The following is a 57,671-nucleotide window of genomic DNA, read 5'->3' as shown; positions in this document are numbered from 1 at the left end:
GATGATATTATACCCAACCATCACTGATGCCAGTGTGGCTGCTGCCGATGCGGCACTCATCCCGAAAATCAGCTGCCCTTCATCGTTTGTCAGTCGGAAAGTTTTTTTGGTTAGCATCGCAGCAAGATACTTACCCCCAATTGATGCCACAAGCATTATGCCCGCAACACCCAGGGTTTCCCAACTTTGTATAAATGCATTAAAATCAATCAGCATCCCAACACTTATCAGGAAAAAGGGGATAAAAATGGCATTACCTACAAACTCCACGCGATTCATAAGGGAAGAAGTATGCGGGATAAGCCTGTTAAGTGCCAGCCCGGCAAAGAATGCCCCAATGATTGCTTCAATACCGGCAAGCTCTGCCAGCAGTGCTGCCATATAAATCATGACTATAACAAAAATATACTGCGATATTTTGTCCTCCACATTTTTAAAGAACCAGCGTGCAATAATCGGGAAGACCAGAAGTACAATCAACGTGAACACCGCCATAGAGGCTGAAAGCTGTACCCAAAAAGAAGTACCTACTTCGCCTTGGGACATTCCTACCACAACGGCTAAAACTAATAACGACAATACATCGGTAATCATAGTGCCACCCACGGTTATATTAACCGAAAGGTTTTTAGCTATACCTAAACTGCTTACCATAGGATATACGATGAGTGTATGGGATGAGAACAAGCTGGCAAACAACACAGAGGTTAAAATAGAAAAATGCAAGATGTAGTAGCCGCCCAAAAAGCCCAATACGAATGGCGCAGCAAAAGTATAGATTGAAAACGTTAAGCTCTTCCATTTATTCTTCTTGAAGTCCCCCATATCAATTTCCAGGCCTGCAAGGAACATGATATACAACAATCCTGTGGTACCGGTAACCACTACACTGCTGTCTCTTGAAAGCACATTGAAGCCGTTGGGGCCGATTACAGCCCCGGCAATAATAAGCCCAAGCAAATGTGGCACTTTAATCTTATTGAGCAAAAGGGGGATGCAGAGTATGATGATAAGCTCTATTAAGAATTTGAGTAGTGGATCCTCAATTGGAAAAGTGACGTGGTGTATACTAAGCAGCATAAATTATTTTTTAGGGGATGGAGTAAGTTCAACAGAAAAAGTAGCTTTACAGTTGTTTTGGCTGCTAATAGTTTGTATGCCTTTAATGACATTTTTCTTTAGGTCATCCAACACTATATTCACCTTCATATTACTTTTCGCTGTACTGTCAGTTGCAAAATCAAGTATAATTTTGTTGTCCACATATTGTCCTTTAAACACACGGATGAGTTTGTTATTGTTGATGACGTTGGCATACGTTCCGGTGGAATCAGATATAAATTGCCACACTTCATTGCGCTGGTCGCCAATTACATAATTATTGCAGTTTGATTCCCTGCAAACCATTTTACTGTTCCAGAATACCTGAAGACTGTCCGGCCAAGTAATACTTTTTACGAGAGTATCTTTAACTGCCGTAATGCTTGAAAGGCTATCCCTTATTTTTAAAAGAGACTGGTAATCAGCCTCTTTATCTGAAAATTGCTTTTCACGCTCCAAAAGTGCCTTTTCCCGGTTTATAAGTTCTTGTTCCTTTTTATTATCACAGGAGAATAAGATAAAGACGATTAGTAGCGGGAAAAGTTTTTTAAATAGCATAGTATAATATATAGTATAATATTTGGTGATTGATTACAATTTACGCAAAAACTTCAGGACATTAGGCTAAATAAATCATAAATGTAACAAAGTACACAGCTTTAAAATGATTTTTACTCATTCCAGATACCAGCCATTTTCGTTTTTAAAAAGTTGTTTTTTGTTAAAATGTTTCATTTCAGGCTTGACAATATTGTATATTTGGAAATTCCACTATTATCTAACATTCAAATCTATTTATAACAGAAACTACTAATGAGAGGTTTAAGGTTTTTTTATTTGATATTAGGGCTGTTGCTTTCCTTTACGGGGATATCTGCAGGTAAGCCTGTATCTATATTTAAAAAGGCCTCTCCCGAACGTTTTGTAAAACCTACGTCAAGTGTTTTACGTATTGTTCCCTTAAAAAATAGTTCCGGTTTCTCATTTCTTAAATCTAAAAAGAACCAAAAGATAAAATCATTTCGTAAAGTCGAAATGAAAAAAAAGGCAACGCAGTTAGAAACAACAGCACAGCCAAATATCTATAAAAGCGAGTTTATATTAGTAAGGCAGTACCATGATACCCGCAACTATGGGCTTACGGTGCTTTATCATATTGCACGCCATACGCATCTTCACCTTTACCAGTTGTTTTGAGTTAGGAGATTTTTGTAAATAATCAATAGCGTTGTTAAATCTAATAACCCTTCCTGTTAATAACCGGTTAGGTTTTTAGGTGATTATTTAACTCAAATACCGAATCATTCTCACTTACTATAATTCTGTACCGCAACACTATGCGGTTACAGTCATTACCTACTATATGAACCTCATTAAAAAACACCTGATATGTGTTTTATCCCTGTTTATGCTACTTTCGTGCGGGGATAAGGCAAAGAGAAAAAAAGCTGAAGTTAAAACAGTACCCGTTTATAATGTAATACAAAAAGATACCATAGTATCTAACCGCTTTGTAGCCGATATACACGCGCGAAATAATGTAGAAATACACGCCCGCGTTTCCGGCCTGCTTGAGAAAGTCTTAGTGAGCGAAGGCCAAAAGGTAAAAAAAGGGCAGCCTCTTTTTAAGATTAGCGATGTTGAACTGCAAATTCAGTTGCTTAAAGCCGATGCGGTATACAAAAACATGCTGGCTAATAAACGTATTGCAATAGTAGAACTGGAACAGGCACAAACCCTGTTTGACAAAAAAGTTATTGCTGATAAGGAAGTTGAACTTGCCAAAGCCAGGCATGATGCAGCCGCAGCAAAACTTGCACAGGCAGAAGCAGAGCGAAAAGCCATAAGCCAGCAGGTAAGCTTTACCAATATTACAGCTCCTTTTGACGGCATTATTGACCGCTTACCCTACAAAGAAGGGAGCCTGATAGAAAACGGTGCATTGCTAACCAATGTTTCACAGCTTGATGATGTGTACGCTTACTTTTCCATCCCTGAAAATATCTATTTCCAGATGATGAAGGAAAACAGCCTAGCAAGGCAGCGCGACATACAGCTGATACTGCCCAATGGTATGCTGTATGAGAAAAAAGGAGAAATGCGTACTGCCGATGGCGATATCGACCGACAGACCGGTTCTATACAATACAAAGCAAAGTTTAGTAACCCCAACGGCTTTATAAAACATGGTACCTCGGGGAAACTTATCATATCCGAACCCCGTAAGAATGTTATATTAATTCCTCAAAAATCTGTTTTCTCTATACAGGATAAGCAATTTGTTTTTCTTCTGAACAAAGACAATACGGTAAAGATGGCCAACATTACCATAGGTGGTACGCTGGACGGTATTTACATTGTAGACAAAGGCCTTAAAGCCAATGACCGTATTGTACAGGAAGGCACGCAGTCGCTTCGCGATGGCGATAAGGTAAACGTCAAAGACGCAGCCACCCGAAAAGCATCTTAAAATTATCCATTTACACAACCTGAAGAAAGAGAAAACAACATGATAGAACTATTTATCAAACGAAAGATATTGTCTTTGGTTATCTCGGTAATACTGGTACTCCTTGGCGTACTGGCATTAGCCGGGCTACCCATAACACAGTTCCCCGATATTGTGCCGCCATCGGTAACAGTAACAGCAAAATATACCGGCGCTAATGCCGAAGTATCGGCTAACGCCGTTGCCCTGCCACTTGAAAGGGCTATAAACGGCGTACCGGGTATGACGTATATGTCTACCGTAACCAGTAACGACGGGCTTACCCTGATACAGGTATTTTTTGAAGTGGGTACCGACCCTGACCTTGCAGCTGTTAACGTGCAAAACCGTGTTACCACTATACTGGATGAATTACCCGAAGAAGTTATACGTGCCGGTGTTACCACCGAAAAAGAGGTAAACAGCATGTTGATGTACCTTAATGTTACCAGCACAGATAAAATACAGGACGAGCAGTTTATTTACAATTTTACCGATATAAATGTACTTCAGGAACTAAAGCGTATAGACGGTGTGGGACGTGCTGAAATTATGGGTCAGAAAGAATACTCTATGCGGGTATGGCTCGACCCGCAAAAAATGCATGCCTATAGTATTTCGGCTAATGAAGTTATAACCTCACTACAAAAACAAAACATATCGGCAGCGCCCGGTAAAGTGGGCGAAAGTTCCGGGCAAATGAACAACGAACTGCAGTATGTAATTAAATACGGCGGTAAGTTTTTTGAGCCCGAACAATATAAGGAGATACCAATAAAGGCCAATGCCGATGGGACTATACTAAAACTGAAAGACATTTCTAACATTGAGTTTGGTGCCATGAGCTACGGCATGGTTTCTAAAACAGACGGTAAGCCTTCGGCCTCTATAATGATAAAACAACGTCCGGGTTCTAATGCCTCAGACGTTATTGCCAGTATAAAATCTAAAATGGCCGAACTGAAGCAAACATCATTCCCTCCGGGTATGGATTACAATATAGCGTATGATGTTTCGCGCTTCCTTGATGCTTCTATAGATGAGGTGCTGCACACACTTGTAGAAGCCTTCCTGCTTGTAGGCTTTGTGGTATTCCTGTTTTTACAGGACTGGCGTTCCACACTCATACCCGTACTTGCCGTTCCGGTAGCGCTTATAGGTTCTTTTACCTTTATGGCTATGCTTGGCTTTAGTATCAACCTGCTTACGCTATTCGCACTGGTGCTTTCTATAGGTATTGTGGTAGATAACGCTATTGTGGTGGTAGAAGCCGTGCACGTAAAAATATCGGAAGAACACATGGCTCCGTTACCTGCAACCATTAGTGCCATGAAAGAAATAGCCGGTGCCGTTGTGGCCATTACAATAGTTATGGCAGCGGTATTTGTACCGGTAGCATTCCTTAGCGGGCCGGTTGGGGTGTTTTACAGGCAGTTTTCCTTAACGCTTGCTATCAGCATTGTAATATCGGGTATTAACGCGCTTACACTAACACCGGCTCTTTGTGCTATAATATTAAAACCACATAACCCTGATGCAAAGAAAACATCGTTAATAAGCCGTTTTTTTAATGGGTTTAATAACGGGTTCGACCGCATTATCAACGAATACACATCATTACTAACAAAATTTGCCACACGGACTGTAGTAACCATAGGCTTGCTTGTAGTATTTTGTTTGCTTACCTGGGGGGTAGGTTCGGTTTTGCCGTCGGGCTTTATACCGGCGGAAGACCAGGGCATGGTGTATGTAAGTGTTACCACACCGCAGGGCGCCACGGTAGAGCGTACCGAAAAGGTGCTTGATGAGGTTACTGCCATAGCGCAGCAAATACAGGGAGTAGATAATGTAACCACCCTGGCGGGCTATAGTATAGTAACCGAGATAGCCGGAGCGTCTTACGGCATGGCCATGATAAACCTTAAAGACTGGAGTGAGCGCAGTATATCGGTTACTGATTTAATACAGCAGCTTAATGATAAAACAGGCAGCATAACCGATGCGCAGATAGAAGTTTTCGCACCGCCTACCGTTCCGGGTTTTGGTAATGCCAGTGGTTTTGAACTCAGGCTGCTTGATAAATCAGGAGGCAGTATTGAAAATACCGACCTGGTTACCAAAAACTTTATCCGCGAGCTAAGCGCTTCCCCTAAAATAGAAAAAAGCTTTACCAGCTTTGATGCCACCTTTCCACAATACCTTATCCATATTGATTATGATATGGCGGCTAAAAAAGGGGTATCGGTAGACAATGCCATGTCTACACTGCAAACCATGCTGGGGTCATATTACGCGACTAATTTTATCCGTTTCTCACAAATGTATAAGGTAATGGTACAGGCCAGCCCGCAGTTCAGGAGCGCACCGGAAAGCATTTTAGATATGTATGTAAAAAATGACAAGGGAGAAATGGTGCCTTTTTCTACATTCATTAGCCTTGAAAGGGTGTATGGCCCCGAAGTGCTTACGCGCTATAACATGTACACATCGGCCATGATAAACGGTGAACCTGCCGAAGGCTTTAGTAACGCCGATGCCATTGCCACAGTAGAGCGTATCGCTGCAGAAAAACTGCCAAGGGGTTTTAGTGTGGAATGGAGCGGAATGACACGTGAGGAAATCCTTTCGGGCAACCAGACTACCTATATTTTTGGCTTGTGTGTATTGTTCGTATACCTCTTGCTGGCTGCCCAGTATGAAAGCCTGCTCCTGCCATTCCCTGTATTATTGTGCCTTCCGGTAGGTATATTTGGTTCATACCTGGCCCTGATTGCTGTAGGCCTCGATAATAATATTTATGCACAGGTGGCACTGGTAATGCTCATTGGCCTGTTGGCAAAAAATGCCATACTAATTGTAGAATTTGCCATTGCCCGTGCTAAAGAAGGTTTTGGTATAGCCGAATCGGCTATTGAAGGGGCTAAGCTGCGCTTCAGGCCTATACTTATGACTTCTTTTGCTTTTATTGCAGGGCTTATACCGCTTTGTATTGCATCGGGAGCCGGAGCTGTAGGTAACCGTTCTATCGGTACTGCGGCTGCCGGGGGTATGTTCATCGGTACTGTCTTCGGGCTGATTATCATACCCGGACTTTACATTGTTTTTGCAAAATTGGAAAATACCTTTAAAAAATAACCATGACAAAATCACCCTATATATATACTGTTAAATACTTCCCATTAATACTGCTAATAGCATTATTTACAGGTTGTTCTGTACCTAAAATTGCTCAACAGCAGGAAGTAAAACCTTTGCCTGAAAAACTGGATATACCACGTTTTGATGAGGTAGCGGATAAACCGGATTATATACCGGTTACGGTTACCGGCTATTTCAAAGACCCTAAATTAGAGGCGTTATTACAAAAGGCGCTAAGCGAGAACCCGGACTACCTGGTTATGCAGGAACGTATACTGATAGCCAATTCGCACCTAAAAGTAGCAAAAATGGCATTGTTACCCTCGCTTGATATTGTTGCCGATGCATCAGGTAGCCATTATGGTAAATATACCATGGAGGGTGTAGGGAACTACGATACTAACTTTTCGCAGAATATTTCACCCAGCCAGCGGATTGCTACTGATGTAACCCCAAACTATTTTCTTGGCGGAAGGGTATCGTGGGAAGCCGATCTATGGGGAAGGCTCAGTAATAAAAAACGCGCCGCTTTGCAGCGCTACTTGGCATCTGAAGCGGGGATGAAATTGTTGCAGGCGAAACTGCTGACGGATGTAGCCAATCTATATTTTAAGCTTATTGCACTGGATAAGCAAGCCGTTATCTATAAGCAAAACCTGGAAACCCAACAGCATGCACTTGACATCGTTTCCGCACAACGTTCGGTTGGTAAGGCTACGGAGCTTGCAGTACAACAGTTTGAAGCCCAGAATAGCAACATACTTGCCCAAGCCAGGCAAATAGACCTTAACATAAACCAGACAGAAAAAGCACTACTGACTCTCTTAGGTGAATACGGGGGGACATTGGACCGAAGTGCAGACTTTTTATCGGGACATTTAGAGGTGCTGAACCAGCAGGTAAATGTAGATACCATTATCCACAAAAGGCCCGATGTAAGAGAAGCCTATTTTGAATTTTCTGCCACACACGCCGATGCAAAATCGGCACGCGCCGCATTTTTCCCGAAGCTCACATTAGGCGGTTATGCAGGTGTAAACTCTTTTTCATTGCCTACTTTGTTTGATGCTGGTTCATTGGCCTGGCAGCTTCTGGGAGGCATTACAGCTCCGGTTTTTAATAAAGGGCGGATAAAACAGCAGTTCCTCGTGGCTACAAAACAGCAGCAGATAGCGTTTTACCATTACCAAAACTCGGTCACTACTGCCTTTAATGAATTGAGCGCGTTACTGTACCGTACATCGGCTTTTGAAGAAGTTCTTGACTTCAAAAACAACGAAATTGAGCACCTTGAAGTAGCTGTAGATGTAGCCAATGAATTGTATCTTAGCGGTTATGCCAATTATCTCGAAATAATAAGCGCCCAGAAAAACAAGCTACAAGCGGAACTCGATTATGTGGATATACAGCTCTCAAATGCAAGGGCACAGGTACAGTTGTACAAAGCTTTAGGAGGTGTAATACAATAAAATCACAGATACTTATAATTAAAATGTTTAAGAAGAAACTACTGTAACTTGAAGCCTTAATGATTATAGGCAAAAAACAACTGTCTCCAAAACAGTTTATATTTTTATCGAGCGTGCTTGTGGGCATTACCGCTGCTTTAGCAGTAATACTACTCAAGTCTTTTGCGCATTTGGTATATTCCTTTGCAACATATATAAACGGCATACTGAAACTGAGTTTTATCAATAGTATTTTGCCTATAATAGGCATACTGCTTACGGTACTGGTTGTAAAAAGGCTGTTGGGTGGTACTATTGAGAAAGGGACTTCACAAATACTTTATGTAGTAGCCAGGAAAGCCAGTTTAGTACCTAAAAAGCAAATGTATGCCCAAATCCTTACCAGCTCGCTTACCGTTGGTTTAGGAGGCTCGGCTGGCCTTGAAAGCCCGATAGTGGTTACAGGGGCGGCTTTCGGGTCAAATTTTGCGCGGCAATTCAGGCTCAGCTATAAAGAACGTACCCTGCTGTTAGGCTGTGGTGTTGCAGCAGGAATAGCCGCGGCTTTTAATGCCCCGATTGCAGGGGTATTGTTTGCAGTAGAAGTGCTGCTGGTGGACGTAACGATTTCGGCTTTTACGCCTATTATGATTGCTGCTGCAACAGGCACATTGGTATAGTCAATCGTACTTAATGAAGATATCCTTCTATCGTTTCGGCAAAAGGAAACATTCGATTACCATAACATTCCGTTCTACTTACTGTTAGGCTTATTTACGTCGCTGATATCGGTATATTATTCCAGGAAGTTTTTAAAGACAGAGCATTTCTTTGCAGGCCTGCAATTGGGCGCTTATAAAAAAGCGTTCATTGGATCTATACTTTTAGGGATGTTAATTTTTGTATTCCCTACATTATTTGGTGAAGGATATGAAAGTATTAAGACCCTTGCAGACAAAAATCCCGGTAAGCTTATGGAAAATACATTGTTCGCAGATTTTAGTAACAATGAATGGGTATGTTACATAGTCCAAAAAATAATCGTTTCCTTTCTAAAATTATCATTCGACAGGCTAATAATTCGCTCTTCGAAGTGGTTAACGCTTACACCAACCATATTAAAATATGCTCTTATTGTAAGAGTATATACGAAATTATAAATAAACCTTCCTGTCCACAAAACTTGACATTTTTTCAGTTCAAATCTGAAAAAATGTCATTTTCTTTGAGTGGCATACTTTTGGTTTTTTCGTTGATACCACCTCAAAACGGTGGACGTTCGGAAATTTAATGTCTAACAATTTTAAAGTTAACCGTTATGAATCTTTTGAAAAGAAACGGAAGCCAATTACAGGGCTTTCCACGTTTGTTTTTTGATGACATCTTTGGCCGTGAGCTTTTCAATTGGGAAAACAATAACTTCTCATCTACAAGCACAACATTGCCATCGGTCAACATCAAGGAAACTTCAGAAAGCTACCAAGTGGAGGTAGCTGCCCCCGGGATGGAAAAAAGTGATTTCAACGTTACTTTAGATGGTAACCTACTGATAATTTCGTCTGCCAGGGAACTTAAGGAAACTACACAGCAGGAGACATCCACCCACAGGGAATTCAGCTATCAGTCTTTTCAACGAAGCTTTGAATTGCCTAAGAATGTAGTGGATGAACAGCACATCACTGCCCGATATGAAAACGGGGTGCTGTTGCTGACCGTTCCCAAAAAAGAAGAGGCAAAACAAAAGCCTTTCAGGATGATAAAAATTTCGTAATCCGTTTTATTTTACATCAATGAGGAGCTGCCCGTATGGGCAGCTTTTCGATTTAAAAAATACAATTATGTCATCACAATTATTTTCAGGGATGGCAGTGCTGTCCTTTTTGGTTTTATTACTAATACTTCTTTTGCGCAAGTTAAAGCAGCCTTATTTCATCGCTTACATTTTATCGGGGTTAATCCTTGGGCCCGAGCTCCTTAACATTATCCATGAACCAAAGGTAATTTCGGAACTGGGTGAAATAGGAATAGTCATGCTAATGTTTACCATTGGCAGCGATATCGATCTGCATACACTCCGTAAAAACTTTTACAAACCACTTTTGATAGCCATAGTGCAACTCGCATTGAGTTTTGTCTTTATGTATCTTATTGGAATAAAGGTTGGCTGGACTCGCGAGATAATTATCCTCACTTCTTTCATCATTAGCCTGAGCAGCTCGGCAATCATATTTCAATATCTTTCAAGGACGGGCGAAATCAAAAGTCAACTGGGTGTCATCACCTGCGGAGTGCTCCTGATACAGGATATTTTGGTGGTACCGATGATCCTGACCCTGAATATGATGTCAGGAAGCAATGCCTCGGTATTTGAGGTCATTAAAGTGTGCATAGGCGGGACATTAATTTTCCTTTTTTTGAGCGCGGCTATTAAACACAAACTTTTCCAGATTCCTATGGGCAGGGAAATCATATCGGATCACGACCTTCAGGTATTTGTCGGTTTTTGTATCTGTTTCGGGATGGCTTGGTTCAGTGCCTGGTTTGGGCTTTCACCGGCATTCGGCGCTTTTTCGGCAGGTATACTAATCAGCCAGGATAAGGCTACTCGGTGGCTAGAAAAATCGATACTACCATTCCGCGTTTTCTTTATGGCTTTCTTCTTCTTAGCGGTTGGGTTACAACTCGACATTACGTTCTTCAAGGAGAATGCCGCGACAATTCTTTTTATTACAATTTCTGTGCTTATAATCAATAGCCTGATCAATACAGTATTATTCAGGGCAACAGGAAACAGCTGGCGGGACAGCTTGTATGGCGGTGCATTATTATCGCAAATTGGCGAGTTTAGTTTTGTACTCGTGACAATGGCCTCATCATTAGGCCTCGTTGGAAACTCTACCTACCAGGTTACGCTGTCGGTTATTACCTGTACGATGCTTTTTACCTCAATATGGCTGAACATTATACAAAAATTGATTTACCGATTGACCTAAGCAAGATCAATTAAAATTTACAATTAATTAAAAAATTAAAGTATGGATAATTTCTTCTATATCTCACTCAATATAAAAACGCTTTCAGGGTTCGATTCTTACGCCACGTATAGCCTTGGCAGTGACAAAAAACAAGCGGCCACAATATTTAACCAGTTGAAAGGCTCTTCTGAACTGTCCCATAAAACCATTTTGACAATGGATCTTACTGAAATGAGCGATGGTATCCCGTTTCCGCTCAAAATGATAGAGTGCACGTTTCAGGATATTATTTACAACACCAAAATTATCACCCGGGAAATATTTAAAAACCTTAATCTTGACACCGATTAATTTTGCGCGTATAGCAAGTACCAATTAGACCTGGTAATCATCATTCATTTTGTTACAGGCAGTCTTTCTAATACTGCCTGTAACTCATAGTTGTTTTATCATAATATTAATCCTAGCGCAAATTAGGCGCCGTATTATGAATAAAGAAAGTTCCCACGGATATTAAGGCTTGGTTACTTTAATATTTATAAAGGACACTGTGCTGTTGTCTGCAAAGATACCCCAATTGGTATTACTTGCTTTATAAAGCCTGCTGCTTAAAGCTACTTCATTGTTAATGTAGGCAACCAGCATGGAGTTTTCAATAACAACCTGCACCTCATACGCTGTATTGGGTTGCAACGATATGGGAACATCATTATACGCAACTGTGGTTGCGGTCAGCGATGAGCGATTCGTTTTATCAAGGCTAAAACGGTTTTGTGAAGGTACAAAACGAAGGCTATAAAAATCTTCATAACCGTCACAGGCCCCTATCATAAAACCAAAGTCCTTATTACAACTGCTGTACGACACCGTCGCACTTATTTTGTAACGTGCAAGGTCAATTGGGTCATAAATAATGTTTGTTACATCAAGTGCTGCCGGGCTCGACAATTGATATGAGAGTCCGCCACCCAACGCAGTTACGTTGCCCCACTGGCTACTTTGTATCGGGATATGGCTATTGGTGTCCATTTTGTTCTTCAGGGTATGCGGTATAGCAACAGCCAGATCGCCATTCGCCTTTTGATAAATCTTATGCACAGCCAGGTTACCACCCCAGCTCCACGAACCGGAATCTGTGTGGCCGGAAAGTATATTCGTCCATCCAAAAATATACCGGTCAGTACCATCAGATGCAGTTTTAGCAGCATAAAGCCCCTTACCCTCAAAGCGGTCCGGGCCGGCCGGTAGGCTCCACGGACCATTAGTAGAGCTGCTTTTACGGTAGTAGACATACTTACTGTTAATATCGGAAAAAAGCAGGTAATATGTGCTACCCAACTTAAAAATTTCCGGAGTTTCCATCATAAAGAAATTGTCATTTCCCCCATCATATAGCACACCTGAATAGCTCCAGGCAGTAAGGTTAGAAGAAGTATATTTTACAATTACGCCTTTCCAGGTTCCGCCAACGTTTTTGCGGGCGGATACCAACATGATATAAGAAGCAGAACCAGTATCGTAAAAAACATACGGATCCCGGAAATTATCGTTTTCATCAAATCCCTGTCCTGTAGGTGGATATATTGTAACAAATGAAGCATTTGGGGTAAAATTAGCATTCGGGCTACTCGACGTTGACAGCATGATCCCCTCTTTTTTTGTAACACAGGCAGATGGATAATTAGGGTTATGCCCCGTATAGAAAGCATAATAGTTACTTCCATTTTTAATAATGTTACCAGTGCCCAAAGCATAATTTTGTTTGCAGGCATCGCTACTACAGCTCAAAATCTCCCCTGCCGAAAGCTGGGAGTACGTATAAAAATCTGTTGTTTTAAAACCATACCAGGGATGCCGTTTATGGGTAGCATCATTCCAAATGTCTTTAAGGTAGTAAATATAAAAATTGCCGTCGGCTGCATTATAGTAAGGCATTACATCACCAATCCGTGTACCGTCCGATACCATCCGGTAAATACTGTAGTCAGTTTGTTCTGCCTGTGGCGTACAATTCAACGCAGCGGTTTTAAGGGCACGGGGCACAGGGATAACCTCTTCCATAACAGCTCCTTCGCTACAGCCAAGTAGCATGGACAATGTGGTAATGCCTATCATAAAGGCCTTACAGCGTGTATAATTACGTTTCATATAAATAAGGGTTTGGTTATAAGCACAAAAAAGACCTGCACCCTTTATGGTACAGGCCTGTAAAAAACTATCAAAAAAGCGGCTTCATTACTTTTTGATGAATTGAAGGTTATACAACGCAGCCGGTGTGGCTACCTTTGCAAAGTATACCCCTGGGGCAAAACCGGAAATATCCATCGCCATATCTGGATTTACTGCCTCAAAGCTCAAGATATTTCTGCCATCTATGTCGTAGAAAGCGACCGAAAATGTATTGGTTGAGTTAAAAGAAAAGTTTATAGCATCTGATGCAGGATTGGGATAAAGCGAAATAGCTAAAGCGTGAACGTTTTCGGTTCCTGCCACCACTTCTTCAAAACTGTAGGCCAATGTGGTTAGGTTGAAGGTAATGTTGTAGACACCAGCCTGGCAGGGGATGTCAACGCCATTTTGATTAAAGATACCGGTTCCCGAGGGCCAGCCTGTACCGCCCCAGTTATCAGGCCACTGGTCATCAAGCCTGAATTTTAATCCCCCGTCAGTAAGGGTTATATTTTCTAAAGTATAAACCACCCCGTCCGTAGTCTGCATGTCGATGTCCGGTCCATCCCAACCTGCCGTGGTGGCATTCCCAAGTATACCTACCGAAGGAAAAATCTGCACAAAGTCATATTCAAGTGTAGTCCGGTTAAAGGTTACATCATAGCTTCCCTCAATTGCCTGTATATCTACCCCATCCTGGTTAAAAATACCAGTGCCAGAAGGCCAGCCGTCACCTCCCCAGTTATTAGGCCAGTCATTATCCTGGCGGAATTTAAGTCCTGCTGTGGTAAGGGAGAGGTTATGGTAAGAGTAGGTAACACCATCCGTGGTATCGAATAATATATCGCCATCGACACTGCCCCAGTCTACAGAAGTTGCAGCGCCACGCACGCCGATTACCGGAAATTTATATACAAAATCATATGCTTTGGTTTCCAGGTTAAAACTGATGTCATAAACCCCTACCTGTACAGGAATGTCCATCCCTCCCTGATCCTGAACCCCAATCCCACTGGGCCAGTCGGTACTTCCCCAGTTTAGTGGCCAGCTGTTATCCTGGCGGAATTTAAGCCCACCGGTGTACAAAGGCATGTTGCCTAAAGTATAATGGATCCCATCGGTAGTGCTCATGGCAATATCGGGCTGCGTACCGCTCCATCCTAATGTAGTGGCTGTACCCAATATACCCACTGAAGGAAACTGTGCCTTGGCAATAGATGCCAACATTATTGCAAAAAATAAAAGTAATTTTTTCATCATTAAAGTGATTTGAATTTAAAGATTAATATATATGCCCAAATGGATGTTAGGTTAAAAGAGTATTGAGCAAGAAGTCAATATCATACATTGGTGGTGCGTACTTCGACACCAAGGCTAGTCAGTAAGTAAAAGTGATGAACAGCCATAATAAAGAATATTAGCTGTTTTCCTTGTCCAGTTAAAAACTAAATGCAATGTAGGATGAGAATCCTGGTAGTATGATTTGTTTTTTTTACAAAAACTTCGTTTTTAAGACCAAGGTCAGTGGCTAATTTTAAAAAACTAACTATCAGCCATTTATGAATAATATATAATTTTCGAAATCGAAATAGTTACTATTATGTAACAGCAATATATACGAATGTTACATCCGATGAAAAACGTTATAGTATAAATTCAAATAAAATCTATTTAAATACAACAAGTCAACTTTAAATTTAGAATTTGAGAAAAAAATACGTGTATTTTTGTATTACTAGCTATTTTTCCTTTATCTAATTTTATATTTCTTATGCCCAATTTATATCTGACATTCCGGCAATGCTTTAAAGCAATAATTCTTGTGCTCTTCTCCGGGCTTTTAATGCTTACTGCCGCCTGTACCAAAAAGGCTGAGGATAAAAAAATACGGATAGGTTTTTCACAGGCAATGACCACAGATGAATGGCGCAGGCAAATGAACCAGTCGATGATTGTGGAAGCCTCGCTTCATCCTGAATCCGAACTGACGATAAAAGATGCCCAAAACAGTGTAGCGCAACAAATTTCGGATATTGAAAAACTGATATCCGACAAAGTGGACATATTACTTGTATCACCTATTGAAGCACAACCACTGGATGCAGTTATAAAAAAGGCGCTTAATAGTGGCATACCTGTAATAGCTATAGACCGTAAAACTGATAATGAGGATTTTACAGCCTTTATTGGCGCTGATAATATAGAGGTGGGGCGTAATGCTGCTAAATACATATTGGCTAATACTACCGGTAATGTAAATATTGTAGAGGTAACCGGTGCACATGCTTCTTCACCCGCTTATGAGCGCAGCCTTGGTTTCACGCAAATGACAGATCTGAACCCAAGGCTGAAAATAATCCAAAAGATTAGTGGCGATTGGGAGCTGCCCTCTGCAAAAAGCCATCTAAAACAACTGTTAAAAAAACAGAAAGAGATTGATTACATTTTCTCGCACAACGACCGTATGGCGCTCGGCGCCTGGGAAGCTGCCAAGGAAATGGGCATGGAAAAAAAGATTAAAATTATTGGGGTTGATGCCCTTAATACGCCAAACGGCGGCATTGAATTGGTAAAAAGTGGTGCCTTGGCTGCTACCATCTTATATCCTAACGGCGGTAACGAAGCCATAAAATTGGCCATTAACATATACAACCGCGAGCCTTTTGCAAAAAATAATATCCTCAATACGATTGTGGTAGACCGCAACAATGCGGAAATCATCGAAAACCAAATGGATAAGGTAGACCAACAGCAAAAAGTTATAGAAGGCCAGCTTAATGCAATAAAGGTCCAGGAGGAAGAATTCAGCTCCCAGAAACACTTGGTCCGTTTACTGTCTTTTTTCCTGATAACCATATTGGCGTTGGCCTTATATAGTGTTTACAGTACTATTTCGCTAAAAAAGAAGAAACAACAGCTTGAAGGGTTTAACCAAACCGTAACGCGGCAGAAAAATGAGCTCGAAACAATGGCAGAGGAAGCCCGTAGGAATAATGAGGCAAAATTCAGCTTTTTTACCGGGCTAAGTCATGAGTTTAAAACACCTTTAACGCTTATTATCAGCTATACTGAATCACTCATTGAAAATGAAAAGATTAAAGGTACCAAACTTATGGAAGAAATGAAACTCATTTACACCAACTCTAACCGGCTGTTGCGGCTTATCAATCAGTTGCTTGACTTCAGGAAAATTGAGGAACGTAAATTTACCCTGCTCGCATCACGTACAAATATCTATGATTTCACTTTAGCGCTTATGGCGAATTTCAAAGCGGAGGCAGTACGTCGCAACATAGAATTTATTGTAGCCTGCGACAACAGGGGAACTGATGTTTTCATTGACCGTGGCCTGATGGACAAAGTGTACTTTAATTTACTTTCAAATGCCTTTAAGTTCACCCCTGACAACGGTAAAATTAAAATTGTTATCAAAGAAACTGCTTCCCATGTAAAAATTGTGTTCCGGGACTCCGGCATTGGCATACCCGAACCGGAATTGCCACAGGTGTTTAACCCATTCTTTAAAGCTTCTAACAATACAAAAAACAGTTCCGGGATAGGGCTAAACATTGCCCGGGAATTTGTTACACTGCATAAGGGAGAACTCGAAGTAAAATCCCTACATGGTACAGAGTTCATCCTGTTATTACAAAAAGGCACTAACCATCTGCTGGCTAAAGAGATTAACCGGCAGGATGAGGATGTAAAAGCCGGACTCCTTAAAATTCAGGACTTTCTTATATCTGAAACGGAACTAACCACGTCTATGCAAAAGCGCACTAATGACGAAAGATACAGCCTTCTTATTATTGAAGACCATCCTGACCTGGTTAATTTTCTCGGAAATAAACTGGGTGCGGATTACAATGTAACAACGAGCGATGGCACCGATGCTGTTTCCTCTGCGCTTCAAAACATCCCCGATATTATTATCTGCGATATTAACCTGAAAGGCACGGATGGATTTGAAATAAGCCGCATGTTAAAAAAAGACCTGCGCACCTCCCACATCCCTGTGTTGATGCTTACCGCCTTGAGCAATAAAGAATCACTGCTGAAAGGGTTGCAGGCCGGTGTAGATGCCTACCTTACCAAACCTTTTAGCCTCTCAGTATTGCAGCGCAGCCTTGAAAGCCTCTTATTCAATCGTGAAAAGTTACGCTATTATTACACCAATAATATTTATAAAGTAAACCCGGAGACCAGGTTCGGAAACCAGGAACAGGATTTTATAGCGAAGATGAACACTATAATCGCTGAAAACCTGGAAGACCCGAAATTTTCGGTAGAGGAACTTGCAGAAAAAATGCTGGTGTCGCGGGTACAACTGTACCGTAAAGTAAAAGCAATTTTAGGTATTAATATCAGCGACCACATAAGTAATATCAAATTGGAGCGCGCATCCGAAATGCTAAAAGGCGGGAATATGAACGTGAGTGAAGTTGCTTATGCCTTGGGATATTCGTCACCTAATTACTTTTCGACTGCGTTCAAAAACAAATACGGCATAACACCTAAAGATTTCAAAATAACAGGATAATCAGACACCATATAAAACAAAAAGCAAGTAACATTTTTGATTTTTATGAAACAATTTAATACCTAAAACGATATAGAAGAAAAGGTTTTCGCTAAATTAAAAACTTATTTTTCAGTATTTTACACTCGAATTAAAAATATTTTCAAGTCAGCGTTACATCATTGTAACATCAACAAAAATACACATTAGGATTTCCTACTACTTTAGCCATCAGATTAATTAAATTTTCAACCAATGAACAAAATTATTATCTGGTCGGTTATTGCTGCTCTGGCAGGTTTTCTTTTCGGTTTCGATACAGTCGTGATCTCCGGCGCCGATCAGCAATTACAAAAGTTATGGCATTCATCTGATGCCTTCCATGGATCTGTTGTTATGGGCATGGCTTTATGGGGAACCGTAGTGGGAGCGATTTTTGGTGGCATCCCCACCAATGCCATCGGGCGTAAAAACACGCTGCTGTGGATTGGTGTATTATATTTTATATCTGCTATAGGCTCAGCCATGGCAAACGACCCTTATGTATTTGCACTATTCCGTTTCATTGGTGGCCTCGGTGTAGGTGCTTCTACCATTGCCGCGCCTGCTTATGTATCTGAAATTGCCCCGGCAGAAAAAAGGGGCCGCCTTGTAGCTTTGTACCAGTTTAACATTGTACTGGGTATCCTTATTGCATTTGTATCGAATTATTTCCTGAAAGATATCGGTGAGAATGCATGGCGCTGGATGTTGGGGATACAGGCGATACCGGCCGCTATCTATACAGGGCTCATGCTTACCGTTCCTAAAAGCCCACGTTGGTTACTCTCTAAGTTCAGGTATGAAGAAGCACGTAAGGTATTGGTATTAATAGATCCTAAAGCAAACATAGAAGCCCTGATGCTGGAACAAAACCAGGAAAACGACGCGGCAAATGAAACGCTGTTTTCTAAAAAATACCGTTTTCCGGTAGTACTTGCATTCCTTATCGCATTCTTCAACCAATTCTCGGGCATCAATGCATTTTTATACTATGCCCCCCGTATTTTTAAAGAAGCCGGCCTGGGCGACAGCACCGCGCTTTTAAGCAGCATAGGCATTGGTATTATTAACCTTGTGTTTACCTTAATCGGTGTAGCCCTCATAGACAAATTTGGACGCAGGCTGCTTATGTACATCGGCTCAGTGGGATATATTATCTCACTGGGATTAGTAGCAGCAGCCTTTTATTTTGGCTGGGGCGGCATGGCGGTACCGGGTTTCCTGTTCCTCTTTATAGCCGCGCACGCTATTGGACAGGGTGCCGTGATATGGGTATTTATTTCTGAAATTTTCCCTAACCATATACGCGCCTCCGGGCAGGCATTCGGCAGTTCGGTGCATTGGGTGCTTGCGGCAATAATTCCCTCTTTGGTACCGGTACTTTTTACGACTATAGGGCCTGCGATAGTATTCCTGATATTTACTGTAATGATGGTATTCCAGCTGCTGTTTGTAATGTTCCTTATGCCGGAAACAAAAGGAAAATCACTTGAAGAGCTTAGCGGGGAACTAACCAATGATAAAAAACGACAAATTCAAAAAAATGAATACGAAAAAACTTCTGCTCTGCGGGCTGACTAGCCTGTGCCTTACGGGCAACATAACCGCACAACAGGCTAATAATGAAGAAACCAGTTACAGGCCTAACTTTCATTTTACGCCAAAGAACAACTGGATGAACGACCCTAACGGCCTTTTTTATGCCGATGGCGTTTACCACCTGTATTTTCAGTACTGGCCGTATGGCAATACCTGGGGGCCTATGCACTGGGGGCATGCTACCAGTAAAGACCTTGTAAAATGGGAAGAGCAGCCCATAGCTCTTTACCCTGACCGTTTTGGTTACATCTTTTCTGGTAGTGCCGCTTATGATGCCCAAAATACCAGCGGGTTTGGAGAGGGCGGCAAAGCACCGGCAATAGCCATTTTCACCTACCACGACCCGGTAAAGGAAAAAGCAGGCCAGATTGATGTGGAATCCCAAGGGCTTGCCTACTCGCTTGATAATGGGCAAACCTGGATAAAATACGATCAGGAAAACCCTGTAATCAAAAATCCCGGCATACGTGATTTTCGCGATCCCAAGGTAAACCGTGACTGGATAAACAACCGCTGGATACTGGTGCTGGCAGCACAGGACAGGGCCCAGTTTTATGCCTCTGATAACCTTAAGGACTGGAAATACCTTTCGGATTTCGGTGTAGGTATTGGTGCACATGGCGGTGTGTGGGAATGCCCCGACTTTTTTCCGTTAAAAGTAAAAGGCAGCGAAGAAGTAAAATGGGTATTGGTACAGAGCCTGAACCCTGGCGGTGCCAATGGTGGCAGCGGAACACAATATTTCATCGGCGATTTTGACGGTATAAACTTTACCCTCGATAAAGCTTTCATCCAAAAACTTGAAAAAGACAAAGCGGTGTGGCTGGACTTTGGGCGCGACAACTATGCCGGGGTAACCTGGGCTGGCACTCCGGGTGAGCAATACAAACGCTACCTTATAGGATGGATGACAAACTGGGATTATGCCAATCTAGTACCCACTCAAACCTGGCGTGGTGCAAACACCGTAGTAAGGCAACTTGAATTAGTGAAAGATGCCAATGGCTACAGGCTGAATACGGTACCTGTAAAGAACCTCCGGAATTATATTGCCAAAACCGATATACAGAAAAAGATTTCGGTAAAACAAAATGCAGTATTAGTACACGAAGGTAAAACCGACCTTACACAAGCTGATATCAGCCTAAGCCTGAAGGGGCTGAAAAAAGAAACGTACACATTGGTACTTTCTAATGCCAATGGCGACGAGCTCCACTTTGGTCTTGACAATACTAATGGAGAACTTTTTATTGACCGTTCCAAATCAAGCAATGCGACAAGTTTCCACAAGTTTACAGCTGCTGTGTCGAAAGCGAAATTGTCCGGTACGCAAAAGCAGGTAAAACTCAGGTTCCTTCTTGATAAAACGTCCATAGAGCTATTCTACAATGATGGCGAAATTGCCCTTACCGAAATATTTTATACCAAAAGCCCTTTTACCTCCCTTAGTATTGAGGGCGGGCAAAAGTTTGATGTCGAAAACTTTACGGTCAACCAGCTTAATTTTAACTAAATACCTAACCTTAATAACCAAACTGAAGTATGAAATTTAAAATTATCTTTTTTTTGTGCCTCCTTTTACCTTTGCTGGCCTCAGCACAGGACATAGAAGTAAAAGGAACGGTACTTTCAGGGGAAGATAACCTTCCGCTGCCGGGTGCCTCGGTACTCATAACCGGCACCACTATTTCAACAGTTACCGATATCGACGGTAACTTTACCCTTACCAACGTTCCGGCTTCAGGCCAGCTTATTATCAGTTTTATGGGCTTTCAATCGCAAACGATTGCAGCCGCCCCGCAAATCAACATTACCCTGAAACCGGACCAAACGGAACTGGAAACTGTAGTGGTTACTGGCTACTCCAGCCAGAAAAAAGCTGACATTACCGGGGCTGTGGCGGTTGTAGATATGGAAGAAGCCTCTAAGCAAAAACAACCCAACGTAGTGCAATCGCTACAGGGCCGTGTGCCAGGTGTACGCGTAAGTACTGATGGCTCTCCAAGCGGTGGGAATACCGGTATTGTTATCCGGGGTGTGGGTACATTAAACAACACTTCCCCACTGTTAGTTATTGACGGCGTACCCACAAAATCGGGCATGCATGAACTAAACCCTAACGACATCGAAACCATACAGGTACTGAAAGATGCTGCTTCGGCCAGTATATATGGCTCGCGCGCCAGTAACGGTGTGATCATCATCACTACCAAAAAAGGCAAAAACGGCCGTATGCGTATCAATTTTGACCATTACACCTCTTTCTCTTCGTATGCACGCAGAACCAAAGTACTGAATGCTGAGCAATACGGCCAGGCATTATGGCAGGCTAATGTAAACGACGGTATCGACTCTAACAACAACAACCTCAGCTACCAGTTTGATTGGGGCGTAGTAGATGGACGCCCTACATTAAATAATGTATTGGTACCGGAATATCTTGATGCCGCGCAGACCATAAAGTCATCAAACACTGATTGGTACGATGCCATTTCACGCACGGGTATTGCGCAAAACTATGACCTTTCGGTATCCAATGGATCGGATAAAGGAAGCTATCTTTTTTCACTGGATTATTATAATAATGAGGGTATTGTAAGGACTACGGAGTTCACTAGGATATCAGCCCGTATGAATAGCTCGTACAAATACTTCGACGGAAGGCTAACTATTGGTGAAAATTTTAACATGACCCGTACCAAGGAAGTAACTGACCCAGGTGTGCTGGATCCGGCACTTAGGGCATTACCACTTATTCCGGTACATACTGTAGACGGTGAGGGCTGGGGCGGCCCTGTAGGTGGCATGAACGACCGCCAAAACCCGGTACGCCTTTTAGAATACAACAAAGACAACCCTTATAAATACCTGCGCCTGTTTGGTAACGCGTATGCCGACCTTGAAGTAATTAAAAACCTGCATGTTAAAACCAGTTTTGGTATTGATTATGGCTATTATAATAAGCGGACACTACAACGCAGCTACCGTTCGGGTTACCTGCAAAACGACCAGACCTCGGTAACCATAGACCAGACAGTAAGCGATAAATGGACATGGAGTAATACCGCCACCTACAATTTTGAAATTGGCAAGAACCACATCAACCTGCTTGCCGGTACCGAAATGTATAGCGACACCTATGACAACACCACCTTAAGAAAAAACGATTTTATAATAGAGACGCCTGATTATATGTACCCGGATGCCGGTACAGGCGAATCGTTTACAAGTGGTACTTCTACGCGCTACAAGCTCCTTTCTTACTTTGGCAAAATAGATTATGATTACGATGGGCGCTACCTGGCCTCTGCTACCGTACGGCGAGACGGTTCATCGAGGTTCGGGAAAAACAACCGTTTCGGTACATTCCCTGCTGTTTCTGCCGGATGGCGCATCAGCGAGGAGAGCTTCCTAAAAAATATTGAAAACACGCCCGTATCCGACCTGAAACTGCGTGCCAGCTGGGGGCAAACCGGTAACCAGGAAATAAGCAATACGGCTGTCTACTCCCTGTTCCTTGCCAACTATGCCGGCGGAAGCCCTACATGGGCTACTTCTTACGGTACAGCCTATGATATTAACGGGAATAACAATGGTCTTTTGCCGTCAGGCTATATTGCCACACAGACTGGCAATGATGACCTGAAATGGGAAACGACGACACAAACCGACATAGGCCTTGACTTTGGCTTTTTCGAACAAAAATTAAGCGGTTCGGTAGATTATTACGTTAAGAAAACCGAGGACATCCTTGTACTGCCTCCTTATCTCGGTGCAATTGGCGAAGGCGGAAACCGTTGGGTAAACGGGGCCAGTATGGAAAACCGGGGCTGGGAGGCAATACTTACCTACCGCAACGAGACTTCCGGAGGGTTTAAGTATGAAATTACCGGTAACTTTTCTGCCAACAAAAACAAAATTACAAAGTTGCCTGCCGAAGTACGCAACAGCTACGGTGGTGATGGTTTAGATGACAACATATTGGGCAGGCCAATAAATTCGATGTATGGTTACGTGGCAGACGGCCTGTTCCGCACACAGGATGAAGTGGACGTACATGCCGACCAGCCTGGTAAAGGATTGGGACGCATCCGTTATAAAGACCTGAACGGTGATGGCGTAGTAGATACTAATGACCGCACCTGGATAGGAAACCCGAACCCCGGATTCCAGTACGGTATAAATGTCGCACTAAGCTACAAGAACTTTGACTTTACTACCTTTTGGGATGGTATAGGCAATGTAGATGTAATCAACAGCAAAAAATACCAAACGGATTTCTGGAGTGTAGACGATGTGGGCTCTAACAAAGGTACACGCCTGCTCAACGCCTGGAGCGTAGACAACCCGAACTCCTCTATACCGGCGCTTACTACCGTTGACCGCAATGCAGAAAGCCGCTTCAGCACGTATTATGTGGAAAATGGCAGCTACCTGAAACTGCGCGTACTGCAACTGGGATATACCTTGCCGAAATCACTCTCGGAAAAATACAGCCTCGAGAATTTCAGGATCTATATAAGCGGCCAAAACTTACTGATTATTGACAGCAAAAAGTTTACCGGTGTAGACCCCGAAAGCCCGGCTTTCGGCTATCCGCTACCTATGACTTTTACTGTAGGGCTTAACGTTTCACTTTAAAAAAAAGACCATGAAAAAGACCATATATATTGCAGGCCTGCTCGGCCTGATGCTTACTGCTTCGTGTAGTGATTTTCTCGACAATGACCCGCGTGGGGTATTGGACGAAGAGCAACTTGTAACCCCTGAAAATGTAGACGGCTTTATTACAGCGGCCTATTCGGCACTGGGTAACGACCACTACGATACCCCCTTCAGCCTTTGGCCTTACGGCAATGTGCGCAGTGACGATGCTTATAAAGGTGGCAGCGGTACAAACGACATACAGGATTTCCACTTTTTTGAAATATCAAATAACATCCGCCCTGATTTTGGCGAACTGGATGCGCTTTGGTACCAGCACTATGTTGGGGTTTCAAGGTGTAATAAGGCACTTAGGGCTTTGGAACAACTTAACGAAGCTGAATATCCATTAAAACAGCAACGCATTGGTGAAATGAAATTTATCCGTGGGCATTTCTATTTCATGCTGAAGATACTCTACCGCAATGTGCCTTATATCACAGAAGGTATTCCGGTAGAAAACTATGGGCAGATCAGTAATACAGCATTGAACAATGAGGAACTCTGGGAAGCCATAGCGCAAAACTTTGAAGACGCTGCGGATTTGCTGCCCGATAGCCAGACCCAGGTGGGCAGGGCCGATAAAGCTGCCGCATATGCCTACCTTGCCAAGGTACGCCTGTACCAGGCCTATACACAGGACGACAACTATAACGTAACCGGCGTTAACCAAGAACACATGCAGCAGGTACTGGAAGCTACAAGCCATGTAATAGGTACGGCAAGCCTGGAGCCTGATTTTGCCAACAACTTCCTGCCAGGCCAATATGAAAACGGCCCGGAAAGTGTTTTTTCCATACAGTTTAGCGAAGACGACGGTACGTTATATGGCAGGCTGAACTATGGCGATGTATTGAGCCTGCCTCAGGGATTGGGCTGCTGTGACTTCCATAAGCCCAGCCAAAACCTTGTAAATGCCTATAAAACGGCAGCCAATGGTATCCCTATGTTTGATACCTATAATGATGCTGACCTTGACTACCATGCCCTGAACGATTATACGGTAGATCCACGCCTGTACCACACTGTTGCCCTGCCGGGATTGCCGTGGAAGTATGACCCTGAAACTACGTATGTGGAGGCGTGGGTACGCAGCCCGAGTACCTATGGCTACACTGCTTCATTAAAAGAAAACGTCCCTGTTGGTTGTGGTTGTACGGTAAACATAGACCCTTTTTATGGCAATGCCAAGAACAGGATACAAATCCGTTATGCCGATGTGCTGCTTATGAGGGCAGAAGCACTTATTGAAACCGGCCAGCAGGATGAAGCGTTGGGGCTTATAAATGAGGTGCGCAACCGCGCGGCAAACAGTACGGGGCTAATATCTGGATATGCCACAAATACCAATATAAGCCCTTACATTAACGGCCAGAACTGTACTTGGACACAGGACTTTGCCCGCAAGGCTTTACGCTGGGAACGCCGCCTGGAGTTTGCCATGGAAGGCAGCCGCTTCTTTGACCTGGTGCGCTGGGGCGTGGCAGACGAAGTAATGAATGCTTATTATGCTGAAGAAAAGACCAAACGCGCTTATTACAACGATGCATTCTTTGACCGTAATAGGGAAGAGTATTGCCCCATACCTTTGGCACAGATTAACTTTAGCCAGGGTGTGTACCACCAAAACCCGGGTTATTAATTCTTAACTGTTAATATTATGAAAACAATATATAAAACCAGTTTGGTAGCAGGAATCCTGCTGCTTTTTGTAACACTGTTTTCCTGCGAAGACAGTTTTGATAATACAGGGTTTAATACCAACGCAGCCGTGAGCATTACATCATTTAGCATTGCAGGAACTGAAGGTGACATTAACCATGGTACAGGAGTTGTAAATGTGATAGTACCTTATGGTACTGATATTACAAGCCAGGTAGCTACTATAGGCCTGCCTGACGGAGCCGATATCAATGTAGATTTCAGCCAGGCCATGAATTTTACACAGCCCATAAGCTTTAGGGTGGTAAACGGGAATCTCTACAAAGATTATACTGTAAACGTATCAGTTGCTTCGCCTATTATCAGCTTTAAGATTAACGATATTGCGGCAAGCATAAACAATACCTCCCATACCATATTGCTTACCCTGCCTTCCGGTACAGACCTCACGGCACTACAACCCCTAATAGAACTGAGTGAAGGTGTAAGCATATCGCCAGCTTCAGGCAGCACAATCGATTTTACAAACCCTGTAATATTTACAGTAAATACGGCCACAAGCTCTGTAGACTATACTGCTACGGTAAGCGTACCTGTGGAAGGCCTTACCGTTGCATTCCTGGGGACTGCAGCAACGCGCGAAGAGATAAGCAATATGGATGAGAAAACCGCGTGTGATTGGCTCTTTGACAATTACCAGGGTGCACAGTACCTGTCTTTCGCCCAGATTAACTCAGGTGCTGATATCAGTGGAATTGATGTTATATGGTGGCACTATGACAGCGCACAAAACCTGCCTTCTATTGCTTTAAACCCTGCTGTAACCACAGCCCTGCAAACGTACAAGGCTAATGGAGGCAACCTGCTGCTTACCACTTTTGCCAGCCAATATGTAGATGCCCTGGGTATCGTACCACCGGGTAAAGGGCCAAACAATGTGTTTGGTGACTTCCCTCCGAATGGAGGCGTAGATACCAACTCTTGGGGTATCACCTTTGCGGGACACGAAGGCCACCCTATCTTCCAGAACCTGGAAACCTTTGAAGGGAATAAGGCAAATTTGTTACAAAATGGCACTTTCAGGCTTAACCATACCGCCTGGTGGTTTTTACCAGAATGGGGAGGTTATGGCGATGGTGCCGGCTGGAGGAACCAAACGGGCGGTATAAACCTCGCCAGCGAGCCTTGGGATACCGGCCTTAACGGGCGTGTGGTCATTGCTGAATGGGGCGACACCGACAAAAATGTAGTAGTAATCTCATTGGGTGCCTATGACTGGTATAACGAACCTGATGCTAATGGTAATCCAAGCCAGGCGAATGGTTATATAAATAATATCCAAACCCTTACACTTAACAGCATTAATTACCTCATTAATAATTAACACGGCTATGAAATTTAAATATATATACTTCTTGCCTGCATTTGTTATGGCGCTAACCTCGTGCAATGATGACGATACCTACATCGGGGGGTCTGTAATGGGCGGGGAAACAGCCATCAGCAGCATATACCCCACACCACCCTCACAATGGATGGGGAGTGGTGATCCTTACTTTAGCGCAGGCTACACCGGAGACCCAATGCCGTTTTATGAAGATGGTACGTTCCATGTGTATTTTCTGCATGATGCTATAAACAAACCGGCGGGTAAGGGCTTTCACGATATACACGAATATTCTACTACAGACCTGGCGCATTTTGACTATAAAGGCCAGATGGTGCCCTATGGCAGCCAGGACGAACCCGACTTTGGCGTGGGTACAGGATCTGTTATAAAAGTAGGTGGCACGTATTATTTTTACTATACCGGACATAATGATATCGCAGCTTTCCGTGCCAATAACCCACGCGAAAGTGTGCTGTTAGCCACCAGTACCGATCGGATACACTGGACGAAGCAAACATCTTTCAAGATAACGGCTCCGGCAGGTTATTATGATTATGACTTCCGTGACCCCCATGTATTCCTGAACCCTGATGATGGCAAATACTGGATGCTGGTAAGCACCCAAACCGATCCGACACGGAAGGCTGTACTGCTTAAATTTACATCGGATAACCCGGCAAGCGGTAACTGGACACCCGCGGGGTCTTTCTATACCACTGCACCAGAAGACAATTACCTGATGATGGAATGTGCCGACATATTTAAAATGGGTAGCTATTGGTACCTGACTTTCAGCGAAAACTGGAGCATTAGCAAAGGAACCCACTACCGTATGGCTACTTCTATAAACGGCCCCTGGATAAAACCGGCAAACGATATGCTTGACGGCGAATATTTTTATGCTGCAAAAACTGCTTCAGATGGGAACAAGCGCTATGCTTTTGGATGGACAGCCCGTAAAGCGCCTGAAAATGATACGGGAGGTAAAGAATGGGCAGGCAACCTTGTAGTACATGAAATCATCCAGAATGCTGACGGTACACTTGGCCTGAAAGCTCCGGATGCCGTAAGCCAGCTCTTTACGCAATCATCTGCTGTTGCCCTACAAAACACATCCGGTAACGTAACACAGGGTAATAATACATTTAACTTAAATGCTGCAAGCGATGACGCCGTAGCAACGTTTGCCCCGGTAGGTAAAAAAATAAAAGCTTCGGCACAAATTACCCTGAATAATACTTCAGGTTCGGCAGGTTTTTTCTTTAATGTGAGCAGCAGTGCATATTATAGAATTGTATTCGAGCCGCAGCAAAACCGTATAGCAGCTTATAACAGCAACGGAGATGAAGTTACACGCGTACCTTTTAACATTCAGGCTGGCACGGCTTACAACCTTACGGTTATAGCGGATGGCAGTATTTGCGAAGTTTATGCAGACGGAAAAACGGTATTAAGTAACCGTATTTACGGCCGCGACCAACAGATCTGGGGACTTATAGCCACTGATGGTGCAGCTGCCACTTTTAATGGATTGGAAATTAAAAAACCATAACCTAAATTAAGATTGATGAGCAATAATAGAAAAATAAAAGCAGTATCTTTTGGAGAGGTACTTTGGGACGTATTTGCTGACGGGAAAAAAATTGGCGGGGCTCCCCTTAACCTGGCCTTAAGGATGCAAAGCCTGGGCTGTGAAGCCGCAATGGTAAGTGCAATTGGAAAAGATACTGATGGTGAAGAGATTATCAGTTATGTACAAGAAAAGGGCTTGGATACTACAGGCATTGTAACAGTTGAAGGTTATCCTACCGGGCTGGTACAGGTCTACGTGAACGAGCGTGGCAGTGCCAGTTATGAAATCAGCTATCCATCAGCTTGGGATAAAATCGTACTTACGCCGAATGTCTTTAATTTGGTACGGGAAGCTGATGTGATGATTTACGGAAGCCTTGCCTGCCGTGACGCAGTGTCGAAAGAAAGTTTATTGAAGCTGTTGGAAATAGACGGCTATAAAGTTTTTGATGTGAATCTCAGGCCCCCACACTACGAAATTGATACCCTTTTAGAATTGATGAAAAAAGCTGATTTCATTAAGTTCAACGACGAAGAGCTAATTGAAATTGCAGGTAAACTTGGTTCTCACGATAACCTTTTGGAAGATAATATGGAGTTTATCGCGAAAAAAACAGGCTCCAAAGCGATTTGTGTTACTAAGGGTAAGCATGGCGCGATACTATTGTGGGATGACCAGTTGTACAGCAATAGTGGTTACGTAGTAAAAGTGGTTGACACCGTTGGTGCCGGCGATTCATTCCTGGCGACGCTGATAATGAAACTTCTTGTTAAGGAAACGCCCCAGAAAGCATTGGATGATGCTTGTGCTATGGGAGCTTTGGTAGCGGCCGCGACCGGGGCAAATCCAGACATTAGTACTGGACAAATTGAAGAGTTGACTATAAGTGTAAGTTAATTTGGGTTATATAGGGAAAGTTTGGGTTTTCTCTAAAAGCTGCTCCCTAAAAAGAGCAGCTTTTTCATTTCCCGTATTAAGCGATATGAAATAAAATCCAAGACAATTGTAAAAATTAGAGACTGTAACATAGGTAAAGCCGAACTATTTACAATGCTGCAATTAAATAGTATTTTTTAATTTAATATTAAAGGATTCGCATACGGCGCCACAGGTTTACTTTTCGGAAAGTACACCTTCAACCCTTCCCCTGTCTGCTCAAATTTCAGCGAATCATTAGTGGCAACCAACCGGACACTGCTAATTTTTGATTCGCGGTAGGGATTGCCCAAGTGTAAACTTTTTATCAGCACTTCACCAGAGGACGGCCACCCCATTACTGTGGCAAAAAGGTCGTTCCCTTTTACAACAAAGCGAACGTCTTTATCGGTAAACGGCTCGCCCTTTCCTTCGTTAAAGCCCTGGGCGGTTAAGGCTGCAGCCCCCTCCTGCGCAGGACCTTCTCCAAATATTTTCCATGGATGGGTACCGTAGATACTTTCACTGTTTGCACGCATCCACACACCAATTTCTTCCACTATTTTGCGCTCCAGCTCATCGATAGTGCCATCACCTCTCATGGGAATATTAAGCATAAGATTGCCGTTTTTACTCACAACGTCTATAAGTGTATGTATTACTGTTTGTGCGGTTTTATATTCTTTACGCTCATAAACACCCCTGTCATAATGCCACTGCCCTATGCAGGTATCGGTTTGCCAGGTAAGGGGCTCAATGGCATTACTCTGCCCGCGCTCAATATCCCACACCATGGCTTTACGTTGGCCTTCGTCCAGTATTTTGCCTGTAATTACGGCTTTAAGCGTCCCGCTATCTTTAATACTCTTGTTGTACATATGTGCAGCAATGCGCAGTCCAGCATCACTTACCGGCCACAGCGGCAATGCAGTATCATCAAAGTAAATGAGGTCAGGATTGTATTTGTTGATCAGGTCAATGGTACGGTTGTAAAATTTTTCGCAGTACTCTTTGCTGGGTGGTGTGACGCCATTGCCCCAGTTCCATTGCCTGTGTATCATACCGTCATCAAAGCTGTTTTCACTCAGCGGGTGATTTTGCTCATATAATTCCTGAGGATCCAGGCCATCCCACCATTCGCCTTTACCGTCTTTTTTCGTCAGTTTCCCATCATAAGTTACGCCTGCATAAGGCCCTTTTTTGTCTGACCGCTGTGCCGTTTCAAGCCAGCTCCAGGTATGCGCAGCATGTACGCTTACGCCAAACGGCAACCCGTTTTCTTTGGCTGCCTTTGCCCAGGCCCCTATAATGTCCTTCTTAGGCCCCACTTTGGTTGAATTCCAGTTTTTCTGGTATTTACTGTCATAAAGGTCAAGGTTATCATGATGGTTTGCCAGTGCCATAAAGTACTGTGCACCGGCACTTTTATATAACGATACCAATTCATCAGGATTCCAGTTTTCGGCCTTCCATTCGTTGATGACATCCTTAAACCCAAAAACCGATGGATGCCCGTATTTTTTAATATGATATTCATACTGCCAACTGCCCTCCATGTACATATTCCGGGCGTACCAGTCACCTGCCTCGGGCTGGCACTGTGGCCCCCAGTGCGCCCATATGCCGAACTTTGCATTCTTGTACCAATCTGGGACTGTATATCCCTGTAAGGACTCCCATGTGGGTTTAAAAGGCCCTTTAGCCAGAGGTTCAAAAGGCATATCAAAAAGGCCTGTATCAATTAGTGGCCCTGCCACAATTTTTTCTAAAACCAGGGCAGACAATAGTGCTGTACCGCCTTTAAGTAAATCCCGTCTATGCATAATATATATTTTAATAATATGAAGCTTAACCGAATCAGGTCAGTAGATTCAGATAACACTTTCACATTTTGTTTGAAGCTAAAATGAAAGGGTAATTTTTTTGCCGTTGTAATTTACAGTTTTCTCTTCTCCGGAAGGCAGCAGCACCCTGAATTTCCTGTTTTGAAGCATCCCATTATAAGCGCCCTTTCGGTTGCCGATGGTAAGTTTCTTTGTCTTGTCATTCCATGAAAAAGCTATCTCTGTATAAGCGCCCTTTTCATAATTATAGTTATCAAACTCATCTTCATACAGTACAAATGTGCCATCTGCGCCAGGGTATAGCCTTATCTCCAGGTCATCCCATTTTTTTTCTGTTGCATATTGCACCTGAGGGGCAATGGGTAGTATGCTGCCTGCCTTAACATACAGCGGTATCATGTCAATTTTTGTCTTCACATTGATTTCCTGTCCTCCGTTGATTTTTTCGCCGGTCCAGAAGTCATACCATGAGGCGCCTGCCGGAAGGTATACGTTAGCAGTTTTTTCGGCTGTGAAATCAACACCTGCCTGGGCATTGTTTTCGATAGCTGTTTGTTTATTCCAGCCGCTTTCTTCATTTACGTTAACCACAGCCTCAGGGGTATACTGGGCGTTGACTACAGGCGCTACAAGAATGGATTTGCCAAACATGTATTCATTGTTTATACCCCACCCTTTTTTATCTTCTGCAAAGTCCATAGACAAGGCACGCATAGAGGTAGAGTTGTGTGCGCTAACCTGCCACGAGGTAGCATAAATATACGGCAGGAGTGTGTAGCGCAGGTTTATAAACTTCTCTATTGCATCAAATATGGGTTCTCCCTTTTTTCCAAACTGGTAAATCTCCCTTGGAATATCGGTACCATGCGAACGCATCATTGGGGTAAAGGTGCCGAATTGCAGCCAGCGGACGTATAATTCCTGATACAACGGGTTTTGGGCGCCCTTATCGGCATACTTCCCTTTTTTATATTCGCCTGCAAAGAAGCCCCCTATATCGGCATTCCAATGCGGTATGCCAGAAAGTGAAAAATTTAACCCTGCCGGTATTTGTTTCCGTAATGCATCCCAGCTTGAACCTGTATCGCCCGACCACGTATTGGCACCATAGCGTTGCTGGCCAGCAAAAGCAGAACGCGTCAGGATAAACACCCGTTTGTCTGACGTTGTCTTACGCTGGTGGTCGTACATCCCCCCTACTGTCATTAAAGGGTAAGCATTACGCACTTTGCGGAAAGATCCCAGGAAGGTTTTTGTATTGTAATCGGCATCATTGGGATGGAAGTGGTCGGGTTCTGTGGAATCCATCCACCAGCCGTCCATACCCGTAGAAAACAAGCCGCTGTTTACGTAGTTCCAGTATATATCACGGGCTTCGGGATTGTATGCATCATACACGCGTACGCCAGATGGATAATCCATCTTTGGCGGCCATATCTCCGAACCCGATTCCGGCCAGGTCCTGATGTTAAATAACATCCCCTTAGCATCCATGTCGCCGTATTGTTTGGTATTGGGACCAAAGGAAGACCATATGGAAATTATCATATGGGCATTAAGGTTATGTACATCCTGCACCATTTTTTTCCCATCAGGAAACTCGGGGTTAAGGAAATCCATGGAATTCCACAAATAGTTATTGCCCCAGTATTGCCAGTCTTGGATAATACCATCCAGTGGCACACCCAGTTCCCTGTATTTTTTTACTACCTCAACCAGTTCTGCCTGGCTTTTGTAGCGCTCCCTGCTCTGCCAGTAGCCGTAGGTCCATAATGGGAATAAGGGCACCTCACCTGTAAGTTTCCTCATGTTTGCTATAACCCCGTCAGCATTGCCGCCATACATAAAATAGTAATCTACAGCATCGCCCACCTGCGATGTAAATGTGGTACCGTCAGAGTCATCGGTAAATTCAGTTGGCGCGTAATTATCCCAAAACAGGCCGTATCCTTTAACCGATTGGAAAAACGTAATGGCATCTTCCACATTACCCTGTTCAAGGTGGTACTTTTGGTTTCGCTGGTTGAGCGTTCCGCTCTGGTGCTGGCCCAGCCCATAAATAGGCTCCTCTTTTTCTAATACAAAGGATTGGGAAACAGTATAAGTTGCTGTACCGTTATCGTTAAATGGTGTAAATGCGGTTCCGTTCGTTTTTTCTTCAAGTAATCCTGTGTCAGAAACAGATGCAAAACCCACCTTACCTGTTGTAAGATCTACGGTTACCTTAACTTTTTCTGACAATACAGTAACAATGTTGGCGGATCCGGACGCCTTAAAGGCAGTTTTTGCAGGTGATAATACAACCGACAGACTCTCTTTCACATAGGTATTACTATCAGGAACTTTAATAACCCGCACTATTGAGGGGTCGTAAAACTGTATTTCTATACTATTGCCATTTGCGGTAGTTTTAATACCCGTTTTGGTTTTTTGAAAGGATTGCGCAAATGTGCTTACACTGCAAAAACACAGCGATAAAAATAACTCTTTCATGATATTTGATTTGGTACTGAGTCTTCTCATGGATACTATATCGTTATAATAGATTCCAAAAATATGAAAAATGTAAATTAAACACTTAATTTATTTTAGTTATTGAATTCCAGTCCAGAATATGACTGTAATATTAAATATCTTATGTAAATTAGATTAAACAAGCCTTAATCGCGCCCATTTACAAACTTAGAATTCAGTCATGAATTAAATTTTCCACTATTTTAATGTCAAATTGAGTATTATGCAAAACGAACAGCACTTCATAAACCGTAGTGGGTGGCTCAGGGCTGCCGTGCTTGGCGCCAATGATGGAATACTTTCCACTACCAGCCTCGTTATAGGCATTGCAGCTGCAAGCCAAACCCGGGATCCTATAGTATTGGCTGCACTAGCAGGGGTTGTTGCAGGGGCGTTGTCTATGGCAGCCGGTGAATACGTATCGGTAAGTTCGCAGAGCGATATCGAAAAATCAGACTTGGAAAGGGAAGCCAGGGAACTGGCAGAAATACCGGAAGCGGAACTTAAGGAACTAACCCAAATTTATGTAACGCGCGGTTTATCGCAGGAACTTGCACAACAGGTCGCCGTAGAATTGACTGCACACAATGCACTTGAGGCGCATGCCCGCGATGAACTGGGTATAAATGACGTTACACAGGCTAAACCGTTCCAGGCTGCAATGGCATCTGCACTGGCATTCATCTGCGGGGGGATATTACCGCTGCTTGTAGCAGTATTCGCACCGCTCCGTTATATGATACCGTTACAATACGGTTTTTCGATAGTATTCCTTGCCATCTCCGGTATAATGGCTGCCGGTGCAGGGGGGTCAAATAAAATGAAAGCGGTCATGCGTATCTGTATATGGGGAACAGTTGCCATGACTGCTTCTGCGCTTGTCGGCTATGTTTTTGATGTGCAGGTATCGTAGCCAGTAGTGTAATCTATGACGCACCGATAGTCGTTACATGATAGGATATTTTTAAAACGACAATTTTAATTACTTGTATATTTCAAATTTAGGCGATAATTAGTAATTTTGCATCAAACAGGAGCTTCGAACCCTCTGGTTTTAATCTTAGAGCCCAGTGTAATTCGGGGCTCTTTTTTTATAATCAATCTTAAGCAAACCTTAAGCGAATCCACACAAGCTAAAAGGTAGGTAGTGCGTTATTTTGTTATAACAATTAACACTACTCACAATGAAATTTTTAGCCTGCCTGCTATTTGTAGCGTTCCTTCCCATTACATGGGAAACCGACTTTTCCACTGCCCAGAAAATCGCTAAAGAGGAACATAAATTCATCCTGCTTAATTTTTCAGGTTCCGACTGGTGCGCGCCCTGCGTAGCTACCCGTAAGGACTACTTTGACAGCGAAGCCTTTGCCAACATGGCCAAAGACAACCTGGTACTATTAAACGCTGATTTTCCTAGGAAAAAGAAAAACCAGCTTTCAGAAGAACAGACCAAAAAGAATGAGGCGCTGGCCGAAAAATATAATAAGGAAGGTAGCTTTCCACTCACGCTATTGCTAGATACTGACGGCAAAGTTATAAAATCCTGGAAAGGGAAACCGGAAGCTACCGTTGACGGGTGGGCAACGGAAATCAAGGCAGCCTGCAATTCCCATAAATAGATATTTTATGCAGGAGTTCTCACAGTCATTAAAACTGATGGGCAATACTTTTACCATTACGGTAGTGAGCCCTGGTATACAAGAGGCGGAGGTGCATATACAGGCCGCTATTGAAGAAATACGCCGTATCGAAAAGTTGCTTACGACGTTCAGTAACAACAGCCAAACTGCCCTGATCAATGAGAATGCCGGGATAGCCCCTGTACCGGTGGCTGCTGAAGTTTTTGACCTGATCAAGCGCAGCATCGGCATTTCCCAAATCACGCAGGGTGCTTTCGATATCAGCTACGGAAGCATCGACAAAACCTTATGGAATTTTGATAAAACCATGACAGCGCTACCGCCAAAAGAGCAGGCGCTGAAGATGGTACACCTCATCGATTACCGCAATATTATACTCGATGAACAGTACAATTCGGTGCTCCTCAAAAACAAAGGGATGCGCATCGGCTTTGGGGGTATTGGTAAAGGCTATGCGGCCGAGATGGCCAGGCGCCTGCTCATCCGAAACGGGGTGCAAAGCGGCATCATCAATGCCAGTGGCGACCTTACCGCCTGGGGGGGGCAGCCATCCGGCAACCCGTGGCGGATTGGAATATCCAACCCTGACCACCCGGAAGATATTTTTTCCTACCTGGATGTGTCGGGCAAAGCGGTAGCAACCTCTGGCAACTATGAAAAATACGTGATGATAGGCGGCAAAAAGTATTCGCATACCATTGACCCTAAAACAGGGTTGCCGATATCCGGCATTAAGAGTGTAACGGTAATCAGCAGCAATGCAGAATTTGCCGACGCCATGGCCACCCCGATTGCGGTAATGGGCATCAAAGCAGGCTTATACCTTATCGACCAGCTACCGGACCTGCATTGTATTATCATTGACGACAACAATAAACTGTATACCTCAAAAAACATAAACCTTACCCCACATGAAACGCTCCCTTCTTAGCATTACCGCTATCGCTGCTGTCCTTGCCAGCGCCTGCTCGCCCGTAAAAGAGTACCAGAAAAACAAAATCAACGATGGGGAGATGTCCCTCTCGAACCGTAAAGTAGAAAAAACCGAATTGAGCTTCCAGTCCTACAGGGAAGGCTCATCGGGCGCCAATGCCGGGAAAAGCGGCGGCGGGTGTGGATGCAATTAACCCATAACAGCGCAGCAACAACATGAAAAGGATATTTATAACAGGGCTGGCCCTTTTAGGGCTTATGAAAATCTACGCCCAGGAACAGCCCACAGATTCAACAGCATACAAACCTCGGAAATTAAAGCTGGAAGAAATAAACCTGGTGTCAAGCTACTACAAGCAGGATGGTAATAACTCTGCGGTAACCGGTGGAACAGGCACCGAGAAACTTAACGATATCTCCAATGCAATAGATGTACGCCTGGTTAAGTTCGGTGAAAACGGCATTAAGCACAATTGGGATTTTGAGGTAGGTGTCGACCATTATTCTTCGGCGTCATCGGATAAAATAGACCTGCATGCGAATTCTTCGGCTTCTTCTTCGGATATGAGGGTATATCCATCGCTGAACTACATCCGCGAAAACGAGGCAAAGGGCCGTGCCTTTGGCATAGGGGTTTCGTCCTCCACCGAATACGACTACCAGTCTTTTGGCGGGAACATCAGTTTTTCCCAAAAAACAAAAGACCGTAACGGTGAGTTTACCGCAAAGTTACAGGCCTACCTCGACCAGGTAAAGCTGCTTGCGCCCGTAGAACTGCGGGGGCTGCCCGGTACTGATGATTCGGGTAACGCCTCGCGCAATACCTTTGTGGGGTCGTTAAGCTATTCGCAGATTATCAACCGCGATTTCCAGGTACTCTTCCAGGCCGACATAGTGCAGCAGCAGGGCTACCTTAGCTTGCCTTTTCACAGGGTATATTTTACCGATGGCTCTGTGCATCAGGAAAAGCTACCCGACAGCCGCCTTAAAATACCTTTGGCGGCACGCGCCAGTTACTTTTTGGGCGACAATATTATCCTGAGGGGGTATTACCGTTTCTACACCGATGACTGGGGCATACAATCCCATACGGCAGAGCTTGAAGTTCCGGTAAAGATTACCCCGTTCCTTTCGGTATCTCCGTTTTACAGGTACTATACCCAGACTGCTGCCAAATATTTTGATGGTTACCAGATGCACGGCCCGCAGCGTGACTTTTACACCAGTAATTACGATCTTTCAAAGTTCAACAGCAACTTCGTGGGCATCGGGTTGCGCATGACACCAGTGCACGGGCTCTTTGGTATTGAACGCCTCAACCTGCTCGAAATACGCTACGGCCATTATACTCGTTCTACCAACCTGAACTCGGATATTATCAGTATTAATATCAGGTATAAGTAACTTGCGTACCTTTAAGGAGATTTTAAACCTATGAAAATACTTATAGTTGAAGACGAAACAGGTATAATTAACTTCCTGGGTAAGGGACTGCGCGAAGAAGGGTACGAGGTTTTGGCAGCAAACGACGGGAAAAGCGGGCTGGCCCTGGCCCTGGAACAACAACCGCATGTTATTTTGCTGGACTGGATGCTACCGGTGCTTAGCGGGCTTGAAGTGTGCAAGGCCCTAAGGGAGCGGCAGGTGGATACGCCGGTAATTTTTCTTACTGCAAAGGACACCATTCAGGACACTATCGACGGGCTGAGGGCCGGTGCTAACGACTACATCAAAAAGCCGTTTAGTTTTGAGGAGTTACTGGAAAGAATAAGGGTACAGCTGCGGGCAAAAACAGAAAGGCAAAAAGATATTGTTATAGGTAGCGTGACCGTCGCCCTGACGGCACATAAAGTCCTTAAAAACGGATTGGCAGTAAACCTTACCCAGCGTGAATTTGAATTATTGTCTTATCTTGTACAGCATAAAAATGAGGTGTGTACCCGTGCCCAGATCATTAATGACGTGTGGGATATCCACTTTGAATACGATACGGGCGTAATTGATGTCTTTATCAACGGTATCCGTAAAAAGCTCGAACTCGACAAGGAAGTTGACTTTATAAGGACCATTCGGGGAATCGGCTACATTGCAGAATTTTAAAACCATGGCAATAGCATTCAGGAACAGGATCGCGCTTTTCTACAGCATCACTGCTGCCATACTGGTGTTGCTTGTTTTTGCGTTAATTTACCTGATCGTAAGCAGTGGTGTATACAGCAGCCTTGATAATGACCTGCAAAAAGAGGTGGACGACCTTTATACCGAAATAACGGTTACGCCTGCCGGATTTTCAGTCGAAAAGGAAGAATGGTATGAGAAAGAACACAATACCCTTGACATTAACCCCATTTTCATACAGTTTACGGACCGGCATGGAAAGCTATCCGACCGGTCACCCAACCTTAAAGAGTCAAAACTCAAATACAGAACCCTCACTGAAGACATATTTTACGACAGCCTGCTAGATGACATACCCGTACGGCAGGCTCAGGTACCGGTCCGCTTCAAAGATACAGTTGTAGGGTATATACTGGTAGCCGTCCCGTTGCAGGATGCCGGAAACCTGCTTTATAACCTCAAAAGGGTATTGTTTATTACCTACCCCTTGCTGCTCATTATACTGTTTGCCGTTACCCGCCTTGTAGCAGGCAGGAGTATAAAGCCGGTAAACAATATTATTGAGACTGCTGGCAGGATTTCCCGTAACACCCTTTATGAGCGGATTGCCTATCCGGGAAATAAAGATGAATTATACACACTATCCCAAACCATCAATAACCTGCTCGACCGTATTGAAAGCGCTGTACTCAGGGAAAAACAATTTACCTCTGATGCCTCTCACGAACTAAGGACCCCACTCGCCGTTGTAAGAGGCACCCTTGAAGTCCTGATACGCAAGCCACGCAGCCAGGAAGAATTTGTAGAAACAATTAAATATTGCATCGCCGAAACAGACCGTATCAACCTATTGGTAGACCAGCTCTTGCTACTTGCAAGATTTGAAAGCCAGAAAGAAGCACTTAAAGTAGAACACACCAATATCAGTGTGCTTGTTTTAGATACCCTTTCCCGCAACGCAAAGGCAATCAAAGAAAAAAATATAAAGGTTGAAACACATGTTGCCGAGAACCTATATATGAAAACCGACGGATACCTGTTATCCGTGGTGCTGGAAAACCTAGTTTCAAACGCGGTAAAATATTCTAAACCTGACGGGATAGTAACATTATCGGCAAGTGCAGGTAAAGGCAGTATCCTGCTACAAGTGACAGACAATGGCATAGGCATTGCAAAAGAGGAACAGCAGAAAGTATTTGGATCATTTTACCGTTCACGGCCCGATGAGCATATCCAGACAAAAGGCAGCGGCCTGGGCCTGTCCATCGTGAAACGGATCTGTGAACTACTGGATATAGAGATTACCATTGAAAGCGAGCTTGCCGTAGGTACAAAAGTGACGCTCACACATACTACTTAAATATCAAATTCGAAATCAAACAGCTCAGAGGGTGTAGTAGCAAGTGATTTGGAGAGTTCAAGCAGCGTGGTAAAGCCAAAGTTCCTGCTGCCGGACTCTATAGCCTGAAGGTCCGTTTTACTAAGGTAGCCCCGGGCAGCAACATCGTTGATGCTCCAGCCCTTATCTTCACGATATGTACGGACACGCTGGCCAAATTGTACCAGCCTCTGGTCTTTGAATTGGATCATAGTAATATCTTATACTCCAAAAATAACCTTTATATATCAGCAGATGGGAATGATGCAGCAATTCATATTAAGTATAAATAAATACGGATTCTGTAATGTGAAGGTACTTGCAAGATTCTATATTCATTTCTATATTTAGCCTGAATAATTCCTCCATTACCATGCAACGCAATAAATACATCCTGGTGCAGGATGATACCGTTAAAGTCAGGTACCGTAACCTCGAGGTGGTATTCCGGGTGCGCGATATTGAAAGCATTTCAATTATCAAGACAAAGCACGATAACGGCTTTGTCAATTTATTATTGGGTACTATCTACTGGGAGTATTACCTGAAAATAAAAATACGCGAAAATGCCCCTCTATTGGAAAAAATAAAAGCCCGGGACAGGAAGCAGTTATCCAGAGAAGTTGTAAAAGTTATGGATTATACATTCCCACTCCGAATGGAAATGAATGAAAATATTTTAGATAATCGCTAATTATGCATGAAATTTCTTCTAAACATTATAAGTAATTTATCATTTGGTGCAAAAGGGATCCTTACCTTTACCATCTATTGAACCTGTAAACATACCGCTTATTTATAGGGTGCTTATTACAGGTTGCCTCTTATTCTATTGCAAATATACTGCCTTAGCTTTTTTACGAATTATTTGAGCGACGTCGCCATGTAAATTATAATCATGTAAAAGCTGTACTTGAACAATAGTTAAAATTACCGCACAAGCCCGTTTTTAATGGGCAATAACTATTTATAAGTTAAATTTACAGGACGTATAATGCCTATGGAAAAAGATCACCACTATTACCAGCAACTTGAAGATGTCGTGCTAAGCGCGCCTTTCCCTATTGGGGTCTTCACCGGGCGTGAACTTACCGTTGTGCTGGCCAATAAGGCACTTATCGATGCCTGGGGAAAAGGCGATGACATTATAGGCAGGTCCTATATCGAAATACTTCCTGAATTGCAGGGCATGGGTATTTATCAACAGCTGTGGCAGGTTTTAGACACCGGTGAGCCCTATATAGCTACAAACAGGCGTGTTGACCTTATTAAGAAAGGAATAAAAGAAGTCCATTATTTTAATTATACGTTCACTCCCCTAAAGGCACCTGACGGAACGGTTTACGGTGTTATGAATACTGCGGCAGACGTAACCGAACTGGTCATGGCCAAAAACCATGCAGCTGAAGCAGAAGAAAAGCTTACGCTCGCAATTGAAAATGCTAAGCTGGGCACCTATGAAATCAACCTGGAAAACGGTGATATAAAAACCTCCGGGATATTTAAGGAAATATGGAGGATAACAGACCCCATCACAAATTATGATCTGATTGGCAAACTTCACCCCGATGACCTGCACATAAGGGAGCAATCTCACCGGGAAGCGGAACTAACCGGGAAAATGTCCTATGAGTTACGGATTATCCACAACAATTCAGAAGTGAGGTGGCTGCGCATTAACGGTTTTTATATTGATTCGCCGGATACCAAAAGCCTGTTTGGAACAGTACAGGATATTACAGAACAAAAATCATTTGAAGAAGAACTGAAGTTAAAGGTAGACGAGCGTACCCGGCAATTGCTGCGTTCAAACGAAAGCCTTTCCCAGTTTGCACACGCCGTCAGCCATGACCTTAAGGAACCCCTGCGTAAAATACGTTTTTTCACCGGTGCGCTTAATGATATGCTGGAACCCGATAGTAAGGCACGTACGCTCTACGCCGCAAAAATCGAAAAATCGGCAGCAAGGATGCACAGCATGATTGAAGATATACTGGCCTACTCCGTTATGGATGCCGCCGCATTCAGTGTACAGAAAATCGACCTTAATGTACTGCTTTCCGAGGTCCTGGGTGACCTGGAGCTGGTGATAACGCAGAAGGACGCTGTTATTAACCGGTCGCTGCTTCCTGATATACAGGGCGCACATGTACTCCTTAGCCAATTGTTCTACAACATAATTGGAAATAGCCTGAAGTTTTCCCGTGAGGCAGTACGGCCGCACATAAACATAACCAGCCATTTGTTGAGTAAACCTTCGGGTGACTGCATCAAGATTGAAATAGCCGATAATGGCATTGGCATCGAGAAAGAATTCGTTGATAAGATCTTTGAGCCTTTTAAACGGCTACATTCAAAAGATACCTATGATGGAACCGGGCTGGGGCTTTCCCTTTGCCATAAAATAGTGCAACGCCATAACGGTACAGTATCCGTGTGGTCCGAAATAGGCCTCGGTACTACATTTGAAATTATCCTTCCGGTAACCCAAATACAAATAGGGCTTTAAAATGATGCCAGTGGGTTTGGGAAAACCGGGGCATCCGCTGTAAGCCAATACTTTACAATGTGCTCCATGGCCTGCTGGAATTGAAGGTAATCGTTCAGCTTGTGGAAAAAACCATGTGCAGACTGCTCATAGGCCCTCGCAATAGTTGCATCTGTTGCTGAAGTGGTTATAAAAATAAAGGGCACACATTTACGGCGTAAATTTTCATCTGCCAATATACTGTCCCTGAACTGGTATCCGCTCATTTTGGGCATATTCACATCCGAAAAAATGATAAATGGATTTACGGACTCCCCCGCCAGATAATCGAGGGCAGAATAACCGTCTGTAAAACAAACTATCTCATTGGGGTAACGCAAACCATCAAGGATTTCCTTTAATATTTCCCTGTCATCAGCGTCATCATCTATTATAATGATAGGACCGTCTTTCCTTACCATATATCATATTAAAGTGCAAATGTAGTAATGTATTGTTACTTTCTATAAAATTTAACCAAGTTTCTTGAATCCATATACAAACCAGGGAGAAAATATGTTGAGGTTTATTTTATATTTACCATAAATAAAAATAATAATTTGTTTACTTATATTTGTTAAATAAATAAACAAATACAAAAACATGAAAGGCATTTTAATGGTCAATCTCGGCTCACCGGAGAGCCCCACCGCAAAGGACGTAAAACCCTATCTGGACGAATTCCTGATAGATAAATACGTAATTGACTACCCCTATATCCTAAGGGCGCTTCTTGTAAAGGGGATAATACTCCGTTCGCGTCCGAAAGCTTCTGCAGAGGCTTATGAAAAAATATGGTGGGAAGAGGGTTCACCACTGATTGTTTTGAGCAGGAGGCTAAAGGAAGCTGTTACAGCTAAATTATCCGCCCCCGTTGCATTGGCTATGCGCTACGGAAAGCCTTCCCTGGAAGAAGGACTTGATGAACTTGCCGCCAAGGGAGTAGACCACGTACTGGTAGTACCGCTGTACCCCCAATACGCAATGGCCACTACCCGCACAATTGTAGAGAAGACAGAAGAAATCAGAAGCCGCAAATTTCCTTTCATGCTTATGGAACACTTTGCCCCTTTTTACAATAAGCCGGAATATGCACGCGTATTGTCCCAGTCAATAAAAGACGCGCTGAACGGGTTTCAATATGACCATATCCTTTTCAGCTACCACGGCGTGCCGGAGCGCCATATACGGAAAACGGACCCGACGGGCTCCCATTGCCATATCGATAGCGAGTGCTGTTCCTTGAAATCCACAGCACATCAATTCTGCTACAGGCACCAATGTTATGAAACAACAAGGGCTGTTGCCGAAATACTCAAACTGCCTGCCGAGCGCTATTCCGTAACCTTCCAAAGCCGCCTGGGCCGCGATAAGTGGCTTGAGCCCTATACGGATAAACGGATTGCGGCGATGCCGGCAGAGGGCATAAAAAATCTGGCTGTGGTAACGCCCGCTTTTGTATCGGACTGTATCGAGACACTTGAGGAAATCGCTATGCGTGCTAAAGACGACTTTTTAGGGAACGGAGGTAAAAATTTCATCACCATCCCTTGCCTGAATGATCGGGAAGACTGGACGGATGCTGTCGCAGGCTGGATAAGCGACTGGATTGATGAAACAACGCAGACAATGCATACCTGACATATACCACCAAGAAATGAACGTCGGACAAAACAAGGAAAGCGGGCTAAAGCCCGCTTTCTTAATAAATACCCCCATGATATTTACGACATGTAATTGTTATGTAAAGGTAAAAAAATAAATTGATTACATAGCAGGTAATATCACTTTATTAATGGCGTGCACTACACCATTGGAAGCCTGCACGTCAGTAGCAACTATTGAAGCAACCCTGCCGTTAGCGTCTGTAATTGAAGCACCGCCTTCGAGATTAACAGTAAAACTTCCTCCCTCAAACGTCGGAACGCTCATATTATCGGTCAGCGAAGCAGCAAGCACATTTTGCACGGTTACCACATGGTATTTTAAGGTGTTTTCCAGGGTTGCCTGCGGGACATCAGCCAAACCCGAAAGACCCAGCTCCTGTAATAACGATGAAAAAGCATTATTGGTGGGTGCGAAAACCGTAAACGGTGCATTCTGTGAACCGGAAAGTATCCCTACAAAATCAGGCTGATCCTCACGTGTCAGCGCTTGTACCAGTATCGAGAAATCAGGGTTAGCAATTGCATGGTTTACAACTGTCGGTAAACCTATTACACTGTTGACAACATGTACAACGCCATTGCTTGCCATTACATCAGCCCCTGTTACCGTAGCACCACCGTTGGCAGTTCCACCATTTAAAACAACCCCGTTGGATGTATTTATAAACATACTTAACGTATTAGTAGAGGATGCACTTCCCTTTCCCATTGTCTTCACATATCCCGTCTGCAGCGACGAAGAAGCCATGGTACCGGAAACAACGTGGTTAAGCAACAACTCTTTTAGGGCAGCTACAGGAACCTGTTCAATTGATGTATATTCATTTTGCTGCAAATAGTTCTCGAACGCCTGGTTGGTCGGGGCAAATACCGTAAAGCTGCCTTCACCATCAAGGGTACCGGTGAGGCCTGCGCGGTTCAATGCTGTGGAAAGCGTAGAAAGTTCTGGGGTCGATGCGGCAAGGTCAGCAATGGAGTTACCGTTCTGAGCGGTATTGTTGTCGTCAATGCTGCAAGAAGTTACCATCGGTGCTACTGCAAGCAACAGGATGGCAAGAGGCCTGAATAAAGTTTTACTGTTCATAGATTAAAGTTGTAAGATTTGTAACCTAAAAATACATACATTTATTTTTTGTTCAATGTTTTTTGTTAAAATTTTAAACAAAAAAATTTTGAAAAAATGTTTATCTTCGGGAGCCACTTCTATCGACCGACAAGAAAGAAACGCAACACATCATTTTAAACCAGGACCAAATGGACACAACACGACCAAAGGAAAAAGAACGCGAATATTGGCTTGACCTCCTCCGGTTCATTGCAATATTCATGGTAATATGTATACATTGTGCCGATCCCTTCAATATCTCACCGGAAGCCCGGGCGAATCCGGAATATAATTTTTGGGGCAGTCTGTACGGCGCATTTCTCAGGCCCTGTGTACCTCTTTTTGTAATGATTACCGGTGCGCTATTGTTACCGATTAAAGAAAATACGGGAGCTTTTTACAAAAAAAGGCTTTCCAGGATTCTTATTCCTTTCCTTATCTGGTCCATCCTGTACAATTGCTATCCCTTGCTCACCGGGATGCTGGGCCTGGACCCTGCTGTTGTAAGTGAGACATTTGCCTACGCCGGCCCGCATCCTTCCCAGTCCCTAGAAGATACTATTGCCCGGTTGGTTGCCATAATTGTTTCATTCAATGCGTATACTGTGCACTTATGGTATATATTCATGCTTGCAGGGCTGTACCTCTACATGCCGTATCTGACAGCCTGGATAGAAAAAGCAGACCGTTTTCAATATAAAATATACGGCGCATTTTGGGCAGCAACCCTTTTTCTGCCTTACGCGTTCCGTTTTACAGCACCCGACATTCTGGGTCGGAGTGCGTGGAACAGTTTCGACACCTTTTATTATTTTGCTGGGTTTAATGGCTATCTCTTCCTGGGATATTGTGTAAAGAAATATCCATTAGCACTAAATACGGCAACAAGATACATTTTGTGCGCAGCACTATTTTCTACGGGTTATCTTATAACGTATCTTGGCTTCCGGTACATGACTGCAAACCCGGGGAGTACGGAAAATGATGTGGAACTTTTCTTCCTGTATTGCTCACCACAGGTCGCGCTGATGACCCTGGCCGTAATACTGTTTATCAAGCCCGTAAAAATACGTTCCAAAACCGTCAGAAAATACCTTGCAAGGACGACGCAATACGGATTAGGCATCTACCTCTGTCATTATTTTGTAGTAGGGCTTGGCTATGCCATTTCGCAAAAGCTTTCCATACCCGTATCAGTAAGGATCCCGTTTACAGCCCTTGTTGTTTTCGCCATAAGCTGGATCGTTGTGCACCTTTTCTACAAAGCCACACCGCGATATGCCCGCTGGATATTTGGGTAACAAAGTGGCACGAGATATAATGTTTATCCGAACTTTGCTACGGCAGCATGCAAGGTGGTAAAAAGTTCAAGGTAAGGGTTGTTAACCAGGTCAACTTCGGAAACCCTCCGCCCCACTACCCAAAGCGCCGATTCACTTTGACGGCACTTTCGCTCGAGTGTGACGATGTATTCACCAAGCGGGCGCTCTTCCGGAAGAACGGTAATGTAGGTAATGTAGGTAATCCCCGTAAACAGCTTATTTATTTCGTAAAGACTGTCCAAAGGCATATTGCTGCCCAGATAAATACAGGCCTTACCCGAGGCTACGATTTCGTATTGCAAATAAAGGAGCCCTAACTCATGTATTTCGCCAAAAGGCAGGAACAGTACATAGTCAGGAGAGGCCCCTCTTTTTAATTTCCTTCCCGCCAATGCCGTCTGTTGCACCACATACATACGAATCAGGTTGCTTATAAAGTGCTCGTGCGCCGGTTGTATGGTAGCCGTTTGCCACATCAGGCCTACCTCTTCGAGAAAAGGGAGAAAGTATCCCATAAACACTTCGCGAAATGGCATTTTGGTCAGCAAATGATCGGTTGTGTCGCCGAATAATGCCTGGTCAAATGTCATCATGGAAAGCTTATACTGATGCAGGATGTGTGCAATATCCTGACGGGTACTGCGTAACTCCACCACCATTTTTTCAATTTCCGCCCCGCCCATCCGGGCAACCTTCGATATCTTTATGCCATACTCGGTCAGCACAGCAATATTCAGCAGTTTTCTTAAATCATCAAGCGTGTAACTACGCAGGTTGGTCTCACCCCGCTCAGGTGTAAGGATGCCATACCGACGTTCCCATACACGTATCGTGTGCGCTTTAACCCCTGACAGGTTTTCAAGGTCGCTGATTGAAAATGTAGTTTTTATATTGTTCACCCCTATTCGTATGATTATTAAACATTATAGAACAAAAATACACATTTAGAGCATCAAAATTGTTTTAAAACACAGATTAAAATAATTTGAATAAAAGAAATATCATCCAACGCTGTTAAAAAAAGGGCACAGATATAAAAATTAAATTTTGTTTAATTACTTTTGTTAAAACATAAAACAATATAAAATTTATATTTCTCATGTTATTTCCTACCGCATATCACCAAATACGGAACCGGTTGTCAGAATTCAACCCGGAAGGATATGCCGGTACACGCAATTTTACATACGGCAGTGTCTCCGGACTCTCGCCCTATCTCTCACGGGGCGTAATTACATCGAAAGAAGCGTATACAACGCTTCTAAATAATTATGGCAGAAGCCAATGCATGCCTTTTTTGAAACAGCTCCTTTGGAGGGAATATTTCCAAAGGAAACTGCAGTTTGACCCGGACACAGCTTTCTACCCGTTACATTACATTAAAAATGCAGACATTCCGGAAGCCCTGCTCACGGCATCTACAAGTATTGAAGCAATAGATAGTGGCATCAGGACTTTATACGAAACGGGCTATATGCACAACCACCTGCGTCTCTATACCGCTTCGATTTGTTTCATGGCCGGTTTCAGTCAGTTACTTCCGGCACAATGGATGTATTACCACTTGCTGGACGGCGATTGGGCCAGCAATTATTTTTCATGGCGATGGGTCGGCGGTGCGCTTACCGGAAAACGCTATATTGCCAATCAGGAAAACATTAATTTTTTTACCGGAACACATCAGAAAGGCAGCTTCCTGGACAAAAGCTACGAACAACTCACGGAATTAACCCACGTTAAGACACTTTCAAAACAGGCTGAAGTCGAATTTAGGACAGTATTGCCTCAAACCGCCATGCCTGTGCTGAAGGCTAAGCAGCCGGTATTGCTCTATAACAACTATAACTTAGATCCTATATGGCATGATAAGAGCGATTACCATAGGGTGTTATTACTGGATCCTTCGCATTATCAACGGTACCCCGTTAGCAGCAACGTTTTGAATTTCACATTGGAACTTGCAAAAAATATTACAGGCATCCAAATTTACGCTGGCGGCTTTACAGAACTGGTTCTTGAATATCCTGATGCCCGGTTCCTGGCAAAGGAACACCCTCTTTTTTACTATCCCGGAGCAATGGTTGAACCCCGGGATTGGCTCGCGCCCGATGTAACCGGTGATTATCCCTCCTTTTCACAGTATTTTAAAGCAATAATAAAAAAATATCCCGAATATGCAGCCGCTTAAAACATTTATAATTGCCGGAGCAAGCAGTGGCATCGGCCTTGAGATCGCCAAGTTGCTGGTGCAGGAAAACTACTTTGTTTATGGTATCAGCCGTACACCGGGGCCGCTTCAAGGTACACCGCATTACAAACATCTGGCATACGACCTTACTTCCACAGAGGCCTTGCCGCAAGTCAACACCGCAATAAACGGCTTGGTCTACTGCCCGGGCAGTATCACACTTAAATCTGTAGAACGGCTATCCGAAACCGACCTTGACCGCGACTGGCACCTCAACGCACGCTCGGCCTTTGGATTTGTGAAGAAATACAAGCCGCTATTGGAAAGCGAACCCTCAATAGTATTATTCAGTAGCGTGGCCGCCCAGAACGGGCTCCCATTCCATGTGAGCATTGCCATGGCAAAAGGTGCAATAGAGGGACTCACTAAGGCGCTTGCTGCAGAATTTGCACCAAAAATAAGGGTGAATGCTATAGCCCCTTCACTGACTGATACCCCACTTGCTGCCCACCTGCTCAATACCGAGGCAAAAGTTACTTCGGGGGCACTGCGGCACCCCTTGCAATCCATTGGAAATGCCCGAAATATAGCAAAGCTCGCCTGCTACTTGCTATTGGACGGGTCGTGGGTGTCAGGACAGGTATTCGGGATCAATGGCGGATTGGGTTCCATAATGAGATAAATAAAGCGGAAGTCGCCCGGACGTGCGAAAACCTATCATTTTTACCCATATATTAGCAAGAGTATACATTATGAGCAAAGACTTCACACCAGCGCAAACCGACAGGATCATTGAAATGGCATGGGAAGACCGGACGCCTTTTGAAGCCATTCGCCTACAGTTTGGACTGAATGAATCACAGGTAAGGCAACTGATTCGAAAGGAATTAAAATCGGGCAGTTACACCCGTTGGCGCGAACGTGTAGCGGGCCGGCGAACAAAACACGCAGCTAAAATACCGTTTACCACAAACCGGTTTAAAAGCAGCATGCAGCGACAGATTACAGGTAATAGAATATCCAAAAGGTAAATACAAAAGCAGACAATCAAATTTAGATAAAATAATATGAAGATAGCCATAATCGGTTCCGGTATTTCCGGTTTGTCGGCAGCTGCTTACAGCGCCAGGCAGGGCCATGAAGTGCACGTGTTTGAAAAAAACGGCAGCCCCGGCGGAAGGGCACGACAGTTTACAACCCCCGAAGGCTATACCTTTGATATGGGCCCAAGCTGGTATTGGATGCCCGACATCATTGAACGCTTTTTTAATGACTTCGGGCATACTGCTTCTGATTTCTACAGGCTCGTCAGCCTGGACCCACAATTTGAAATGGTCTTTGACGAGAGTAGCATTTCTTTGCCTGAAGGTATGGACGAAATGGAAATACTATTTGAATCAATAGAGCCGGGTGCCGGTACGAAATTTATACGCTTTATGGAAGACGCAGCGTATAAATACAAAATCGGGATGGGAAAGTTCGTCGAAAAACCCTGCCATTCCTGGCTGGAATTTGCCACACCGGATATTGCGATGAGCGCACTGCGCATGGACCTGCTTACCAATTACAGCAGCTACGTACGCAAATACTTTAGTAACCCCAGGCTAATCGCCCTTATGGAATTCCCCGTGATATTCCTGGGTGCTGCACCAAAAGATATCCCGGCTCTATACAGCCTCATGAATTACGGCGGTTATGCTTTGGGCACCCACTACCCTATAGGCGGGTTCTACAAACTGGTGGATGCCATGGTTAAAATTGCATTGGAACAGGGTGTGCAGTTTCATTTTAATAGCCCTGTCGATAAGATTAACACATCAGGTTCCAGGGTTAGTTCGCTTGTTTTGAAAGGACATGAACTATCCTTCGATGCGGTCATTGCGGCCTGCGATTACCACCATGCGGAAAGCCTGCTGCAAACCGGCCATCGTAATTACTCGCCAAAATATTGGGAAAGCCGGACTTTCGCCCCGTCATGCCTTATCTTTTACCTGGGCTTTACCACCACGTTGCCAGGGCTGGGGCACCATACCCTGTTTTTCGACAAGGATATGGATGCCCATATCGATGCTATATACAAAACCCCCGGCTGGCCCGCAGCGCCGTTATTTTATGTATGTTGCCCATCAAAGACCGATCAGGGGGTAGCGCCACCCGGACATGAGAATGTGTTTTTGCTCATGCCACTTGCAACCGGTATCGAAGACAGCACAACACAACGTCAAAAATACCTGGATATAATGCTGGAGCGGCTTGAATCCCGTATTGGCGTTCCCGGGCTGAAAGAAAAGATGGACTTTTGCCAAAGCTACTGCGTCAGCGACTTTGTAAGCGACTACAATGCCTTCGGTGGGAACGCATACGGATTGGCCAACACGCTCAGGCAAACCGCAGTGCTAAAGCCTTCATTACGAAACAAAAAACTTAAAAACCTGTTCTACGCAGGACAGCTGACAGTTCCGGGACCCGGTGTCCCCCCCTCCATCCTGTCCGGAAAAATAGTATCCAATGAAATTTTAAAAGCAAAAAAAACATTCCATGAAAAAACTGTTTGACGAATTATCGCAACAGGTAAGCAAGCTTACCACCCAAAAATACAGTACCAGTTTTTCACTCGGAATCCTGGCGCTCAGCCCCGCCATACGCCCCGCCATATATGCCATATACGGGTACGTACGTCTCGCCGACGAAATTGTGGACAGCTTTCATGGGTACGACAAGGTGCAATTATTACGGCGTTTACGCATACAGACCGATGAGGCCCTTGAAGAAGGAATATCGCTCAACCCTATACTAAACGCATTCCAGCAAACTGTCAGCACCTATAGCATTGGCAGACCGCTTATAGACCAATTTCTCAGGAGTATGGAGATGGACCTGGAACCACAACATTACGATGAAGGGCTTTATAAGGAATACATACTCGGCTCTGCTGAAGTAGTAGGGCTGATGTGCCTGCACGTTTTCGTTCACGGCGACCTGCAATCCTATGAACGGCTTAAGCCTTATGCGATGAGCCTTGGCGCAGCCTTCCAAAAGGTAAATTTCCTGAGAGACCTGCGCGACGACCACTTCGAACTGGGACGGACTTACTTTCCAAATGTCGACATCCGTAATTTTGATAACGCTATAAAAAAGGAAATTGAGCGCGATATCCGTAAAGATTTTGAGCGGGCACTGATAGGCATCCGGATGTTGCCCCCCACCTCACGGTTTGGCGTCTATCTCGCCTACCGCTACTACATATCACTCTTCCTTAAAATTGAGAAAACTCCGGCAGACCACATACTGCAATCCAGGATACGGATTCCTAACAGCAGGAAGCTTTCGTTAATGATGTCCAGTTACGTGCAATACAAAATAGCTGCAGTATGAAAGCGGTGTACATGTTGATAGCGTGGTTTACTTTTACGACCGACCATAGCACCGATGGCCTGGAAGAAGTACGACTGAATTATGCCAGGGCTGTTGAAAATAAGGAGTTATGCAGGGAAATGATCGAGCGTTTCGAAAAAAAAACTAAAAATGCCATTGAGCAGGCATACCTGGGTGGATTTCAGACCATATGGGCAAAGCATGCGTTCAACCCGTTGAAAAAGCTTGAGTCATTCAACAACGGCAGGCAAACTATAGAGGCTGCTGTTCAAAAGGAGCCATTCGATGTAGAAGTACGCTGCATACGGCTCTCGGTGCAGAATAATGCACCTTCGATACTTGGATATACCGGCAACATAAAGGAAGACCGCGATTTTATAAACGCTAACAGGGCAAAGATTACTTCTCCTGCGCTGCAACGGATGGCTGATAAATTAATATACGAATAACCGATATGGACATAGTTGATTTTATAATAGTGGCGGTAACATTTTTTATAATGGAAGGCCTGACCTGGGTGATACACAAGTACGTGATGCATGGACTGCTTTGGGCGCTCCACCGCGACCATCACGACCACAGTAACAAGGGCAACCTTGAGAGAAACGATTATTTCTTCCTGATATTCGCCACGCCCGCCATTTTGATGATGTACACTGGTGTACGTAACGGGTTCAGCCCGGTATTTTATGTTGGCGCGGGTGTGAGCCTCTATGGCATGGCGTATTTTTTTGTACACGATATTTTTATACACCAGCGTTTGCAATTCCTGCGAAACACTAAAAACCCATATCTTTTAGCCATTCGTAGGGCCCATAAGCAGCATCACAAGCATACCGGTAAACAGCACGGCGAGTGTTTTGGTTTTCTGTGGGTACCTATAAAATATTTTAAAATGTACTTCAAAAAACAAAAGTAATGGCCCAGTACACGTACCTGATTGTCAACATACTTACAATTATGATCTGCTTTTCCTTTTCCTTCCACCCGAAAATACGGTTCTACAGGTATTTCGGGGCGTTCCTGTTAGCGTCGGTCACTGTGGGCGTACCGTTCATAATATGGGATATTTGGTTTACGGCGAGAGGCGTGTGGTGGTTTGATGATAAGTACATCATGGGCTTGCGTATAGCGGGACTGCCCATTGAGGAAATTTTATTTTTCGTCTGTATCCCATTCTCATGTGTGTTCACGCATTATTGCCTCAACAAATTCTTCAATTGGAGTTGGGCGGCAAGATATAACAACGGAATAACAGTGGCGGGATGCCTTCTGGCAATCCTCTCACTTTTGAAGTATAGCAACGAATTATATACCGCATTTACAGCAATAGTGCTGTTTCTTACATTAATTATAATGAACAGGATAGTGAAGTACAACGGCCTGGGGCAGCTGACCCTGGCTTACCTGCTGCTGATGCCGGGATTTATTACAGTAAACGGGGTATTGACCGGTACCGGTCTCGACAGCCCTGTGGTAAACTATACCCCGTCTGTAATTACCGGATACCGAATACTCACCATACCATTGGAAGACTTTGCCTACGGGTATGTACTGGTGCTTTTGAATATAATGGTGTTCAATGCTATACGCGGAAAAAAGACCCTTACAATAGCTGTCCACAAACCTTAAAAAAACATTTTAAAAATTAAATAAAAATACATTCATTTCTTTAATGGCAGGGCATACCCACGCAACGCAGCCGGTCTGCTGATGATTTTCAAATCAATTACCTTTTAACTCTTGTCAAAAGTGACGGGGTGCCCCGCTGAAGAATGACTTTTTCCAAAGCGCCGTTTAAAGTATATCTGACATGTGGTCTTTGTTAATTAAAATATAAATACGTCATTACAGTTTAGAAATAGGCTAATTTGCGACTGAATAATTTAATTAGCTTTTTGGATTATGATAAAAAAAGAATCCCTTAAATATAATTATAATTGGAGCCCAACAGGAATTCCGGGAAACGATGGCAATACAAATGTATCAAATGGACATGATGTCCTTACATTTATAAATTGGTTCTTTAAAGAGCATGGGCTGATGAGCCTGCATAATGTGGAGCGGATAGAATGGCTGATTCAAAAAGCACCTCAGAATTACAGGTCCAAAAATGAACTTTGTTCGTATGTCCGGAAAAATTGGGACCGCTTCCCGGAGGATATGTCAAAAAAGTTGGTTGGTAAATCTATTGAGAGGGTTGGCGAAATGCTTTAAGGCTTTAAATTGCCCCCCATTTCACTACATTCTTACATTATACGAAATAAAGACAAGCCGATATGTTGGAATCATTGCCGTCCATTGGTTTCGCCTCCAAGGCTTTTCATCGCCAGGCTTGCCGTAAGACCGTACACCACTATAGATAATGTAATGATAAGGGCTACTACGGCCCAAAGTTCATCCTGGTATTCGAAGCCTGTTGTGCTATTGCAAAACTGAGGTAAAACAGGGACCCCATGCCCCGGATGCCGAAAAAGCTTATAACAAATTTTTGCCTCTTTTCAATGGCGCAACGCCAAAGGCTAACATAAGAAGAGACCGGTCGTACTAAGAGTAAAAACAAAACAGTAAGGATGCCCATCTTCCAGGTTGTTGCCTGTGGGTACCAACAGGGAAATTACAATATTATTTTATACATAGATATTACCTGACAGCCGTAAAAACCAGTAGCTGAGTGCCTAAAAGTGGCGAGTGTGGGTTATACATTCCCTGAAACTGTTAATGATATCGAAAAAGGTGTTATCAAACCTTATATAAAGCGTAAATTTAATAAAGAGGATATGCTGCTGTCTACCATGGCAGCAAAATAAACTTGCAGAGGCAAACAGCCATATTAAATTAGACGCTATTAAAATGCTACAAAACGAAAACATACTTTGTCCGGACGCTATAAAAAATGAAAATACCGCCGGACAATTTCTTACCGATGTACTTGAAGGGTTGCAGGCCCCACAAAAAACATTGCAATCCAAATATTTTTATGATGCCCAGGGAGACGTCCTGTTCCAACAGATAATGGCAATGCCCGAGTACTATCTCACCCGTTGTGAATTAGATATATTTAAAAATCAAACAGCGTCACTGGCAGCATTTCTCAAACAGGATATACCATTTGACCTGATCGAACTCGGCGCAGGCGATGCCACAAAATCATCTTACCTGCTCCAACACCTCGTTGCAAATGATGCGAAGGTTACCTATATGCCTATTGACATATCGGGAAACATCCTTTCTGTACTGTATAAGAGGTTGGCATCAGATATTCCGGCTCTGGATATCATACCCCTTGAAGGTGAATATTTCGACATGCTCCAAAAAGCGACAAGGATATCAAAGCGCAGAAAAGTTGTGATGTTCCTTGGGGGGAATATCGGAAACATGGAAAAAGACGAAGCACTGTCATTTTGTAAAGGATTAAGGGAGCATCTGAATCCCGGTGATATCGTGCTAATTGGTTTTGACCTGAAAAAAAACCCACAAACCATCCTGGATGCCTATAGTGACAAACAGGGTATTACCGCTGCTTTTAACCTCAATCTTCTTACCCGCATAAACCGGGAACTTGGAGCTAACTTTAATGTTGATTGTTTTGAACATTACCAAAACTATGACCCGTTGAGCGGCGCCTGCCGTAGCTATCTTATAAGCCTGGAACAGCAGGATTTACGCATTTGTAATGAGATAATTAGTTTTGAAAAAGATGAAGTTATTTATATGGAAGTATCACAGAAGTTTTCGGAAGCGGATATAGAATCATTGGCAGAAAAATCGGGATTTGCTTTAACCGGGGCTGTTCATGATGCTAAAAATTGGTTTACCGATTCAATATGGACTGCTAAATAACATATACAGCATGGAACATAATATTATAGCGCCCGCTACTTCCGTAAGGCTTTTACAGCTGTACCAAAAGATTCGCCGCCACTCCGAAGAAATTTGTAAACCCCTCGAAACAGAGGACTATGTGGTGCAGCCCGTAGCCGATGTCAGCCCACCCAAATGGCATTTAGGGCATACCACCTGGTTTTTTGAAACCTTCATACTCCTGCCCCACTTCAAAGGCTACAAAGAGTTCAACCCACAATATAATTTTGTCTTTAACAGCTATTACGAGAGCGTGGGAGCGCGCGTTGTACGTACCGACCGTGGCAACCTGAGCCGCCCTTCCGTTGCCGACATTTACCGCTACAGGGCGTATGTGGATAAGGAGATGGAAGCATATTTACAAAACACTGCCCTAGACGATGGGCTTGCGGCGTTGCTGGAACTGGGGCTAAACCATGAACAACAGCACCAGGAACTACTGTACAGCGACATCAAATACATACTCGGGCACAACCCGCTTTTCCCCGCCTACAGCCATCATACCATTTTTGAGGCATCATCCAAAGAGAGTTCACATTACATTAGCATCGAAGCAGGCGTATATGAAATAGGATACCAGGGCGACGGCTTTTGTTTTGATAATGAATTGGGGCGGCATAAAGTGTACCTCGATACCTTTAAAATAGCTCAGGCACTCGTAAGTAATGCTGAATACCTTGGCTTTATAGAAGAGGGCGGCTATACTGATTTTAGACATTGGCATTCCGAAGGATGGGACTGGGTGCAGCAAACCGGGGCAAAAGCGCCGTTGTACTGGCATCAGATCGACGGCAAATGGATGCACTATACCTTTAACGGGCTTCAGGAAATTGATCCCCTGCAACCCCTTTGCCATATCAGTTTTTATGAAGCGGCAGCTTTTGCCGCCTGGAAAGGGATGCGCCTGCCAACCGAAGCCGAATGGGAAGTAGCCTGCGGGCTATTCGACTGGGGACAGCGATGGGAATGGACAAACAGTGCCTACCTTCCCTATCCCGGGTTCAAAAAAGAAACGGGCGCCATAGGCGAATACAACGGCAAATTTATGGTAAACCAAATGGTATTACGCGGTGCGTCTGTGGCTACGCCACAGGGCCACAGCCGTACGACCTACCGTAACTTTTTCCATCCGTGCCACCAGTGGCAGTTTACGGGTATCCGATTGGTAAAATTATAATGCATGGTTGTACTAGATGGGGTTTCCAAGAGTTTTAACGGACATAAAGCGGTAGATAATGTGTCGCTATATGCCCGCGAAAAAGAAATAACCGTATTGTTGGGCACCAGTGGCTGTGGAAAAACCACAACCCTTAAAATGGTAAACCGGCTCATTGAGCCTGACAGTGGCACCATCCGCATCAATGGGAAAAATATAAAGGACGCAAATCCCGATACCCTGCGCAGGGCCATTGGATTTGTAATGCAGCACGCCGGGCTTTTCCCGCATTACACGGTAGCCCGGAACATAGCCGC

The 57,671-nt window shown here is 43.8% G+C and carries 49 protein-coding genes and 1 pseudogene (1 of these 50 running past the window's edge); 39 read left to right on the top strand and 11 right to left on the bottom strand.

What is annotated here, in order from left to right; genetic code table 11:
- Together GR160_RS00250 and GR160_RS00245 are read right to left on the bottom strand one after the other, a co-directional pair.
- Positions 1-1,080, bottom strand: the 5' portion of a protein-coding gene (locus GR160_RS00250; RefSeq protein WP_160747835.1) for a cation:proton antiporter. 1,041 nt of this gene lie to the left of the window's left edge; 1,080 of the gene's 2,121 nt are visible here — the first part of the coding sequence; its start codon is at positions 1,078-1,080; its stop codon lies off the left edge, out of view.
- A gap of 3 nt (positions 1,081-1,083) precedes the next feature.
- A complete protein-coding gene (locus GR160_RS00245; RefSeq protein WP_116787914.1) occupies positions 1,084-1,659 on the bottom strand; it encodes a hypothetical protein in 576 nt (191 codons plus the stop codon).
- A gap of 255 nt (positions 1,660-1,914) precedes the next feature.
- On the opposite strand from GR160_RS00245, the gene GR160_RS00240 reads away from it, so the two are divergent.
- The 8 genes and pseudogenes from GR160_RS00240 to GR160_RS00205 all read left to right on the top strand — a co-directional run bounded on the left by GR160_RS00240 (position 1,915) and on the right by GR160_RS00205 (position 11,501).
- Positions 1,915-2,298 (top strand): hypothetical protein, encoded by a 384-nt coding sequence (locus GR160_RS00240; protein WP_116787913.1) that lies wholly within the window; start codon positions 1,915-1,917, stop codon positions 2,296-2,298.
- A 166-nt stretch (positions 2,299-2,464) separates the two neighbouring features.
- Entirely contained in the window at positions 2,465-3,571 is a 1,107-nt protein-coding gene (locus tag GR160_RS00235) for an efflux RND transporter periplasmic adaptor subunit (RefSeq protein ID WP_116787912.1), read from the top strand.
- 39 nt (positions 3,572-3,610) lie between these two features.
- On the top strand, positions 3,611-6,724 hold the full coding sequence (locus tag GR160_RS00230) for an efflux RND transporter permease subunit (protein ID WP_116787911.1): 3,114 nt from the start codon (positions 3,611-3,613) through the stop codon (positions 6,722-6,724).
- A gap of 2 nt (positions 6,725-6,726) precedes the next feature.
- Complete coding sequence (locus tag GR160_RS00225) at positions 6,727-8,196, top strand: TolC family protein (protein WP_116787910.1); 1,470 nt, start codon at positions 6,727-6,729, stop codon at positions 8,194-8,196.
- A 59-nt stretch (positions 8,197-8,255) separates the two neighbouring features.
- Positions 8,256-9,233: pseudogene (locus GR160_RS00220) on the top strand (chloride channel protein); the annotation flags it as partial.
- Positions 9,234-9,493: 260 nt separating this feature from the next.
- On the top strand, positions 9,494-9,946 hold the full coding sequence (locus tag GR160_RS00215) for an Hsp20/alpha crystallin family protein (protein WP_160747834.1): 453 nt from the start codon (positions 9,494-9,496) through the stop codon (positions 9,944-9,946).
- A gap of 67 nt (positions 9,947-10,013) precedes the next feature.
- The gene (locus tag GR160_RS00210) at positions 10,014-11,168 is read left to right on the top strand and encodes a cation:proton antiporter (RefSeq protein ID WP_116790746.1); all 1,155 of its coding nucleotides are present in this window, start codon (positions 10,014-10,016) and stop codon (positions 11,166-11,168) included.
- 42 nt (positions 11,169-11,210) lie between these two features.
- The gene (locus tag GR160_RS00205) at positions 11,211-11,501 is read left to right on the top strand and encodes a hypothetical protein (RefSeq protein ID WP_160747833.1); all 291 of its coding nucleotides are present in this window, start codon (positions 11,211-11,213) and stop codon (positions 11,499-11,501) included.
- Between the two features lie 162 nt (positions 11,502-11,663).
- On the opposite strand, the gene GR160_RS00200 is transcribed toward GR160_RS00205, so the two are convergent.
- Positions 11,664-13,298 (bottom strand): glycoside hydrolase family 32 protein, encoded by a 1,635-nt coding sequence (locus GR160_RS00200; RefSeq protein WP_160747832.1) that lies wholly within the window; start codon positions 13,296-13,298, stop codon positions 11,664-11,666.
- Between the two features lie 87 nt (positions 13,299-13,385).
- Positions 13,386-14,579, bottom strand: a complete 1,194-nt coding sequence (locus GR160_RS00195; RefSeq protein WP_116787906.1) for a T9SS type A sorting domain-containing protein — start codon at positions 14,577-14,579, stop codon at positions 13,386-13,388.
- A 511-nt stretch (positions 14,580-15,090) separates the two neighbouring features.
- Here GR160_RS00195 and GR160_RS00190 point away from each other — a divergent pair.
- The 8 genes from GR160_RS00190 to GR160_RS00155 all read left to right on the top strand — a co-directional run bounded on the left by GR160_RS00190 (position 15,091) and on the right by GR160_RS00155 (position 29,705).
- Positions 15,091-17,859, top strand: a complete 2,769-nt coding sequence (locus tag GR160_RS00190) for a substrate-binding domain-containing protein (protein ID WP_160747831.1) — start codon at positions 15,091-15,093, stop codon at positions 17,857-17,859.
- A 234-nt stretch (positions 17,860-18,093) separates the two neighbouring features.
- Positions 18,094-19,461 carry a sugar porter family MFS transporter gene (locus GR160_RS00185; RefSeq protein ID WP_160747830.1) on the top strand — a complete coding sequence of 456 codons (1,368 nt, stop codon included), beginning with the start codon at positions 18,094-18,096 and terminating at the stop codon, positions 19,459-19,461.
- Positions 19,424-20,992 (top strand): glycoside hydrolase family 32 protein, encoded by a 1,569-nt coding sequence (locus tag GR160_RS00180; protein ID WP_160747829.1) that lies wholly within the window; start codon positions 19,424-19,426, stop codon positions 20,990-20,992. The genes GR160_RS00185 and GR160_RS00180 overlap by 38 nt, the downstream gene beginning before the upstream one ends.
- 29 nt (positions 20,993-21,021) lie before the next feature.
- Positions 21,022-24,120: a TonB-dependent receptor gene (locus GR160_RS00175; RefSeq protein WP_160747828.1), complete on the top strand. Its 3,099-nt coding sequence runs from the start codon at positions 21,022-21,024 to the stop codon at positions 24,118-24,120.
- 10 nt (positions 24,121-24,130) lie between these two features.
- A complete protein-coding gene (locus GR160_RS00170) occupies positions 24,131-25,825 on the top strand; it encodes a RagB/SusD family nutrient uptake outer membrane protein (RefSeq protein WP_160747827.1) in 1,695 nt (564 codons plus the stop codon).
- A gap of 18 nt (positions 25,826-25,843) precedes the next feature.
- Positions 25,844-27,229, top strand: coding sequence for a DUF4960 domain-containing protein (locus GR160_RS00165; protein ID WP_160747826.1), 1,386 nt, complete (start codon positions 25,844-25,846; stop codon positions 27,227-27,229).
- Between the two features lie 7 nt (positions 27,230-27,236).
- Positions 27,237-28,787, top strand: a complete 1,551-nt coding sequence (locus GR160_RS00160) for a glycoside hydrolase family 32 protein (protein WP_160747825.1) — start codon at positions 27,237-27,239, stop codon at positions 28,785-28,787.
- 15 nt (positions 28,788-28,802) lie between these two features.
- Positions 28,803-29,705 (top strand): carbohydrate kinase, encoded by a 903-nt coding sequence (locus GR160_RS00155; RefSeq protein ID WP_160747824.1) that lies wholly within the window; start codon positions 28,803-28,805, stop codon positions 29,703-29,705.
- 176 nt (positions 29,706-29,881) lie between these two features.
- On the opposite strand, the gene GR160_RS00150 is transcribed toward GR160_RS00155, so the two are convergent.
- Positions 29,882-31,546 carry an alpha-L-fucosidase gene (locus tag GR160_RS00150; RefSeq protein WP_160747823.1) on the bottom strand — a complete coding sequence of 555 codons (1,665 nt, stop codon included), beginning with the start codon at positions 31,544-31,546 and terminating at the stop codon, positions 29,882-29,884.
- A gap of 78 nt (positions 31,547-31,624) precedes the next feature.
- Positions 31,625-34,060: a TIM-barrel domain-containing protein gene (locus tag GR160_RS00145; RefSeq protein ID WP_160747822.1), complete on the bottom strand. Its 2,436-nt coding sequence runs from the start codon at positions 34,058-34,060 to the stop codon at positions 31,625-31,627.
- A gap of 244 nt (positions 34,061-34,304) precedes the next feature.
- Here GR160_RS00145 and GR160_RS00140 point away from each other — a divergent pair, with 244 nt between their 5' ends.
- From GR160_RS00140 to GR160_RS00110, 7 genes are all read left to right on the top strand, one after another.
- Positions 34,305-34,994, top strand: a complete 690-nt coding sequence (locus GR160_RS00140; protein WP_116787896.1) for a VIT family protein — start codon at positions 34,305-34,307, stop codon at positions 34,992-34,994.
- 271 nt (positions 34,995-35,265) lie between these two features.
- Positions 35,266-35,700 carry a thioredoxin family protein gene (locus GR160_RS00135; RefSeq protein ID WP_160747821.1) on the top strand — a complete coding sequence of 145 codons (435 nt, stop codon included), beginning with the start codon at positions 35,266-35,268 and terminating at the stop codon, positions 35,698-35,700.
- A gap of 7 nt (positions 35,701-35,707) precedes the next feature.
- On the top strand, positions 35,708-36,652 hold the full coding sequence (locus GR160_RS00130) for an FAD:protein FMN transferase (protein ID WP_160747820.1): 945 nt from the start codon (positions 35,708-35,710) through the stop codon (positions 36,650-36,652).
- Positions 36,633-36,848, top strand: coding sequence for a DUF4266 domain-containing protein (locus GR160_RS00125; protein WP_160747819.1), 216 nt, complete (start codon positions 36,633-36,635; stop codon positions 36,846-36,848). The genes GR160_RS00130 and GR160_RS00125 overlap by 20 nt, the downstream gene beginning before the upstream one ends.
- 22 nt (positions 36,849-36,870) lie before the next feature.
- Complete coding sequence (locus tag GR160_RS00120; protein ID WP_160747818.1) at positions 36,871-38,058, top strand: DUF3570 domain-containing protein; 1,188 nt, start codon at positions 36,871-36,873, stop codon at positions 38,056-38,058.
- A gap of 30 nt (positions 38,059-38,088) precedes the next feature.
- Positions 38,089-38,754 carry a response regulator transcription factor gene (locus GR160_RS00115; RefSeq protein ID WP_116787891.1) on the top strand — a complete coding sequence of 222 codons (666 nt, stop codon included), beginning with the start codon at positions 38,089-38,091 and terminating at the stop codon, positions 38,752-38,754.
- Positions 38,755-38,758: 4 nt separating this feature from the next.
- Positions 38,759-40,132 (top strand): HAMP domain-containing sensor histidine kinase, encoded by a 1,374-nt coding sequence (locus GR160_RS00110; protein ID WP_160747817.1) that lies wholly within the window; start codon positions 38,759-38,761, stop codon positions 40,130-40,132.
- Here GR160_RS00110 and GR160_RS00105 read toward each other — a convergent pair.
- Positions 40,129-40,362 carry a helix-turn-helix domain-containing protein gene (locus tag GR160_RS00105; protein WP_160747816.1) on the bottom strand — a complete coding sequence of 78 codons (234 nt, stop codon included), beginning with the start codon at positions 40,360-40,362 and terminating at the stop codon, positions 40,129-40,131. The genes GR160_RS00110 and GR160_RS00105 overlap by 4 nt on opposite strands.
- 161 nt (positions 40,363-40,523) lie before the next feature.
- Between GR160_RS00105 and GR160_RS00100 the strand changes: the two genes are divergently transcribed.
- Both GR160_RS00100 and GR160_RS00095 read left to right on the top strand, forming a co-directional pair.
- Complete coding sequence (locus tag GR160_RS00100; RefSeq protein WP_160747815.1) at positions 40,524-40,844, top strand: hypothetical protein; 321 nt, start codon at positions 40,524-40,526, stop codon at positions 40,842-40,844.
- Positions 40,845-41,150: 306 nt separating this feature from the next.
- On the top strand, positions 41,151-42,659 hold the full coding sequence (locus GR160_RS00095; protein ID WP_160747814.1) for an ATP-binding protein: 1,509 nt from the start codon (positions 41,151-41,153) through the stop codon (positions 42,657-42,659).
- Here GR160_RS00095 and GR160_RS00090 read toward each other — a convergent pair.
- Entirely contained in the window at positions 42,656-43,099 is a 444-nt protein-coding gene (locus tag GR160_RS00090) for a response regulator (protein WP_160747813.1), read from the bottom strand. The genes GR160_RS00095 and GR160_RS00090 overlap by 4 nt on opposite strands.
- A 181-nt stretch (positions 43,100-43,280) precedes the next feature.
- Between GR160_RS00090 and hemH the strand changes: the two genes are divergently transcribed.
- Complete coding sequence (gene hemH / locus GR160_RS00085; protein WP_160747812.1) at positions 43,281-44,318, top strand: ferrochelatase; 1,038 nt, start codon at positions 43,281-43,283, stop codon at positions 44,316-44,318.
- 126 nt (positions 44,319-44,444) lie between these two features.
- On the opposite strand, the gene GR160_RS00080 is transcribed toward hemH, so the two are convergent.
- A complete protein-coding gene (locus tag GR160_RS00080; RefSeq protein WP_160747811.1) occupies positions 44,445-45,428 on the bottom strand; it encodes a fasciclin domain-containing protein in 984 nt (327 codons plus the stop codon).
- Between the two features lie 170 nt (positions 45,429-45,598).
- Between GR160_RS00080 and GR160_RS00075 the strand changes: the two genes are divergently transcribed.
- Complete coding sequence (locus GR160_RS00075) at positions 45,599-46,750, top strand: acyltransferase (RefSeq protein ID WP_160747810.1); 1,152 nt, start codon at positions 45,599-45,601, stop codon at positions 46,748-46,750.
- 23 nt (positions 46,751-46,773) lie between these two features.
- Here the strand turns inward: GR160_RS00075 and GR160_RS00070 are convergent, their stop codons facing one another.
- Positions 46,774-47,670, bottom strand: coding sequence for a MerR family transcriptional regulator (locus tag GR160_RS00070; RefSeq protein ID WP_116787883.1), 897 nt, complete (start codon positions 47,668-47,670; stop codon positions 46,774-46,776).
- A gap of 239 nt (positions 47,671-47,909) precedes the next feature.
- Here GR160_RS00070 and GR160_RS00065 point away from each other — a divergent pair, with 239 nt between their 5' ends.
- The 9 genes from GR160_RS00065 to GR160_RS00025 all read left to right on the top strand — a co-directional run bounded on the left by GR160_RS00065 (position 47,910) and on the right by GR160_RS00025 (position 54,551).
- Complete coding sequence (locus tag GR160_RS00065) at positions 47,910-48,959, top strand: FAD-binding domain-containing protein (RefSeq protein WP_160747809.1); 1,050 nt, start codon at positions 47,910-47,912, stop codon at positions 48,957-48,959.
- Positions 48,946-49,641 carry an SDR family NAD(P)-dependent oxidoreductase gene (locus tag GR160_RS00060; RefSeq protein ID WP_160747808.1) on the top strand — a complete coding sequence of 232 codons (696 nt, stop codon included), beginning with the start codon at positions 48,946-48,948 and terminating at the stop codon, positions 49,639-49,641. The genes GR160_RS00065 and GR160_RS00060 overlap by 14 nt, the downstream gene beginning before the upstream one ends.
- A 70-nt stretch (positions 49,642-49,711) precedes the next feature.
- A complete protein-coding gene (locus tag GR160_RS00055; protein WP_160747807.1) occupies positions 49,712-49,990 on the top strand; it encodes a TIGR03643 family protein in 279 nt (92 codons plus the stop codon).
- Positions 49,991-50,026: 36 nt separating this feature from the next.
- On the top strand, positions 50,027-51,514 hold the full coding sequence (locus GR160_RS00050) for an NAD(P)/FAD-dependent oxidoreductase (protein WP_160747806.1): 1,488 nt from the start codon (positions 50,027-50,029) through the stop codon (positions 51,512-51,514).
- Positions 51,498-52,334, top strand: a complete 837-nt coding sequence (locus GR160_RS00045; RefSeq protein ID WP_160747805.1) for a phytoene/squalene synthase family protein — start codon at positions 51,498-51,500, stop codon at positions 52,332-52,334. The genes GR160_RS00050 and GR160_RS00045 overlap by 17 nt, the downstream gene beginning before the upstream one ends.
- Positions 52,331-52,783, top strand: a complete 453-nt coding sequence (locus GR160_RS00040; RefSeq protein WP_237421142.1) for a hypothetical protein — start codon at positions 52,331-52,333, stop codon at positions 52,781-52,783. The genes GR160_RS00045 and GR160_RS00040 overlap by 4 nt, the downstream gene beginning before the upstream one ends.
- A gap of 5 nt (positions 52,784-52,788) precedes the next feature.
- Positions 52,789-53,253: a sterol desaturase family protein gene (locus GR160_RS00035; protein ID WP_160747804.1), complete on the top strand. Its 465-nt coding sequence runs from the start codon at positions 52,789-52,791 to the stop codon at positions 53,251-53,253.
- A complete protein-coding gene (locus GR160_RS19470) occupies positions 53,253-53,966 on the top strand; it encodes a lycopene cyclase domain-containing protein (RefSeq protein ID WP_160747803.1) in 714 nt (237 codons plus the stop codon). The genes GR160_RS00035 and GR160_RS19470 overlap by 1 nt, the downstream gene beginning before the upstream one ends.
- 273 nt (positions 53,967-54,239) lie before the next feature.
- Positions 54,240-54,551, top strand: coding sequence for a hypothetical protein (locus tag GR160_RS00025; protein ID WP_160747802.1), 312 nt, complete (start codon positions 54,240-54,242; stop codon positions 54,549-54,551).
- A 166-nt stretch (positions 54,552-54,717) separates the two neighbouring features.
- On the opposite strand, the gene GR160_RS19530 is transcribed toward GR160_RS00025, so the two are convergent.
- Positions 54,718-54,915 (bottom strand): hypothetical protein, encoded by a 198-nt coding sequence (locus tag GR160_RS19530; RefSeq protein ID WP_160747801.1) that lies wholly within the window; start codon positions 54,913-54,915, stop codon positions 54,718-54,720.
- Positions 54,916-55,187: 272 nt separating this feature from the next.
- Here GR160_RS19530 and egtD point away from each other — a divergent pair, with 272 nt between their 5' ends.
- The 3 genes from egtD to GR160_RS00005 all read left to right on the top strand — a co-directional run.
- Complete coding sequence (gene egtD / locus GR160_RS00015; protein WP_160747800.1) at positions 55,188-56,177, top strand: L-histidine N(alpha)-methyltransferase; 990 nt, start codon at positions 55,188-55,190, stop codon at positions 56,175-56,177.
- A gap of 10 nt (positions 56,178-56,187) precedes the next feature.
- Entirely contained in the window at positions 56,188-57,375 is a 1,188-nt protein-coding gene (gene egtB / locus GR160_RS00010) for an ergothioneine biosynthesis protein EgtB (protein ID WP_160747799.1), read from the top strand.
- A gap of 3 nt (positions 57,376-57,378) precedes the next feature.
- Positions 57,379-57,671 (top strand): ATP-binding cassette domain-containing protein (locus GR160_RS00005; protein ID WP_160747798.1); only part of this gene is annotated, 293 nt, incomplete at its 3' end.

The organism is Flavobacterium sp. Sd200 (assembly GCF_009826935.1).
In the GTDB taxonomy this organism is placed as follows: Bacteria; Bacteroidota; Bacteroidia; order Flavobacteriales; family Flavobacteriaceae; genus Flavobacterium.
Note: the sequence above shows the minus strand (reverse complement) of the source record. Positions and strands in the feature narration are given on the sequence as shown.

What these genes read in the sequence shown, in the direction of transcription:
- GR160_RS00245 (WP_116787914.1), bottom strand. Translation starts at nt 1,659, where the DNA reads ATGCTATTTAAAAAACTTTTCCCGCTACTAATCGTCTTTATCTTATTC.
- GR160_RS00240 (WP_116787913.1), top strand. Translation starts at nt 1,915, where the DNA reads ATGAGAGGTTTAAGGTTTTTTTATTTGATATTAGGGCTGTTGCTTTCC.
- GR160_RS00235 (WP_116787912.1), top strand. Translation starts at nt 2,465, where the DNA reads ATGAACCTCATTAAAAAACACCTGATATGTGTTTTATCCCTGTTTATG.
- GR160_RS00230 (WP_116787911.1), top strand. Translation starts at nt 3,611, where the DNA reads ATGATAGAACTATTTATCAAACGAAAGATATTGTCTTTGGTTATCTCG.
- GR160_RS00225 (WP_116787910.1), top strand. Translation starts at nt 6,727, where the DNA reads ATGACAAAATCACCCTATATATATACTGTTAAATACTTCCCATTAATA.
- GR160_RS00215 (WP_160747834.1), top strand. Translation starts at nt 9,494, where the DNA reads ATGAATCTTTTGAAAAGAAACGGAAGCCAATTACAGGGCTTTCCACGT.
- GR160_RS00210 (WP_116790746.1), top strand. Translation starts at nt 10,014, where the DNA reads ATGTCATCACAATTATTTTCAGGGATGGCAGTGCTGTCCTTTTTGGTT.
- GR160_RS00205 (WP_160747833.1), top strand. Translation starts at nt 11,211, where the DNA reads ATGGATAATTTCTTCTATATCTCACTCAATATAAAAACGCTTTCAGGG.
- GR160_RS00200 (WP_160747832.1), bottom strand. Translation starts at nt 13,298, where the DNA reads ATGAAACGTAATTATACACGCTGTAAGGCCTTTATGATAGGCATTACC.
- GR160_RS00195 (WP_116787906.1), bottom strand. Translation starts at nt 14,579, where the DNA reads ATGATGAAAAAATTACTTTTATTTTTTGCAATAATGTTGGCATCTATT.
- GR160_RS00190 (WP_160747831.1), top strand. Translation starts at nt 15,091, where the DNA reads ATGCCCAATTTATATCTGACATTCCGGCAATGCTTTAAAGCAATAATT.
- GR160_RS00185 (WP_160747830.1), top strand. Translation starts at nt 18,094, where the DNA reads ATGAACAAAATTATTATCTGGTCGGTTATTGCTGCTCTGGCAGGTTTT.
- GR160_RS00180 (WP_160747829.1), top strand. Translation starts at nt 19,424, where the DNA reads ATGAATACGAAAAAACTTCTGCTCTGCGGGCTGACTAGCCTGTGCCTT.
- GR160_RS00175 (WP_160747828.1), top strand. Translation starts at nt 21,022, where the DNA reads ATGAAATTTAAAATTATCTTTTTTTTGTGCCTCCTTTTACCTTTGCTG.
- GR160_RS00170 (WP_160747827.1), top strand. Translation starts at nt 24,131, where the DNA reads ATGAAAAAGACCATATATATTGCAGGCCTGCTCGGCCTGATGCTTACT.
- GR160_RS00165 (WP_160747826.1), top strand. Translation starts at nt 25,844, where the DNA reads ATGAAAACAATATATAAAACCAGTTTGGTAGCAGGAATCCTGCTGCTT.
- GR160_RS00160 (WP_160747825.1), top strand. Translation starts at nt 27,237, where the DNA reads ATGAAATTTAAATATATATACTTCTTGCCTGCATTTGTTATGGCGCTA.
- GR160_RS00155 (WP_160747824.1), top strand. Translation starts at nt 28,803, where the DNA reads ATGAGCAATAATAGAAAAATAAAAGCAGTATCTTTTGGAGAGGTACTT.
- GR160_RS00150 (WP_160747823.1), bottom strand. Translation starts at nt 31,546, where the DNA reads ATGCATAGACGGGATTTACTTAAAGGCGGTACAGCACTATTGTCTGCC.
- GR160_RS00145 (WP_160747822.1), bottom strand. Translation starts at nt 34,060, where the DNA reads ATGAAAGAGTTATTTTTATCGCTGTGTTTTTGCAGTGTAAGCACATTT.
- GR160_RS00140 (WP_116787896.1), top strand. Translation starts at nt 34,305, where the DNA reads ATGCAAAACGAACAGCACTTCATAAACCGTAGTGGGTGGCTCAGGGCT.
- GR160_RS00135 (WP_160747821.1), top strand. Translation starts at nt 35,266, where the DNA reads ATGAAATTTTTAGCCTGCCTGCTATTTGTAGCGTTCCTTCCCATTACA.
- GR160_RS00130 (WP_160747820.1), top strand. Translation starts at nt 35,708, where the DNA reads ATGCAGGAGTTCTCACAGTCATTAAAACTGATGGGCAATACTTTTACC.
- GR160_RS00125 (WP_160747819.1), top strand. Translation starts at nt 36,633, where the DNA reads ATGAAACGCTCCCTTCTTAGCATTACCGCTATCGCTGCTGTCCTTGCC.
- GR160_RS00120 (WP_160747818.1), top strand. Translation starts at nt 36,871, where the DNA reads ATGAAAAGGATATTTATAACAGGGCTGGCCCTTTTAGGGCTTATGAAA.
- GR160_RS00115 (WP_116787891.1), top strand. Translation starts at nt 38,089, where the DNA reads ATGAAAATACTTATAGTTGAAGACGAAACAGGTATAATTAACTTCCTG.
- GR160_RS00110 (WP_160747817.1), top strand. Translation starts at nt 38,759, where the DNA reads ATGGCAATAGCATTCAGGAACAGGATCGCGCTTTTCTACAGCATCACT.
- GR160_RS00105 (WP_160747816.1), bottom strand. Translation starts at nt 40,362, where the DNA reads ATGATCCAATTCAAAGACCAGAGGCTGGTACAATTTGGCCAGCGTGTC.
- GR160_RS00100 (WP_160747815.1), top strand. Translation starts at nt 40,524, where the DNA reads ATGCAACGCAATAAATACATCCTGGTGCAGGATGATACCGTTAAAGTC.
- GR160_RS00095 (WP_160747814.1), top strand. Translation starts at nt 41,151, where the DNA reads ATGGAAAAAGATCACCACTATTACCAGCAACTTGAAGATGTCGTGCTA.
- GR160_RS00090 (WP_160747813.1), bottom strand. Translation starts at nt 43,099, where the DNA reads ATGGTAAGGAAAGACGGTCCTATCATTATAATAGATGATGACGCTGAT.
- hemH (WP_160747812.1), top strand. Translation starts at nt 43,281, where the DNA reads ATGAAAGGCATTTTAATGGTCAATCTCGGCTCACCGGAGAGCCCCACC.
- GR160_RS00080 (WP_160747811.1), bottom strand. Translation starts at nt 45,428, where the DNA reads ATGAACAGTAAAACTTTATTCAGGCCTCTTGCCATCCTGTTGCTTGCA.
- GR160_RS00075 (WP_160747810.1), top strand. Translation starts at nt 45,599, where the DNA reads ATGGACACAACACGACCAAAGGAAAAAGAACGCGAATATTGGCTTGAC.
- GR160_RS00060 (WP_160747808.1), top strand. Translation starts at nt 48,946, where the DNA reads ATGCAGCCGCTTAAAACATTTATAATTGCCGGAGCAAGCAGTGGCATC.
- GR160_RS00055 (WP_160747807.1), top strand. Translation starts at nt 49,712, where the DNA reads ATGAGCAAAGACTTCACACCAGCGCAAACCGACAGGATCATTGAAATG.
- GR160_RS00050 (WP_160747806.1), top strand. Translation starts at nt 50,027, where the DNA reads ATGAAGATAGCCATAATCGGTTCCGGTATTTCCGGTTTGTCGGCAGCT.
- GR160_RS00045 (WP_160747805.1), top strand. Translation starts at nt 51,498, where the DNA reads ATGAAAAAACTGTTTGACGAATTATCGCAACAGGTAAGCAAGCTTACC.
- GR160_RS00040 (WP_237421142.1), top strand. Translation starts at nt 52,331, where the DNA reads ATGAAAGCGGTGTACATGTTGATAGCGTGGTTTACTTTTACGACCGAC.
- GR160_RS00035 (WP_160747804.1), top strand. Translation starts at nt 52,789, where the DNA reads ATGGACATAGTTGATTTTATAATAGTGGCGGTAACATTTTTTATAATG.
- GR160_RS19470 (WP_160747803.1), top strand. Translation starts at nt 53,253, where the DNA reads ATGGCCCAGTACACGTACCTGATTGTCAACATACTTACAATTATGATC.
- GR160_RS00025 (WP_160747802.1), top strand. Translation starts at nt 54,240, where the DNA reads ATGATAAAAAAAGAATCCCTTAAATATAATTATAATTGGAGCCCAACA.
- GR160_RS19530 (WP_160747801.1), bottom strand. Translation starts at nt 54,915, where the DNA reads ATGGGCATCCTTACTGTTTTGTTTTTACTCTTAGTACGACCGGTCTCT.
- egtD (WP_160747800.1), top strand. Translation starts at nt 55,188, where the DNA reads ATGCTACAAAACGAAAACATACTTTGTCCGGACGCTATAAAAAATGAA.
- egtB (WP_160747799.1), top strand. Translation starts at nt 56,188, where the DNA reads ATGGAACATAATATTATAGCGCCCGCTACTTCCGTAAGGCTTTTACAG.